We start from the raw sequence: 56,670 nt of genomic DNA, 5'->3' as shown, positions 1-56,670 counted from the left end.
GTTTTTCCGCCCTTGTTTTTCACTTTAGATGTACGGGCCACTCCGCCTTTGTACACCTTATTCAGCGCTTTGCAGTTTTGATACGTTTTAACCTTTGTTTTTGCCTCTGCTTTTTGCCCCGCTCCGTAAGAACAGCTGAACACCAGACCTAAAGACAAAAGCACGGCTGCCGTCTTTTTCATCTCTGTCATCCCCCGTTATGTAAATGTCGTATTACTGAACATATCATAATTCAAATAATAACCATTTACAAGATAAATAGGTAAAAAGATTCAAATAGGCTTTCCCCGGCACCTTCTATATGGAATTTCTTCCAGAATATTTTTATAATGTATGATGATAGCGCTATCTAACTATGATTTCAGGAGGAGAAAAATGATGATCAAAAAAGGGCTGCTTGCGGGCGCGCTCACTGTAACCGTTCTTTTTGGCACATGTTCGGCGGATATACCGGGGCTTATCAGCCCAAAAACGGCGGAAGCGGCGGCTCAGCTCAGTAAAGGAATCGGCGGAAGGGCCTACCTGAACAGCACCGGGTCCATTCTCGTCACGAAAATTCAGCTGCCAAGCTCCATTCAGGTGTCAAATGGAACAGCCTATATTTATTCCGGCTTTACCGGAGGCACAGAAGCCGATATCGGGCTTCAATACAGTGAGAAGTATAACGTATGGAAACCGATTATGAAAGTCGGTTCTAAAGGTCAGAGCGAGGTCCGGTACCTTGAAGGAGAAAGCCAATTCACTTATACGAAAGGCTTCCGTCCCGGCAGCACCGTGCAGCTGACAATTTACAAAAACCTTAACGGTAATACCCGCGCAACATACTGGGGCACGAACAATGACGGATACAGCGGCCGCATCATCTCAGAAATCAGCCAAACAAACGTCGGCGCCATCTCAAAATGGAAAACGCTCGCAACCGTTGCCGTGACATCGGAAGATCAGCGCCCTGCTATCAAATCAAACTTCTCGACATCATTTACAAACATCACCATCGACAACAAAGCGGTCACACCCGTCATCGATACGCAAGACTTTGCCAAAGTGACAGTCTCCGGCAACAGCGTCAATATGTCTGTCGTCAAATAAACATTTTAAACGCACGGCTCATATGGCCGTGCGTTTCACTGAATCATTGGAATTGCGGAAGATTTTCATGTACACTTTATGTAAATCGTTTTCATGTTCTGATGCCGCATTGTTGAAGATTGCATGAAACGATGAAAATATTGTTAAAATATGATCATGCACCTCCAAAAATGATTGACGTTCAGTCATTTTATGGTGCAGCCCTGATTATCTATTGATGTAGGAGCGAACAGAATGAGCAGAGAAAAAAGGCTTGAATTGAAGAAAGTTGAAACGAAACATTTACAACAGTTTAACCAGCTGTTGCGGTATGTTTTCCAAGTAACGAACAGTAATTTGCATGAAGTGGGCTGGAAGGAACCAGAGATTGTGTCTGCGAAACTTCCTGTATTGGAACAAGCACACGTATTAGGATGGTTTGATAAAGATAAACTGGTTTCACAAGTTGCGGTATACCCTTTCCAAGTGCGAATTTTTAATAAAACGTATGAAATGGGCGGCGTGACGGGAGTCGGGACTTATCCCGAATACGCCAATATGGGATTAATGGCCAAACTGTTATATAAAGCTTTAGTCGATATGCGGGAGCGGGGACAATCCGTTTCCTACCTCTTCCCTTACTCAATTCCTTACTACAGACGAAAAGGCTGGGAAATCATAAGCGATAAAATGACCTTTGAAGTGAAAGATTTTCAGCTTCCGAAAATGAGAACGGTTTTGGGTGAAGTTGAGCGCGTAGATCCGGATCATGAGGTGATCAAGGAAGTCTACAGCCGCTTCGCGCACCAAAACCATGCCGCCATGATCAGGAATGATTTAGCATGGGATGAATATTGGCGCTGGGATTTAGATGACCTCACAGCAGCGGTTTATTATGACCAATCCAGACAAGCGAACGGGTATGTGCTTTATTGGATTGCGGATGAAATTTTTCATATTAAAGAAATGGTTTATGTGAATGAAGAGGCGCGAAGAGGTTTGTGGAACTTTATATCTGCCCATTTCTCTATGGTCACAAAAGTCGTGGGTAATAATTATTCTAATGAACCGATTGCCTTTCTGTTAGAAGATGCCGAGATTAAGGAAACGATTTCTCCTTACTTTATGGCCCGTATTGTTGATATTGAACAGTTTATGAATCAGTATCCTTTCAAACCGCAAAAAGAGAAACGGTCATGGACGTTTACATTAGACGATCCGCTGCTTGAATGGAATCAAGGTGTCTTTACCGTCGAAATCTCCCCTGAAGGGAAAGGGGTTTTAAAGCGAGGCGGAGATCCTGAAACAGCGAAAGCGGATATACAAACGATGACAGCCTTATTATTTGCTTATCGGAAACCTGAATATCTTCACCGGATAGGCCGGCTGGAATGCAGCCTTGGCACATTGGAATTAATCGAAGACCTGTTAGAAACACAAACCCCTTATTTCTCAGATTACTTTTAATCAAAAACAACCCTCCTCAGGGTTGTTTTTTTACTGCCCGCTCGCAAACCACGCTCCCCGAAGCAGAGAAATTCCTTCCTCAATTTTCTCCTCTGAAAGTCCGCCGAAGCCGAGGATAACCAATGATGATTCAGCCTCCTCACGATTGATCCAATATGAAGATGTATCATACACCCTGACACCGGCTGCTTGTGCTTTATCCACCAGTTCTGCCGCAGACCTGTCCTTCACGTTTACCAACAAATGCAGCCCCGCTTTTTGTCCGATGATTTCAATGTGCCCGCCCATCTGTTTGTGTAATGCCTGAATCAAGGTTTGGTGCTTTTTCTGATATATTTTTCTCATTTTACGGACATGGCTTTTAAAATATCCTTCTTTCATAAATAGATATAATGCCTTTTGAATCATTGGTGAAGCCGATTGGCTGTAATGGATGAATTTCCGGCCGTACACTTCAAGCAGCCTTTGGGGCAGGACGATGCAGCTTAACCGTGCGGTCGGCAAAAATGATTTAGAAAATGTCCCCAAGTAAATGACATTGTCTTTTGCGTCCAAAGCCTTTAATGAAGGAATCGGCTGGCCCTGATATCGGAATTCACTGTCATAGTCATCTTCGATAATGTAACTGTCATGCAGGTCTGCCCATTCCAATAAGGATAGGCGCTTTTGAATCGGCAGCACCATGCCATACGGAAATTGATGAGAGGGCGTAATATAGACCGCTTTTGCCTTCATCTGTTGAAGCTGCAGGGTATCGATACCATCCTGTTCCAGGCGAATCGGCTTCACGTTCCAGCCATGATTGATAAAAACAGACCTGGCTCCCGCATACCCCGGGTTCTCCATGGCGATGGTGCGATCTTTAAAAGAAAGCAATTGAATCATGAGACTGAGGGCGTTTTGAGTGCCGGAACAGATGATGATTTGCTCCGGGGAACACTGAAGCCCCCTCGCCTGAAACAAATGGCCTGATAATTCAGTTCGGAGGCCGATATCTCCTTTTCCCTGATTGGACAGCAATAACTGTTCCGGGTCATCCGTCAGCGCTTTGTTTAAACACCGTTTCCACGTCTGCAGCGGAAATGACTCCGCATCAATGTCACCGTACCGGAAGTCACAGATGATATTGTCTTTCTCATTTTCAGCCGGTTTTGGCATTTGCTCAGGTTTTCGGAAAGAGGGCAAAGCAACAGGCTGCTCTAAGGGGAGGACAACCAGCCCGCTTCTCGGCTTGCTTTCCGCATACCCTTCCGCTGCTAATTGCTGATACGCGTTTTCAACTGTATTTTTACTGATATGCAGGTGCTCAGATAAATACCGGATGGAAGGGAGAAGCGCTCCTTCCGGAATATCGCCGTCTTCTATTTTTTGCTTGATGTACTGATACAATTGCACGTAAATCGGAATTCTGTTTGTCTTCACTAATAAAGGAGTAAATTCTAACATAGGACCTCCATCTGACCCCATCCATTTTATCAAATTTGTCTCTTTTAGAACGGACAGTGTTTCTATACAATCATTATAACCTATAGATGAGGAGAGAGATTACATGAAACCATATGTACGGGCATCCTACAAAAAATGTACAGATCAGACGCGCATTGATGATTTTTTAACGAAGACCCAGATCGGGTATCTCGGATTGGCAGATCAGGATACACCTTATGTTATCCCTTTAAATTTTATATGGAAGGATGGGTGCTTTTTTTTCCATGGAGCGTCTGAAGGCAGAAAAATCGGCATCATTCAAACCAACCCGAAAGCCTGCTTTACTGTAAGCGAACATTACGGGACTTTGGTCAGCCCCATTCCGGCAAAAACAGACACTGCTTATATGAGCGTCGTCGCCGGGGGAACTGTTGAGATGGTCACGGACGCAGACGAAGCAACCGCCGTGATGCAGGCGATGCTTGATAAATATGTACCGAACTATTATCAGACTCCCCTTTCAAAAACACACGTAGAAAAATACCGTTCTTCCTTAGGCAGCAAAACCGCCGTATGGAAAATCAAACCTCACGATATAACCGCAAAAGAAAATGCACTTGATGAGCAAAAGAAATTCTATCCGGGACGTACGGTTCATGGGGAAAACAGTTGAAAACCCTTTCTTTGAAGGGTTTTTCAATCACTCAATAAAGCACCCGCCACAAATAAAACGTGGCATAGGACTCCCAATTCCTCCAAGGCGCAGCGTATTTCGTTATTTCTTCTTTTGTCGGTTTTCTGTCCATGCCTGCCAATGTTTTTATGGAATTGATTAATCCGACATCATCAATCGGAAAGGCATTCGGAAAACGGAGGCAGCGCATTAATACATAGTTAGCCGTCCATGGGCCAATGCCGCGAATCTTTATCAAACTTTTTTCCGCGCGTTTGAAATCTTTCATGTTCATTAATAGATCTTTAGACAATTCCCCGTCAGCCATTAACCGGGCGATGCCGATGATATATTCACTTTTCTTTACCGTCATTTTCATATCCGCAAAGTCTTCCGTTGTGAGTTTGGCGATCTTATCGAATGTCGGAAACATCCAGTATGTCTTTGAATCCCGCTCCATCGCTTCACCAAATTTTTCAACAAATCTTCTTTTTAAAGTGTAAGCGTATGTTAAATTTATCTGCTGGCCGATGACGCCCCAGCACAAAGCCTCAAACAAATCAGGAATCCCCACATGACGCAGCCCATAAAAATCCTCAATCGGTTTCTTCAGCAGCGGATCGTTTTTTGCCATTTCGTAAAAAGGGGTAAGATCGTTGTCGAGATCAAACCACTCTTTCATATAGGCCTTAATGAGATCCCGGTGCCGCTCTTCTTCAGGCCTCGTTCCCTTCAGAAAATGAACGGCTAATTGATTCTGATCATTTGCGCTGATCTGCACTAACGACCGAATGTCTCCCACGGCAATGACCCGTGTGATTGTGTCTCCTTCAATGTGAAACATACACTCATTTTTTTCACGCATTAAATAGCCAAGATTTGCTTTGAAATCAAATGCTGACGGAAGATTGATCAGCATGATATTTTCATTTAATTGATTTTCATCCATACCGGACCCTCCTCGTAAAGCCGTCACTTCGTTTTAACACATAAGCTGGGAGGGACGCTTTTGATATGTTGCTGTTTTATTCTTACTTTCTATCAAGCGTCTGATAGAACAAAAACCGTTGAAAAAGCCCTCCCCAAAAGGAAAGGGCCTGTCCCTCCGCATCACATCTCTCTTTAATACCTCTCCCCCAGCTCCCGCAAAATAAAATCATAGATCATCCGCGTCCGCTCTTCCTTCGGGTACAGCATGAATTCCTGCCGTTTCGGGATGTGGCTGCCCATTCTGTCTTGGAAGGTGGTTCTGAGATAGGCGGTTCTGTAAACCTGGTTTTCGAAAGAATGAAAAGACACTTCAAGCTCCATTGTTTTGCCGTTTGAGAAAGTGACCGACGTGTCGTCGAATTCCGTGGGTTTGAAATCTTTGACGTGCACGTGAGAGATCCAGCCGCATTGGGGCCTTGTTGAAGAAAGGGTAGGGAATAAAAAGATGTGATTCGAAGGGTCCACCATGATCGGCGGTTTGTGAGAAATTTTAATCGCTTCGTACGTTCCCGCTTTTCTTCCCGCATAGCTGGAGCCGAAATAGCGGCAGCTTCTGTCAATGATGTGAATCGGCTTCATGCTGACATAAAGAACGCAGTCTTTTTCAATGATTTTTGAGCCCATTCTTCCGTCTATTTCCTCCGGCAAGACGGCGATTGTTGAGCGGTTTACTTCATAGCTTTCTAAGGGTGCGTGTGTTTTCTGGCACATGATGTGCAGCCTCCAATCCTTTTTTTCAAAATTTATACTAATAATCTATCATCTGTAATCGGAAAACGACAGGCTTTTTTTGAAAATAGCCCAAAATCATCTTTTAATGATATATTTTAGTCATAAAATACTACTTAAATATCATTTTTTCGTCAGTTTCACATAAATTATACTCTGCGTTTTTTCGGCATTTTGCAGGATATGTCGATATATTTCCAAGTATTAGTTGTCTAAAAATTATAAAAATTAATTGATTTTTCCGGTTGTTATCCATATACTATAAAAAAGGCATTGGGGGGATTCTTTATGAAAGAGAAAAAATCGTACACTGAGCTCATGAAGTCCCGCAACACGCAAAAAACAAATGAATTCGATGTGACAATGGCCGATATTTACATTCAAATGGTGCTTGATGAATCCTTGTTTAAGCGTCGGCTCACCATGCTGACAAACCAAATCAATAAAGCCCTTGACAATAAAGATAAAGAAGCGTTCCTTACGCTTTCTAAAGAATATGCAGCACTCAAACAGAGTGAATAAGCCAATCCATATGGATTGGCTTTTTTATATTATCCATTCACAATGGTGCCGCCGTTCACGTGAATCGTCTGTCCCGTGACGTATGTGGAATCATCGCTTGCTAAGTATAGATAACTCGGTGCTACTTCAACCGGCTGGCCCGGGCGTTCCATCGGTACGTCTGAGCCGAACACCTCCACTTCCTTTGCGGAAAAGCTCGCCGGAATAAGCGGCGTCCAAATAGGACCCGGAGCAACCGCGTTGACCCGGATGCCCTGTTTGACCAATGATTGGGAAAGAGACCTTGTAAAGGTAACGATGGCTCCTTTTGTTGCCGAATAGTCGATTAATGTTTTATGGCCCTTATAGGCGGTAATGGAAGCCGTATTAATGATCGAACTTCCTTTTTTTAAATGCGGCAGCCCGGCCTTTGTTAAGTAAAACATCGAAAAAATATTCGTTTGGAACGTTCTGATGAGCTGGTGGCTTGTGATTTTCTCAATTCCCGGCTGCACGTGCTGCTCCCCCGCGTTGTTGACTAAGATGTCAATGGAAGGAAAGGCTTGGCTGGCCTGACGAATGACATCATTGCAGAAGGCCTCCTCTCCGACATCACCTGCTATGAGCAGGCACTTAGCCCCTTCTTTTTCAACATATTGCTTCGTCTCTTCCGCATCCTGATACTCATCAAAGTATACGATCACGACATTTGCGCCTTCTCTCGCAAATAAGACGGAAACGGCGCGTCCGATCCCGCTGTCGCCGCCCGTAATAATCGCTGTTTTTCCTTCAAGTTTTTTCGCCGCTTTCGGCTTATCAAAAACGGGGCGTGGATCCATTACATATTCAAATCCGGGCTGCCGATTTTGATGCTGCGGCGGTAAAGTTTTCTTTTTTTGATTCGCCAATCTGATCACTCCTTTACATTAATTACTATATTATGAGTAATTTGAACATCTTATACGGTTGTTTCATGTATGAATAGACGCATAATGGAAAAATTAAGAATATACAACAGAGGAGGTATCCGACTTGACTACTTTTTCAAACGAGGAACCGGCTTCTTATTGGCGGAATTCGGCTGACATTCCTTCCTTCCCGGCCTTAACTGAAGATACAGAGTGTGACGTGGCGGTCATCGGCGGAGGAATTACGGGTCTTACGACGGCATACGAGCTGACCAAAAGAGGTTTCCGTGTCGCTGTCATTGAAGCAGATCAGATTTTAAACGGGACGACGGCGGGCACCACCGCCAAAATCACCGCCCAGCATGATTTCATTTACGCAGATCTCATTCAGCAGCTCGGCCTTACCAGCGCCAGATTATATTTTGAAGCACATCTTCACGCAATGGATTATATGAAACAGCTCATAAAGGACAACTCCATTGCATGCGAACTGACCGCACAAGACGCCTACCTTTATACAAATACGGAATCAGGCGTCAAAAACATCCGCAGCGAGCAGGAGGCGTACACAAAGCTCGGAATTGAACATGAGCTGGTCAAAGAGCTTCCCGTCCCCGTTGATTGCAAACTTGGCCTTGCCATGAAGAATCAGGCGCACTTTCACCCGCTTTTATATGCCTCGTCTCTCGTTCAGGAGATGGTCAAAAGAGGCGCGCGGATTTATGAACAGACGGCCGCGATAGATATAAAAAAAGAACCGCAGCCGGAAGTCGTTACGAAAAACAGACACGGCGTCAAGTGCAAATATATTGTCTGCTCTTCCCACTTCCCCTTTTATGACGGAGGCGGGCTGTATGCTGCAAGAATGTATGCCAGCAGGTCATATGTCCTGGCGGTGAAACCGAAACATCCGTACCCGGAAGGCATGTTTCTCAGCATTGACAAGCCGGCCAGATCACTGCGCTATACGACGATGAAGGGTGAAAAACTGGTGCTTGTCGGCGGTGAAAGCCATAAAACCGGCCAGGGAAAACCGCCGTCCGAACACTATGAAGCACTGAAGCAATTTGCGGAAGACACAATCGGAATTGAGAGCATTCCGTATCATTGGTCTGCCCAAGATCTTGTCACTATCGACAAAATTCCGTTTATCGGCCCGATTTCAGGTAATGAAGAACATATTTTAGCCGCCACCGGGTTTAAAAAATGGGGCATGACAAGCTCCGCGCTTGCGGCAAGCCTTTTGGCTGACCGTATTGAAAACAAAAAAAATCCGTTTTCTTCTTTGTTCACGCCGTCCCGCTTCCATCCTGATCCGGGGCTGAAGAAACTGTTTTCTTATAATGCCGACGTGGCCAAACACCTCATAGCAGGCAAGCTCGAAAAGCCTGACGATTCACCGGATGAACTTGCACCCGGACAAGGAAAAATCGTGACGGTAAACGGCAAACGGGCCGGAGCCTACAAAGATGAACAAGGCTGCCTGCACCTTGTCGACACGACGTGCACTCATTTAGGCTGTGAAGTTGAATGGAATGACGGCGAACGTACATGGGACTGCCCCTGCCACGGCTCCCGATTCACACCTGACGGCAAAGTTGCCGAAGGCCCCGCTGTAAAGCCTTTGAAAAAGATCAGCCCAGATTGACAAAACCATTCTGAACGAATGGTTTTATTTTTTTCCGCAAATATTTTTAAAAGATTCCTTCATTCAAGTTCCTTCCATACCGATAAAAAGAAAAAGAGAATATCTGGGGGACCTTACATTGTTATTTAAAAAAGACAGAAAAAAAGAAACAGCTTATTTTTCAGAAGCTGGTGAGAAAGCAAAAAACCGCATCCAGCTTTCAAATCAATATGCAGACGTAAAAAAACAGCTGAAAATGGTCAGGCTCGGTGACGAGGAACTGCATGTGCTTGAAGAGCTTCAGCCGTTAATTAAGGAGCATATCTCAAATATCGTCGATTCGTTCTATCAAAGTTTGGACCATGAGAAATCGTTAATGACAATTATTAACGACAACAGCTCAGTCGACAGGCTGAAACAAACATTAAGACGCCACATCCACGAGATGTTCGCCGGAAGCATTAATGATGAATTTATAGAAAAAAGACAGCGCATCGCTTCCATCCATTTGCGCATCGGCCTCGAGCCTAAATGGTATATGGGGGCGTTTCAGGATTTGCTTTTGTCTATGATGAACATTTATGAAGCGTCGATTCCTGATTTGCATGAACTGCTAAAAGCCATAAAAGCGACGACGAAAATACTGAATCTTGAACAGCAGCTTGTCCTTGAAGCCTTTCAGGCCGAATATAACCGCTTGCGGGACGAACAAGAGGAAAAGAAAGCGCGCCTCCATCAAAAAATTCAGGAAACGTCAGGCTCGCTGGCTGACTTGTTTTCAGAAACGAGCCGCGCCGTTCAGGAGCTGGTCGATAAATCCGAGGGCATTTCCGAGGCGTCCAAAGCTGGCACCGTCACTTCCGTCCATGTAGAGGAAAAATCGATCGGCGGTAAAAAAGAGCTTGAAAACCAGCAAAAGCAAATGAATAAAATCGACTCAAGCCTCGCGCAGATTGAAGAAGAAATGGATAAGCTGAACGAAATCGCCCAGCAAATCGAAAAAATCTTCGGCATCGTTACAGGCATCGCTGAACAAACCAATCTTCTGTCTTTAAATGCTTCGATCGAATCCGCCAGAGCGGGTGAGCACGGCAAAGGGTTCGCCGTTGTCGCGACCGAGGTGCGGAAGCTGTCGGAGGAAACGAAAAAAACCGTGTCCACCGTATCTGAGCTTGTGAACAATACCAATACACAAATTAATATCGTATCAAAACATATTACAAATGTGAACGGACTTGTGAGCGAAACGAAAGAAAAGATGACGCAAATCAATCATCTCTTTGATGATATTGTCCAAAGCATGAAAACAAGCAAAGATCAGACGGGCAAAATAGACGTTGATCTTCAGGCGTTTCTCGGCGGCCTTCAAGAAGTCAGCCGCGCCGTATCCCACGTCGCAGCGTCCGTTGATTCACTTGTCATCCTTACAGAAGAATAGAAATAGACAGACCAGCCTTTTTTATCAAGGCTGGTCTTTTTAATGTTAACTAATAATAAAATAAAGTTGACATATAAATAGACTCGCTTTATTGTATAAACATATTTTATAAAGCTGGAGGAAAGAATGATGAAATTAACAGAAATGATGCATATCGCTGTGTTTACAGCCATTATGGGAGTATTGGGATTGATCCCGCCCCTTTTCCTATCCTTTACGCCCGTTCCGATCACACTCCAGACGGTCGGCGTGCTCTTATCCGGAAGCATATTAAAACCGAAAGCCGCTTTTTTAAGCCAATTGCTGTTTCTGCTGCTCGTAGCCTTCGGAGCACCTCTGCTCTCCGGCGGAAGAGGCGGATTCGGTGTATTTTTCGGCCCGAGTGCAGGGTATCTCTTGTCATATCCGCTGGCTGCGCTGCTGCTCAGCATTAGTATTCAAAGCCTTCGCGCTGTTTCCGTCCCCCGCTTGTTTATCAGGCAGTTTTTGTTCGGCGTGCTGCTTTTGTATGTAATCGGCGTCCCCGTTCAGGCGGCAATGATGCACATTGATATATGGACTGCCGCCAAGCTCAGCCTTGTGTACGTGCCCGGAGATTTGCTGAAAGCCGCCGCGGCCTCGTTTGCAGCCGTCAGAATCAGAAAAACGCTGCAAGTATCGCAGCTGCTTTACACGAAAGGAAGCTGAATATGCTTATTACATCCGCCTATTCAGCGATCGCCGGGTGCACGCCGGAACACATCGCGATCCAGACAGAAACAGAACAGCTCACATATCAAAAGTGGAACAGACTTGTGAATCAAACGGCGAACTGGCTGCACAGCCTGGAAAATAAACCGGAAAACATAGCGATTTTATTGCCGAACGGGATCCCGTTTTTACAACTGTTTGCCGGAGCTGCGCATGCCGGCTGCACGGCAATTCCGTTAGATCCCCGCTGGACAGCGGCCGAGTGCGAGGATCATCTGTTCATAAGCCGAGCCGATCTGGTCATTACAGACTCATCGTTATACGGAAGGCTCGCCGGCATCATGACACCTGTTGTGCTGTGGGAAGAGTGTAAGTCTTTTATTGATGCCGAGACTGCTTCATCGATGCATCCCGTCAGCGGAGAACGGGCCTTTTACACGGGCTTTACCTCCGGGTCTGCAGGGAAGCCGAAAGCCTTCACCCGCTCTCACCGTTCATGGCTGGAGAGCTTTTCTTGCACGAAACGTGATTTTCGTATTTCTCCGCAAGATAACGTGCTGATACCGGGTACGCTGCGTTCGTCACACTTTTTGTACGGTGCTGTCAGTACGCTGTTTCTCGGCGGAACCGTGATGCTCCAAAAGAAATTCAATCCGGCCGAGATAAAAAACAGGCTGGCACAAGCTGACGTTCTCTATACTGTGCCAACGATGACCGATGCCTTGATGTCGATAGAGGCGTTTCCCGACAAAGCGCTCAAACTGATTTCTTCGGGCGCGGACTGGCCGGCTCCGGCTAAACAAGCCCTGACAGCCCGCTATCCCCGCCTTTTGTTATATGATTTCTACGGAACGTCAGAGCTGAGTTTTGTGGCGCTGCTTTCACCAGAAGACAGCGTCCGAAAGCCAGACGCGGCGGGCCGTCCGTTTCAAAATGTCCGGATCGAAATCCGCCGGCCGGATGGAGAGCGCTGCCGCCCGGGTGAAACCGGTAAGATTTTCGTGAACAGCCCCATGCGGTTTTCAGGGTACATAAACGGCCTTAAGCCTGATGTTTCCGGGTGGATGACGGTTGATGATATGGGATATGTCGACGAGGAAGGCTTTCTTTATGTGGCGGGAAGAGAAAACGGTATGATCGTATACGGCGGGCTGAATGTATTTCCGGAAGAAATTGAACGGGTGCTGAATGCCTGCCCCGGGGTGAGGAAGGCAGCTGTCGTCGGCGTTCCCGATGATTATTGGGGCAAAATCGCCGTGGCGGTGATCGACGGAAACGCCGGAGTAAAGGAACTGAAAAAGCAATGCAGAGAAAAGCTGTCCGCATATAAAGTTCCTAAAAGATGGCTGTATACAGAGAACATACCGGAAACCGCGGGCGGTAAAATCGCCCGTGCCGCCATCACACAATGGGCAAAGGATATGATGGAATGGAAGCTGTAATTACAGATGCGAAACGAACGATTTTCGCACAGAAAAACGGACTGCTGAAAGACTGCCTTCCTGAAGATTTAGCGGCGCCGCTGATCCGCCATCTCAGCCAAGCGGCGCCCGGGCACATTGATGAAGTCATTTTCGGAAACGCGACGGGACGCGGAGGAAATCTCGCCCGCCTGTCAGCCTTAAAAGCCGGACTCCCTTTAAACGTTTCCGGCACGACCGTTGACAGACAATGCGGTTCAGGGCTCGAAGCGGTGAGAATCGCCTGCCATTTTGTGAAAGCGGGCGCAGGAAGCATGTATATCGCAGGAGGAGCGGAAAGCAGCAGCCGCTCCCCCTTTTCTTCACGTGCTCGTTTTTCTCCTGAGCATATCGGCGACCCCGATATGGGGATAGCCGCCGAATACACGGCCGAGGCCTATTCAGTGACGAGAGAGATGCAGGACGAGTATGCCCTCCTCAGTTATAAACGAAGCGTAAAAGCAAAGGAAGACGGCTTGTACCATGAGGAGATCCTGCCCTATAACGGATTCGCCGTTGACGAAAATATGATAAAAAAACGGAACATGGAGGCTCTCATTTCCCGCGCCAAACCCGTGTTTCTGTCCGGCGGCACCGTAACCGCCGCTAACAGCTGCGGGATTTCTGACGGCGCCGCGGCACTTTGCGTTATGGAAGAACAAAAGGCGCGGGCACTCGGATTAAAGCCGAGATTGCGCTTTGCCGGGAGCGCCGTGAGCGGCGTCCATCCGAATTTCCCTTCAGCGGCTCCAGTTTACGCGATAAAAAAGCTGCTGAACGAGCACAGCCTGTCACCGGATGATATTGATATGTACGAAATAAACGAGGCGTTTGCAGTGAAAATATGCGTTTCTTCACAGGAGCTCAAGGTGCCTTATTCCAAAATAAACGTCCGGGGCGGCGCTCTGTCAATCGGACATCCGTACGGAGCTTCAGGGGCGGCGCTTGTCACAAGGCTTTTTTATGAAGCGGAAAGACGGCCGGACGACCGCTATGCCGCAGCAGCGATCGGCAGCGGAGGCGGCATCGGTTTGGCGCTTCTCTTTGAAGTGCTTGCATAACGGCAGTATAATAGACTATATCTATTAAAAACAAAGATCGGAAAGGAGATATTATGACAGCCGTTTGTTTAGTAAGACATGGAGAGACCGATTGGAACGCCCAGAAAAAGCTGCAAGGCAAAACGGATATTCCGTTAAATGCGACGGGAGAGCGCCAAGCAAAAGAAACCGGAGAGTACTTGAAAGATTTTTCATGGGATGTCATTGTATCGAGCCCGATGAAAAGAGCCAGAAAAACAGCCGACATCATTAACAGCTTTTTGAACCTCCCGATCGTCGAAATGGAAGACTTCAAGGAACGGAGCTACGGTGATGCGGAGGGAATGTCTTTACCGGAACGGTCAAAACGCTATCCCGATAAAAACTACCCGAACATGGAAACCGACGAGGAACTGACAGACAGGATGATGGCCGGTTTAGTGAAGGTGCAGCAGCAATTCCCCGAAAAAAAAGTGCTGGTCGTCGCCCACGGCGCAGCCATTCACGCCCTGTTGTCAGCCATTTCAGGCGGAGACATCGACATACAAAACGCAAAGCTTGTCAATGCGTGCCTGAGCAATATTCAGTGGATCGAGAATAAGTGGCACGTCAAAGATTATAATGTAAGCAGACATTTGTCGGCGCAATAACGAAAAGCCCAAAACTTCCCGTTTTGGGCTTTTTCATTTGGACGGAACCATATTTTTTTCAAGATCATCTAAAATAGCGTCCGCTCCGTCAACACTTCGGCGAAGCGACCACTCCTTTCTGCCGGCGTGATAAACGTGCCCGTTTTTCACCGCGGACAGCTGCTTCCACAACGGTTTGTTTTCAAACGTTTTATCTGTCTTCCCGCTCATAAGCACGATGTAATCGGGGTTGATTTGCAAAAGCTGCTTCAGCGTTAACTTCTTATTGGCAGTTGCTCCGCCGCTCGATTCGCCGCCTGTTGTTCCGATCGCATACGTATAACCGGCGAGCGTCAACAGCCGGGATGTGAAGAATTGATCCTCCCTCGCCGTCATGACGTCATTTGTGGTTTCGATTAATAAAATTGATTGACCCTCAGCATCCAGCTTTCTCTTTACTTTATTCAGCTTTTCCTCTTGAGCCGTCAATTTTTCCTCCATTATGCCCTCTTTTCCGACCGCTTTTGCAATCGTCAGCGAGGCATCGACAGTATCCTGATAATCCGCATCGGCATTTTTAAAAGCGATTGTCGGGGCGATTTTCTTCAGCTGATCATATATTCCCTTATGCCGGCTCGTATCGGCAATGATCAAATCAGGTTTTAATGCGGCGATTTTTTCCAGACTCGGCTGTGACCGGGTCCCGACGGACGTATAGCCGTCCATTTTTTTCAACACGTTTTGATTGATCAGCTGCTTCGGTTTATTGTCATCTGCCGCTCCGGCCGGTTTTATGCCGAGGTCAAGCAGCGCGTCAATAAAGCCGACCTCCAGTACAACCACCCGTTTTGGATGTGCCGACATATGTGCAGTCCCCAAATCATGCTTGACGGTGACTTGATGACCTTGTTTGCCAAGCGAGCATGCAGACAGCAGCAAGATAAACATGGAAATCATAAGAACACCGACTGTTGTTTTCATACGCAGCCTCTCCCGCTTATTTCTTTTTTCCGCATATTATACCATTGTATACATAAAAATAATGATGATGATAATGATAATCATTATCATTATTTTTATAAAATGGTTTCTCCTATTCTCTCCGTAAAACCTTCGACAGTCTTTTCTATTGTGAATAAAGCCCGCGTCTTAGCTTCCCTCCCCCCATCTGCAAAGTTCATTCAACAAAAGGTGACATTTCTCCCGTTTTTGAAATCGCCCCCCAAAAAGGAAACGAATCATTTTTCCTAGTAAACAGAGTGACGCATATTCCTGTGCTTATTTACACATGTCCATCCATCGGTTTTTTCCATTAAAATTTAAATATTTCGTGTTCCTATTGAAATAAAGAGAGATGATATACCTAAATAGGAAAAAATGCTTCTGAAAAAAATTGGGTCTACTAAAATATTATTCCATACTATACAATTAATCCACAGAATAGTCTGTGTCTATTGATTATTCTGTAAATTAGAAAAGGGAGAGGATAAAGAGTGAGAGGCAAAAAATTGTGGATCAGTTTGTTGTTTGCTTTAACGTTGATCTTTACGATGGCGTTTGGCAGCGTGTCTTCTGTTCAGGCAGCAGGAAAAACAGGAGGAGAAAAGAAATATATTGTCGGATTTAAGCAGACAATGAGCACGATGAGCGCCGCCAAGAAAAAAGATGTTATTTCTGAAAAAGGCGGAAAAGTGCAAAAGCAATTCAAGTATGTTGACGCGGCTTCTGCTACATTAGATGAAAAAGCAGTAAAAGAACTGAAAAAAGACCCGAGCGTTGCTTACGTTGAAGAAGATCACGTGGCACACGCCTACGCGCAATCAGTTCCTTACGGCGTATCTCAAATTAAAGCCCCTGCCCTTCACTCTCAAGGCTACACTGGTTCAAACGTAAAAGTAGCGGTTATCGACAGCGGTATTGATTCTTCTCATCCTGATTTAAAGGTGGCGGGCGGAGCCAGCATGGTTCCTTCTGAAACAAATCCTTTCCAAGATAACAACTCTCACGGAACTCACGTTGCTGGAACAGTGGCGGCCCTTAATAACTCAATCGGTGTATTAGGCGTTGCGCCAAGCGCATCTCTCTATGCCGTAAAAGTTCTCGGCGCTGACGGATCCGGACAGTACAGCTGGATCATTAACGGAATTGAATGGGCAATCGCAAACAAAATGAACGTCATTAACATGAGCCTCGGCGGACCTTCTGGCTCTGCAGCTTTAAAAGCGGCAGTTGATAAAGCCGTTGCTTCCGGCGTTGTTGTCGTTGCGGCAGCCGGAAACGAAGGCACATCAGGCAGCTCAAGCACAGTGGGCTACCCTGGTAAATATCCTTCTGTCATTGCTGTAGGCGCAGTTAACAGCAGCAACCAAAGAGCATCTTTCTCAAGCGTAGGTCCTGAACTTGATGTGATGGCACCGGGCGTAAATATCCAAAGTACGCTTCCTGGCAACAGCTACGGCGCATACAATGGTACGTCAATGGCATCTCCGCACGTTGCCGGAGCGGCCGCATTGATTCTTTCTAAACATCCGAACTGGACAAACACTCAAGTCCGCAACAGTTTAGAAAGCACAGCCACAAACCTTGGCGACTCTTTCTACTACGGAAAAGGGCTGATCAACGTAGAGGCTGCAGCGCAATAAAACACAAAAAAACGGCGGGGAAAGACTCCCGCCGTTTTTTTTTATTATTTTTCCTCCTCCGCATGTTCAATCCGTTCCATAATAGACGGATGGCTTCCTCTGAATACTTTGACAAGAATCGGCGGATTGACGCGGCTCAGTCCGTTAACGGCCAAGTCCTGAAACGTCTGCACGGCGGCTTCCCTGTCTCCGGTCAGCTCAATCCCGTAACGATCAGCGGCGTTTTCCTGATAACGGGAAACGGCATTTGTCAGAGGATCAGATGCAAAGCTGAGAACGGAAATGATCAGCAATAAAAGCGGAAGAGCGGCCAAATCCCCCGTGCCTTTGATGTGAAACATTCGGCCGAAGGACAAAGACAGCCATTTAAACAGCTTGTCAATGATATATAAACCCGCCAATGACAGGAGCAAGTAACCGGCAAGCCCGATGTATACATGCTTCATAACATAGTGCCCCATCTCATGACCCATGATGAACAGAATCTCCTGATCCTTCAATTTTTGAAGGGTCGTATCCCACAGAACAATCCGCTTATTAGAGCCGATGCCCGTCACATACGCGTTAAGCGCGTTTGTTTTTTCAGACATATTTACCTCGTAAACGTGATTTGCCGGAATATCCGCCTTATCGGCAAGCGATAAAATTTTGCTTTCCAGCTCCTTATCCTTAAGCGTGTAAAAGTCATTATACAAAGGATCAATGACAACCGGCTGCAAGAAAAACAAAAACAGGGTAAACGGCACGGTCAGGCACCATGCGTAAAACCACCATCTTTTTGTACGCTTCGTGATCAGCCAGTAAAACACAAGCACACACAGCGCAAACAGCGGAAAACTGATCCAAAAATTAATGACGTGGTCCCTCACCCAGCTTGCGGTTGTTTGCGTGGAGATATGATAAGCAAGCGAAACACGGTAACCGATCCACTCTAATGGAAGCGAAGCCGCCGTGACGATAAGAGAAAGCACAAACACAAAGCTTACGATTTGCAGCACCCGAAAACGCACGGCTGTTTCCAGCCATTGCTTTATTTTTTTAGCAAGTCCTGTGATGAGGAGCAGAAAAAATAAAAACCAATCAAAAGGAACTCCGATGAAAAATAAAAAATCCTTCACGTTTGAAAAATTCTCAGCGGCTGCCAATTTGCCCGGGCTCATAAACGACGCCGGGTCTGCTTCCGTTCCCTTTACAGCCTCCGGGACAGCAGAGTCCCCTGTCATAAAGAAATACCAATAGAAAAAAAGGCCGTACAGCACATAGGCAAGACCCGCTGCCGCTATCCATTTGCGCATGGAAGTCTCCCTCCTTACCCTGAAATACTTACTTCTATTGTAAGCATAAATGCAAATAATTAGAACCAAGCCCTCTGGCGGATGTTAATCTTTTCACAACAGGGAAGAATGGAACATCAGGAAGCGGGAAAGACTAATGGCTGGAGTGATGAATATGAAAAAAATAATCGGATCTATCGCAGTGATCGCCCTATTGGTCATTACTTTTTTCTATGTATACAGCCGTACCGGCGATGTATTCCCTTCAAGCAACGCAGATCTTATTATTTTGTCTGCGCACGGAAATGAAAAAACGAAAATTAAAAACAGACAGAATGTAAAGGATATGCTCGATATCTTGAATCAAGGAAAACAAGTAAAACTGGCCAAAAGTGTATCGCCTGATTACGATGCAACCATTAAATACCATGAAGATCGGTTTGATTCATTCAGCATGTGGCTCGATGGCCAACAGCATATGATGTACAAACATAAAGATACGTATTACAGGCTGAATCGCCATGATACGAAGCTTTTGCAAAGCATCATTAAAGAAGAATCGAAGAGCTGACGTTATACACTTGAAAAGCGAAGCCTTGGGCGGCTTCGCTTTTTCGGGTTCATTTCGGAAGCATGTCCCGAACAGCTCGCCTCAGCAGCTTTCCGGTCGCGTTTTTAGGAATCTCTTCAAGAAAAACAACTGCCGCAGGGCGTTTATATTTCGCCAGATGCTTTTCACAGTAATCAAAAATGTCCTGCTCTGTCAGCGCACTGCGCGCCGGCACAATATAGGCATGCACTGCTTCCCCCGTTTTGGCGTCCGGAGCGCCGATCACGACGGCTTCTTTCACTTCTTCGTGGCTGTACAGCACTTCCTCCACTTCACGGGGATAGACATTGTATCCGCCGACGATGATCATATCTTTTTTTCGGTCGACAATATAAAAATAACCGTCCTCGTCGCGTCTCGCCAAATCACCCGTGTAAAGCCAGCCGTCCTTTAGCGCATGCTCCGTTTCCTCGGGCATTTTGTAGTAGCCCTTCATCACATTAGGCCCCTTTACTATCAATTCCCCTACTTGGTGATCCGGAAGTTCGCGGCCGAGCGGATCGACGACTTTATTTTCCACATGTAAAATATTCGTCCCGATCGAGCCTGGTTTTCTGCCCCTGTCAAACGGATTAAAACAAGTGACGGGAGAGGCTTCTGAAAGCCCGTACCCCTCTAAAATGGTTACTTTAAAGGTTTGTTCAAAAGCCTGCAAAAGAGCGACCGGCATAGAAGCACCGCCTGAAATACACAGTCTCACAGAAGCAAAATCCTCTGCTTTGCCGTGCTCGTACTGATATAAGTAGTTATACATCGTCGGAACGCCCGCAAAAATTGTTGCCTGCCGCCGTTTGATGAGTTTAAAAACAGACGCCGGGCTGAATTGCGGCTCAATTAATACGCACGCCCCGCTCATCAGAGGCGCATTCATACAAACGGTTAAGCAAAATACGTGAAACATCGGCAATGTCGCGACGATTTTATCTTTCTCATTCATTCCTAAATAGCCGGCGACATCATTTGCATTGGAAAAAAGATTTTGATGGGTAAGCATAGCGCCTTTCGGTTTGCCTGTCGTCCCCGAGGTGTATAAGATCACGGCAGTATCATCTTGGGACAATGTTGGATAACTTCTTTTTCGTTCCATAGGATGGAGCATTTGTGTAAACGTTGTCATTTTTGTGCGCAATTGAGGGTCTTCTGTCACCGGAGCGTTCGCTGTCGTTTGACTTATGATCATATGCTCCAAAAGCGGTAATGAGCCGTGCAGGCGTTCAAATACAGGAATCAGCTGATCCACCGCGGCTATCGCTTTGACATCACCGTTGTTCAGCATATAGCCGATTTCTGTCGGTGTATACGTTGGGTTAATCGGGACAACTACAACTCCCGCTTTTAACGCGCCGAAAAATGCAATGACAAAATCAGGCGTGTTCCCGAGCAGCAGCGCAAGATGATCCCCTTTTTTCAGTCCCCTGTCCTCCAATCCGTTTGCGAATTTTTCAATCTTACCTGCCAGCTCCTCATACGTCATGTACTCATCTTGAAACAGACAAGCTGGTTTTTCCGGTTTCTGTGCTGCCGTTTCTTCCAATTTGGAAACCAGATTCATTTTCCCACCCCTTTAAAAATGTAATGAATGAATAGTCATTCATTATTGCGGAATAAACGTTCACTTTCATTATAGAAAAATATAGAAAAACACTCAAGGGCAAAAAGCCCCGAGTGCCGGAAAACCGAAAACTATAATTGTTTCAGCGCTTCTTTTATCGGCGTGCCGCCTGCCGTCAGATCAAACGCCTTGCCATGAGTATTCGGCTCATCTAAAGAGGCGAGAACCGTTTGGGCGACATCGTCCCTTGAAATGGACCCTCTTTCTAAATCGGCTGCCGCCGCAACCATTCCCGTGCCCGGATCATTCAAAAGCCCGCCGGGACGGATAATCGTATACGTCAGCCCGCTCGCTTCAAGAATTTTGTCCGCATAATGCTTTGCGGCGTAATACGGCTTCAAAGATTCATTCCAATTTTCGCGGTTATGGGCCTGGAGGGCACTGACCATCACGAACCGATCAATTCCGGCGGACTTTGCCGCTTCTATGGCTTTCGCCGCTCCGTCAAGATCAATTAAAAGCGTTTTATCATACCCCGTGCTTCCTCCTGATCCCGCGGCAAAAACAACGGCGTCGCAGCCCTGTGCGGCTTTTGCGATATCCTCCGCGCTTCCTTCTAAATTCGCAGTGACGGCCTCCGTTCCGGCAGCTTGAAGCGCTTCTTTTTGCTCTTCTTTTCTGACCATTGCCCGGACGGTATGTGTGCCGTCTTGTTGAAACAGCCCGGCCAATCTTTGTCCGATCTGGCCGTTCGCACCGATTAGAAATACTTTCATCATGATCCCTCCCTATTCATTGTGTTCCTATCATTTCACACAAACGGACGCCTTTTCAAATCATGTGTTTGGCAAATGTTCTAATAAATCAGCTCAAGAAAATCTTCTTGATCAATATTGCCGAAATACTGTTTCAGATCAACCCCGGCTAACGCCTCCCGAATGGCGGCCCTGTCATATTGCTTTCCGGTCAGGGCATGTTCGAGCTCACTTACGTCTTTAGCGCCGAAGAAATCGCCGAAAATTTTGCAATCCCGGATCATTCCTTTTTTCACTTCCAGACGCAGATCAATCGATCCGACCGGATAACGCTTGGAGTGCTGGAGGTTAAAGGCCGGAGATCTGCCGTAATTCCAGTCCCAGCTTTGATAGCGCTCCTCGGAAATCTTTCTGATGACCTTCCAGTCTTCCTCCGTCAATTTATACTCAGGCACCTCGTCAAGATCATTCGTGTTGAAAATATGGCGAAGCAAATGGTTTTTGAATTCATTTGCGGTCATTTTGTCGTCAAGAAACTCACTGATATTGGCGACACGGCTTCTGATAGATTTGATGCCCTTTGATTCGATTTTGTCTTTTTTCACTTTCAGGGCTGACACAACATGGTCAATAGCGGAATCCAGCATCAAAGTTCCATGGCTGAAAATCCGTCCCTTCGTCGAAAATTGGGCGTTACCTGAGATTTTTCTGCCGTTTGCCATGATATCGTTTCTTCCGCTTAATTCCGCTTCCACCCCGAGCTGGCGCAATGCTTGAATGACAGGCTCGGTGAATTTTTTAAAATTATGGAAGCTGTCTCCGTCATCCTTTGTAATAAAGCTGAAATTGAGGTTTCCGAGGTCATGGTAGACCGCACCGCCTCCGGACAGCCTGCGGACGACGATAATGCCGTTATCCTCTACGTATTTCGTATTAATTTCTTCTATCGTATTTTGGTTTTTTCCGATAATAATCGACGGCTGATTGACGTAAAACAGCAAGTACGTCTGTTCAGGGTCAAGATATTTCACGCAATATTCTTCTATGGCGAGGTTGATCCTCGGGTCATAATGATTTTGATTATCAATAAATAACATGGTGCTCCTCCTTTATTTCTCCCACTTCAGCCCCGAAGAGGCGATTTTCACTTCGCCGCCGAACACGGTTTTTGCTTCTTCCCTCAGCTTGTGATGTTCCCCAAAGTGCGGCAAATGCGTGAGAATCAGCTCCCCTGCGCCGGCCTCTTGTGCGATGCGTCCGGCTTCAATGCTGTTCATATGACCCGCGCTTGTCCCGTCTTGATGGGCATAAAAATTACACTCACAGATTAAAAGGTCGGCATTCTCCGCAAATGGGATGAAGGCATCCTGATAGCTTGAATCAGCCGTGTACACAACAGTATGCGAGCCGTCAGTAATCCGCATGGCATAACAGACGGCCGGGTGAACCGTCTTTAAAAATGTAATGGTGAACGGCCCGGCAGAAAGCGGCTGTTCAGGCTGATAGGCGATTCCTTTTGTATGCGTTTTATATGTAAGGCGCTGAAACTGTTCTATATCAGCGTCATGCCCGTAAATAGGCAGCGCGTGTGTTCCCTTTCCGAGAAAAGAGCCAACCTGCTTGGCGAACTGAAGCGGCCCGATATCAGCGATATGATCATGGTGATAATGTGACAAAATAACGGCGTCAAGCTCTTCTGCCGGCACAAAGGCGAACAGCTTTGATAATACCGCACTGCCGCAGTCGACAAGCAGAGAATAGCCGCCGGATTGAAACAGATAACCTGACGTTGCTTCATTTGCGGCCGGAAACCCGCCGTAACAACCAATAACTGTAACTTTCATATTGTCCTCCGAATGTTTATTGTGAATAGATCCTTTCCTCCAATATACCTATTTTTCGTTCAAATTGCATGTTTTAAACATTGTGTCAAAACAGCCGTTGATTTTTATAAACTGTTATAATACAATATAAAGAAAACAAAACGAAAGAGGGATGGGTATGTTGGATAAAATAACTGAATTTTTTAGAAATCTACCCGGTAAAAAGTGCGCGGAATGCGGAAAAGAAATAGATGAGCAGCATGAGTGCTACGGCAATGTGTGTGACGACTGCTTGAAAATAAAGGATATGTGACAAAAAGGAACCGCACATTCCCGGTATGTGCGGTTCCTTTTTTTGTCACAGGTATCATACTTTCAGAATAGGGCGTTATTCACCATTATTAGCAATCATCTGAATCATTTCCATTATTCAGTATTTTCAATCTATATTTAACTATAGACGAAATGTTTTCTTTTCTATTATAATTTGTTCTAATAGCTATCTTTTAAGATGCTTATTGCACTTTTTTCTTCGGGAGGTAATCTATGAAAAAATTACGCTTTGGATTAGCCACGCAAATTTTCGTCGGACTCATACTAGGGGTCATAGTCGGTGTCATCTGGTATGGCAATCCCGCAATCCCTGTTTATTTACAGCCTGTCGGCGATTTGTTTTTACGCTTAATCAAAATGATAGTGATTCCAATCGTCGTCTCCAGCTTAATCATCGGCGTTGCCGGCGCAGGAAGCGGAAAACAGGTCGGAAAACTCGGCTTCAAAACGATTTTGTATTTTGAGATCATTACTACTTTCGCCATCATTCTTGGACTGGCCCTGGCCAATCTTTTTCATCCGGGAGCAGGCGTTAATATACATGAAGCTCAAAAAACAGACATCAGCCAATATGTTGAAACAGAAAAGGAACAAAGCAATAAATCTGTCGCTGAAACGTTCCTGCATATTGTACCGACAAACTTCTTCCAGTCATTGGCCGAAGGTGATCTTCTTGCTATTATTTGCTTCACCGTGCTGTTTGCACTCGGTATCTCAGCTATCGGAGAAAAAGGAAAGCCGGTATTGGCCTTTTTTGAAGGTGTATCTCATGCGATGTTCCATGTTGTAAACCTAGTCATGAAAGTTGCGCCGTTTGGTGTTTTTGCCCTTATTGGTGTTACCGTTTCCAAATTCGGCCTCAGCTCCCTGCTTTCACTCGGTAAACTGGTCGGCTTAGTATATATAGCCCTTGCTTTCTTTCTCATTGTCGTATTCGGAATCGTCGGAAAGCTTGCCGGTGTAAACATTTTCAAATTCCTCGCTTACATGAAGGATGAAATTTTATTGGCGTTCACTACGTCAAGCTCCGAAACCGTACTCCCCCGCGTCATGGAGAAGATGGAGAAAATCGGATGTCCGAAAGGCATCGTGTCCTTTGTCGTGCCGATCGGATATACCTTTAACTTAGACGGATCTGTGCTGTACCAATCAATTGCCGCCCTATTCCTCGCTCAGGTATACCACATTGACTTGACCATTTGGCACCAGATTACACTTGTGCTTGTCTTAATGGTCACATCGAAAGGAATGGCTGCTGTGCCAGGGACTTCTTTTGTCGTCCTGCTTGCAACACTCGGCACAATCGGCGTTCCTGCAGAAGGCCTTGCGTTCATCGCCGGTGTTGACCGGATTATGGATATGGCCCGTACGGTCGTCAATCTGACCGGAAACGCGCTTGCATCTGTTGTGATGTCAAAATGGGAAGGCCAATACGACGCCGCTAAAGGCGCGGAAATTATGAGCCTCTCTAAAACAGAACAAAATACAACCATTTCCGGTTAACCAAAAGCCTGCACGGAGAAAATCCGCGCAGGCTTTTTTCATACCATCGGCGACAGGACGTAGCGGTACAGCAGCTTCGCCGTGTTGCGGAGCGATGATTCGTGCGTGCGTTCAAATGCGTGCGAAGCGTCGATCCCCGGGCCGATCAGGCCGTGGACGATGTCATGCCCCGAACGGATGGCCGCTGACGCGTCAGAACCGTAATACGGGTAAATATCAAGCTGATAATCGATGCCGTGCTGCTCTGCCAGCTCGGTCAGATGTTTTCTGAGCTGATAATGGTACGGCCCGCTCGCATCCTTCACGCAGATGGAAACGGTATATTCATCCGTTGACTGCCCGTCTCCGATCGCCCCCATATCCACCGCCAAATATTCAACGGTTTCAGGCGGAATGTTGGAATTCCCTCCATAGCCGATTTCTTCATTATTTGAAATCAGAAAATGCGTTGCATACGGAAGTTCGATTTTTTCTGATGTGATGCGGTGAATTAATTCTAGCAGCAGGGCCACACTGGCTTTATCATCAAGGTGGCGGGACTTGATAAAACCGCTCGGCGTAATCTGCACGCGCGGATCAAACGAGATAAAATCACCGACTCTGATACCGAGATCCGCTGTCTCTTGCTTCGTCCTTACAGGCTCATCAAGGCGGACTTCCATATTGGCCTGATTCCGTTCAGTCTTGCCTGCGTCTTTATAGACATGCACGGACGTCTGGTGCATTAAAATGGTCCCTGTGTATGTTTTGCCTGAAACTGTTTGGATTTCACAATATTCTCCTTCAATTGAGTTGTAGCGGAATCCGCCGATCAAATCAATTGTCAGCCTGCCGTCTGCTTTGATTTCCTTTACCATCGCGCCAAGTGTATCAACATGCGCCGTCAGCATTCTGTGCCGTCTGTTATTCCGTCCGGGAAGAGTCACCAGTAAGCCCCCTTTGCGGTTTTTGTAAGACGGAACGCCCCACTCCTTTAAAAGGTTCCCTACATATTCTATTACCTCATATGTATTGCCCGTCGGACTCGGAATCGACACAAGCTCTTTAATCAATTCCATCGTTTTTTGAACAGCTGCCACAGGTCATTCCTCCTATCTATTTTATTCTCCTTAAAATATACTCTTTTCATCCATAACCCGTCCAATCTTTTCCTCCACTTGTTTCATAAGATGAATGGAGCATGAGAAAGGAGGGATATGTATGTGCTGCCGCAAATCTCATAAGCGGAAATGGTTTGATGATGACTGGTTTGACGATTGGTTCGATGAGGACTGGTTTGATGATGACTTCTTCTGCTGCCGTAAAAAAAGAGAAAAAGACCCTTGCAGAAAGAAAAGAGAAGAGGACCCTTGCAAGAAAAGAGAGAGGAAGCATCATGTATGCTGCTGTCACCGCCGCCGAGATTGGTAGATTCACACATCAAAATATTCTATAAAGAAATTTCTCATGTTCACCAGGCAGATGATTCACTGCTGCTTGGTTTTTTGTTATAAATTAGTACCAAGTATTAATACCTGATGTTATAATCTGATGTAAAGGAGTGATGTATATGTCAAAATCAAAAATTACAGCTATCGGTACATATGTCCCGGAACGCCGGTTAACAAACGCAGATCTGGAACGTATCGTGGATACGTCTGATGAATGGATCATTCAGCGTACCGGAATGAAAGAAAGACGCATTGCCGGCGAGCATGAGTTTACCTCTGATTTATGTATTGAAGCGGTAAAAAACCTTGCCGAAAGGTACAGCGGAATTCTTGACGATGTTGATATGATCCTAGTCGCGACTACAACACCAGACTATGCGTTCCCCAGCACTGCGGCCCGCGTGCAGGCATATTTCGGCTGGCCGCATACAGGGGCGCTCGATATTAACGCCACATGCGCTGGACTGACATACGGGCTACAGCTGGCTGACGGATTAATTACAGCCGGGTCGCATAAAAAAATCATCGTCCTCGCCGGTGAAACGTTATCGAAAGTAACGGATTATACCGACCGGACAACCTGTGTCCTTTTCGGAGATGCAGCCGGCGCCCTGCTTGTTGAACGGGATGAATCCTCACCGGGGTTTTTGGCGGCCGTGCAAGGAACGGCAGGAAGCGGCGCGGATGTCCTGTATCGCGAGGGACTGCGCAATGAATTGAACGGAAAGCCGCTCAAAGGCGGCGGAAACATGGTGCAAAACGGACGTGAAGTGTACAAATGGGCGGTGAGAACCGTGCCCGAAGAATTTCACGCCCTCTTAGAAAAAGCAGGTTTTTCTAAAGGTGATGTGGATTGGTTTGTTCCGCACAGCGCCAATATGCGGATGATCGAATCCATCTGCGAAAAAATTCCTTTCCCGGCTGACCGAACGCTGACAAGCGTCGAATATTACGGAAACACTTCCTCTGTTTCTATTATTCTGGCACTGGATGAAGGTGTAAAAGCAGGAAAACTGTCAGAAGGCGAAACATTGGTATTATTCGGATTTGGCGGAGGATTGACGTATACGGGACTGTTGGTGAAATGGGGGTTTTAATACCCTTTGGGCGGCACTAGGGACTGGACACAAAAAAGGCTTGAGCGTTTTGCTCAAGCCTTTTTTTCTTATGCTGTCTGTTCTTCCGCCGCGTCTTCTTTTCTGCTTTGCACGATAAAGTACACAATAGTGAGCAGTATCATCACAACAGCGATGCCAAGCAGAATAAATGCCTGCTGCCACATGTAGCTGTAATCGCCGTTTGAGATGACGGCCCGGAAGCCGTTGATGCTGTAAGTCATCGGCAATGCGCCGTGGATGACCTGATAGAATCCCGGCAGAAGCTCAAGCGGGAATGTTCCGCCGCTTGCCCCGAGCTGGAGCACCAGAATGATGACAGCGATAAAGCGCCCCGGATTCCCCATCGTTGTCGCTAAGAGCTGAATCATGGACAAGAACGCGATGCTTGTAATCATCGTGAAGAGATAAAATCTCCACGTGCTTTCTACGTCAAGCCCGATTCCTTTTAAAAGAACCGTCGCCACGATAACCGATTGAATAAGCCCGACAAGCAGAATAACGCTGAACTTGCTGAGGAACCATTCAAATCCGTTTCTCGGACGGCCTGACGCTTCTTTCAGCGGGAATACAACCGTCAGCATCAATCCGCCGACATACAAGCCCATCGATAAAATATAAGGCGTCAGCCCCGTCCCGTAGTTAGGCACAGAATGGATCGCATTCTCATCCGTTTTCACCGGATCGGCGATCATGCTGTAGTTTTTGTCATTCGCCTTAATATCTCCGGTTTGATCCGCAGCGTCCTTAAGCTGGCTGGATAATTCGCCGGTGCCGTCTAAAAGCTTGCTTAAGCCGGTGCCGAGAGATTCTTGGCCTTGTTCAATTTTGGATGATCCTTCATGAATTTTGTTTTGTGCGTCCAGCAGTTTCGATAAGCCGCCGGATACTTTGCCGCTCCCTGACACTAACTCTCCTGAACCTGCTTTGAGCTGGGCGAATTTGCTGTTATATTCGCCGATACCTGCCGTCAGTTTGTTTTGGCTTTCAAAGACGGTTTGAGCTCCGTTGTACAGTTTATCGGTTCCTGCGGTAAGCTGGTCAATCGCGCTTTGTACCGCCGCGGCGCCATTATACAGTTTGGATGTAGACTGCGGCAGCGCTTTTAGTTGTTCTGCCTTCGCTTTTACGTCTCCCAAAGCACTCTTGATGTCTGACAAATCCGGAAGCTGAATATCCCCTCCGGACGGAAGCTGATTGACGATCCGGTCTAAATCAGGAAGGTCAGCTTTAGGCAGCTTTTCATTCAGAAGCTGAACCAGTTTCGTTTTTTGTTCATCCGTTAAGAAATCGCTGTTCTGAATCACCTTTTTCACCGCGTCATCCCGTGCGCTGAGGCTGTTTTTCAAATCAGAAAGCTGCTTTTTAAACTGCTGCATTTCTTTTTCAGTCTGCTCTAGATTCTGGACTGCTTTTTCTACTTCTGAGAGATTGACAGAATTGAGGGCATCTTCAAATGCCGCTGCTTTTTGAGATACCTCTTGCGCCTTGCTGTTTAACACGCTTAATCCATTCGTTAAGTCAGGAACCTTTTGCTGGAGCTGTTTGTGTGCGTCAAGGCTTGTTTTCAGCCCGCTGGCCACTTGGCCCCCGCCTGAAGCAATCTGCCCTGATTTATCTTGGATTTCGGCGCTTGCGCTTTGCAGTTTTGAGATAGAACTGTCAAGCGTTTGAATTCCGCTTGTCACTTTCGCTGCTCCGTCAGCCAGCTGTGCTGTTTTATCACTGATGGTTGCGGTGCTTTCGGTCAGCTTCGCTAAATTTTCCTTCAGCTTGGCGCTGCCGTCCTTGGCGTTTTTCGTGCCGTCGTTAATTTTTTTGGCGCCGCTGCTGGCGTCGCCGAGACCTTTGGCAATATCTTTAAAGTTATCAAAAATCACTTTGGCGTATTGCTCAGTCACCTCTTTTGAAACAGAGGCTTTCAGCTTGTCGATCGCCTTTTCGCCGATTGTTGCCCCGACATAGTTTGAACCGGCATTCGTATGATATTTCAAATCCAATTTCTTCGGATTTTTATCCATGACGGTGCTGGCGTTTTTTGAAAAATCTTCGGGAATCTCGACCAATAAATAATATTTAGCATTTAATAAGTCCTTTAACGATTGATCAAGATCGCTAGAAAAATGCCAATCAAAGTTTTTATTTTTCTTTAACTCTTTTATAAGGTCATCACCGATTTGAAGATGCTTCCCTTGATAATCTGACCCTTTATCCTGGTTTACAACGACAACCGGCAGCTGATCCACCGTGCCGTACGGGTCCCAGTACGCCTTTAAAAACACTCCGCTGTAAATCAGAGGAACAAATAAAATGGCAATAATGGGGATCAACAGTTTCTTGCTGGTTACAATTTCTTTCCACTGGCTTTTTATCGTATTCATCCCTGCTGCCTCCTTCCGCAAACTGACTCATTTAACAAAACGGTCACGGCACTTAAAAAAGTGAAGGATCATCTATTTAGATAATCCTTGAACAACATACATTTCCAGCAATTCGGCAATCGTCTCTTTTTCAAGGGGCGGATGGTTTTTTTCCCAATCAAAAATAAGCGCAATGTAGAGTTTAAGCAGCACAAAAGCAGTTAGCTCGGGGTCACACGGTTTAATGCTCCCATTCTCGACGGCTTTTTCTATCTTATCTTTAATGTATGCCAGGATGGCGTGCTCCATTTTCGCGATTACTTCCTGAACGGCTATTGTACCAATCTCAGCGTTTTCTTGAAAAATTTTAATGGTCAGCTGATGTGTTTTTCTGAATTCCAATATGGCCGTCAGCGCCCGGTGGACGTTTTCGTGAAATGAAAGGTCCGGTTTCATCGCTTCGTCAGCGTGCTCCTTCATTTCTCTTAAAATAGTGGTGAAAATATCATCGAACAGTTCTTCTTTGTTTTTGAAAAACGTGTAGATGGTTCCCTTCCCCACATTTGCAAGCTTTGCCACCAAATCCATTGTCGTTGCCTTATAGCCGAATTGTGTAAAAGACTTCGTTGCCGCTTCCAGAATGAGCTTTTTCCGATCGACGGACATGTTTCCACCTCATTAAATTGACCGTTTGAACGTTTTAGTCATTTTGTACATAAGATAACTTATCACAGTCATAAAAAAGATTCAAATGTTTTTTCTCAGTATAGGTGTTCCCTGCAAAAGATGGGAACATACAAAAAACCTCCGTTTAAGATAACGGAGGCTGATAGGTTTCAAATAAATAGGCCAGTGAATCGTACACGGCCGCTTTTCCCTGGTCGATACAGTCGGGAATCCCTACGCCTTCAAAAGAAGCGCCCGTAGCGTATACGCCCGGATAGGAAGCTTTCAGCGCATCTCTGAACTCTTTAATGCGCTCCTTGTGGCCGACATGGTATTGCGGCATGCTTTCGTTCCAGCGGGTCACACATGTCATTTCCGGCTCGCCTGTGATGTTCATGACTTTTTTTAAATCTTCCATTACGATTTTAATGATCTCGTTATCTGAAAGGTCTACGATTGACTCATCCCCGGCCTTGCCGACGTACGCTCTGAGAAGGGTTTTGCCCTCCGGCGCGGCGTGCGGCCATTTTTTGTTCGTCCAGGTGCAGGCCGTAATGGAGAAGTCACTGTTTCTGGAGATGACGAAGCCCGTTCCTTCATGCTCCATCTTGACGGATTCTGCCGGAAAACCTAAGGCGACATTGGCCACTGACGTAGAATGCATGCCTTTGAGGCATGAAACGGCGGGAAGATCGGAAAGCATTCTGGCGGCGGCTTTATGCGGAGCTGTTACAATGCACCCCTCTGCCTTTAGCACATCGCCGCTATCAAGCTTAATCGAATAGCCTTTTTCCTCACGGCCGATATGCGTTACCTTTGTGCCTTTGATCACCTTTGTCAGCTTAAGCTGCTTTTCCAGCTCCTCGACAAGAGTTTGGAGACCTGTCGTTAACGTTAGAAACTGCCCTTGCTTTTTGGCTGTCAGCTGCTGCCCTGACGCTTGCGGCCTCGTTTTTTTCATGCCGAGAATCAGACTTCGGTGCTTTTGCTCTGTTTGATAAAATTGCGGAAACGTTGACATGAGGCTCAGCTTGTCAATATCGCCGGCGTAAATTCCAGACAGGAGCGGCTCTATTAAATTCTCAACGACTTCGTCTCCGACGCGCCGGCGGAAGAATTCACCTAAAGACTGATCTTCCTTCGGCTTGCTTGCGGGCAGAACAAAATCCAGCGCCGCCCGCGCTTTTCCGGGAACAGAAAATAAACCGGTGGAGATGAATGGAGCAATTTTTGTCGGAATGCCCATCACCGAGCCCTTTGGCATCGGGTGAAGCGTCTCATTGACAAGCACATAAGACTGGCCGGTCGCATTGTTGACGAGCAGATGATCAATGCCTAAGTCCTTTACGAGCTGCGGAGCGCTTTTTTTTCTTTCTAAAAAAGAGTCCGGGCCACGTTCAATAATGTAGCCGTCTTTATGAGCCGTCTGAATTTTGCCGCCGACTCTCGGGCTTGCTTCGATAAGCGTCACTTCAAGCGGCAGGTTGTTTTCCGTGATTTCTTTTTCCATGTAGAAGGCGGCGGCTAATCCCGTTATGCCGCCGCCGATGATGACCAGATGTTTTTTATCGCCACTCATTTTTATCGCCTTCTTTACCGTTTAATTCTAATTGTCCAGCTTCTTCAGAACGACCGTTGCAAGCGCGTCGATAAATTCAGGCTGTGCATTCGGCATAGCCGGACGATAGTAGCTTGCGCCGACTTCATCAGTAACGGCTCTGCATTCATAATCATTATCGTAAAGCACTTCTAAATGATCGGCAACAAAACCAACAGGCACATATACAAACGCTTTATAAGCATGCTGCTGATACAATTCGCGCGTCAAATCCTGCACATCAGGTCCGAGCCAAGGATCAGGAGTGTTCCCTTCACTTTGCCAGCCTACGGCGTAGTCGGTAATTCCGGCGCCTTCTGCAATCAGTTTTGCTGACTCCTGCAGCTGGTCCGGGTACGGATCGCCGTATTCCTTGATTTTTTCAGGGAGGCTGTGCGCTGAGACGATAAGCATAGCCTCATCGCGTTCTGCTTTCGGCATTGCTTCATACGTTTTCTTCACTTGGCTGACCCAATAGCCCACGAATTTCGGCTCATCGTACCAGCTTTCAACAGACTTGATTGACAAGCCGCCGAGCCTGTCAGCTTCTTCTTTCGCGCGCTTGTTATAGGACTGGACGCTGAATGTCGAAAAGTGAGGAGCAAGCACAAGGCTGACGGCTTCTGTAATGCCGTCCTTATGCATGTCCGCTACCGCATCCTCGATAAACGGTTCAATATGCTTCAGGCCGATATACACCTTGAATGTCACGTCATCCTGAATTTCATTTAAATGCTGTTCGAGCTTTTCCGCCTGCTCCTGGGTAATTTTCGCAAGCGGAGAAATGCCTCCGATCGCTTCATATCTGTCCTTTAAATCTTGAAGCATGTGCGGTTCCGGCTTTCTCCCGCGTCTGATATGTGTATAATACCGTTCTATGTCCTCTTCTTTGTAAGGCGTTCCGTAAGCCATGACAAGAAGCCCCATTTTCTTTTTGCTGCTCATTTTGTAACACCTCTTTTGATGGTCTATCATGATTTTGACAGTAAAACCTTCTTATAACCAACGATTTGCTCAGGAAGATTGTTCCGTTTTTTTGGCTGAGGAGTATTCATGTACAAACGCCGTCAGCTTTTGCAGCGTTTCCGGTTTTACATCAGGGAATACGCCGTGCCCTAAATTAAAAATAAAGCGGTCCGTTTTCATGCCTTGATCAAGAATCGCTTTCGCTTTTTCTTCGATGACTTCCCACGGCGCGAGAAGGAGCGACGGATCAAGATTGCCCTGAACGGTTTTTGTAATGCCTTGTTTTCTGGCTTCTTCTATGCTGAGTCTCCAATCAAGACCGACGACGTCAAGAGGAAGGTCATGCCAATCCTGCGCGAGATGGCTGGCGCCTACGCCGAACATGGTCAGCGGCACATTTTCTGCGGCAAGCTCCCGGAAAATTCTGTCCATCACCGGTTTAATATACAGACGGTAATCCTCGCGGTTCAGCGCGCCGACCCATGAATCGAAAATCTGAATGGCTTTGGCGCCCGCTTTGATTTGCGCTTTGGCGTACACGATAATCATGTCTGCGAGCTTATCCATCAGCAGCTGCCACGCGTGGGGCATACTGTGCATAAACGCTTTCGTTTTATTGTAATTTTTTGAAGGGCCGCCTTCAATCATATAACTGGCCAGCGTAAAAGGCGCTCCCGAAAAACCGATGAGCGGAACGTTCAGCTGTTCGTTTACGAGTAACCGAATCGTTTCAAGCACGTAAGGAACATCCTGCTCAGGATTCAGTTCGCCGAGCTTTTCAATATCCGCCATGGAACGCACCGGTTGATCGATCACCGGGCCGATTCCGTTTTTAATTTCAACGTCCACTCCGATATAAGGGAGCGGCGTCATAATATCTTTATATAAAATGGCAGCGTCCACTCCGTACTGCTCGACCGGCAGCCTTGTCACATAAGCGCACAGCTCGGGCTGATGCGTGATTTCGACTAAGCCGTATTTTTCCTTCAGCTTGCGGTATTCCGGCTGCGAGCGCCCCGCCTGCCTCATATACCAAACCGGGACGTGACCCGCTTTTTCTCCCCGTGCCGCTTTTAAAAACGTATCATTAAACGCTTCTCGTTTACTCATCTGAATTTCCACCTTTCCTCCTGCAACCATACGTTCGTGTTCTTCGCCCATTACACTATACCTTGTTTTTTTAAAATGGTATAGAATTGAGGCTTAATGTTCAAAAAATCGCCGAATTCGCTTTATGAAGAAAAGAGCTTCGGCTGAACGTATTCGGTTCCCTCTCCTTCTTGTTTCGTCTGTGTATTATAAGGAACCACTTTGTATGAAGCTCCCGAAAACAGATTCGCATACGGAATATCAAAGCTGCCTTTGCCTTTTACGGAATCCTGAAGCTTGTCTTTTCCATCTTTCTTCACATATATTCGGTAAACAACCCGCTCATCCTCTTGGGCATCCCATTTTAATGCCACCGTAAACAGTCCCATTGCCTTAAATGTATAGCGGGCTGACAGTGATGTCACAGGTTTCAGCTCAATCGGGCTTCCCAGCTCTTTTACATTATCCGGCTTTTTAAATGCCCCGCCGCTTTCGCCAGCTCTCGTGACGATATCCTTAAACAGTCTGACCGGATACTGGCTCCCGCCTTTTAGGTAATGGGTCTTATCCGTTTTGTCATACCCCATCCAAATAGCTCCAGTCAGGCTCGGGCTGTATCCCGCAAACCAAGCGTCCTTCGTGGCTCCTGAGATGCCTGTGTATGAGGTCGTGCCGGTTTTTCCCGCCAGGTCACCTTGAAAGCTCCCTTGTGAAGCGGTGCCTTTTTTTACGACCTGCTGAAGCATCCTCGTCATATTCCAAGCCGTCTGGCTGCTGAATACATGTGTCTTGCCGCTTTTATGTTCGGCTGCGGTTTCTCCGTCTTCATCTGTTATTTTCACAATAAAAAATGGCGCCGTATAGATCCCGTTTGCCACAAATGTATGATAACCTCCTGCAAGCTGAAGCGGAGTGACTCCCTTTGACAAACCGCCGAGTGCGATTGCCAGTCCGTTGTCAGGAACGTTCATCCCGTTTTTCTCCAAATACGACTTCCCCGTTTCCACGCCGATTTCCTTCAATGTCCAGACGGCGGGCGCATTTTTGCTGTATGTAATCGCATCTTGCATCGTTACCTCACCCGCATATTGCCCGTCATAATTTTTCGGCTCGTATCCGTCATATGATTGCAGTTTATCTTGCAGGAGAGAATACGGTTTAAATTTGTTTTCCTGCATAGCCGGTCCGTACACCGCAAGCGGCTTAAACGTTGAACCCGGCTGGCGCGGCGCCGTCGCACGGTTGTATCCCTTCGACACATAGTCCCGTCCGCCGATCGCCGCCCTGACGCCTCCCGTCTTATTATCGATAAAAACGGCGCTTCCTTCTGCCGATTGATCCGTCCCCGGAAAATAGCCGTTTTCCTTCATGAGCGTATATGCCGTTTTTTGCAGCTTGGAATCAAGCGATGTTTGAATCGTATAACCGCCTTGCAGCAGCTGTTCGCCTGACATCGAATATCGCTCTTCCGCTTCCTTGATGACGAGGTCGATATAGCTGTCAAACCAAGGCGTTTCAGATGTTTTTTTGACATGCAGACCCAATGTCTGCCCCTCGGCTCTGACGGCCTCTTTTGCGCTGATATAGCCTTGATCGTTCATCATCGCGAGAATCGTGTCTCGCCTTTCTTTATTTTTGTCAGGATGCTGAATCGGCGAATACAGGGAAGGGCCCTTCGGAATAGCCGCCAGCACCGCTCCTTCTGCAACGGTTAAATCTTTTACCTCTTTATTGAAATAATAATGGGACGCCGATTGGATGCCGTAGACGCCGTGTCCGAAATAGAGCTGGTTGAGATACATTTCAAGCAGCTTGTCCTTGCTGTAATCACGCTCAAGATTAATCGCGATAATGACTTCTTTCGTCTTTCGCAAAAAGGTTTTATCATTTGTCAGAAAGATATTTTTCGCCAGCTGCTGGGTGATCGTGCTCCCGCCTTCCACCTTGCCGCCTGCTAGAATATCGCGGAAAACCGCTCGTCCGACAGACTTTACATCAATGCCGTGATGCTCATAAAATCGTTTATCCTCAACAGCGATAAACGCTTCTCTTACATCCTTCGGAACTTCCCGAATGGAGACCGGCTCACGGTTCTCCGTATAAAGGCTTGCAATCTCATCGCCGTTTTGATCCACGATTTTTGATGAAGCATGAAGAATCAGTTTCTTTTCGTCGATGACATAATGGCCGAGAAAAATAATGATAATATATCCGATTAACGCGAGAAAAGCGGTTGCAGCTGCAATTACTAATGGAATAAAGAGTTTCTTTTTCTTTTTCAGCATGAGTCACCTCGCCTTTCTTTAACCTGTAGTATGGGAAATATTGTTTGGAATTATGTCAGAATGAGTCGCCAATAGAAACTTATACCACTCTTTTGATATACTAGCAAGCAGGAGGTGGCTGAAATGAAAGTTTATATTACATATGGGACAGCCGATTTTTTAAAAACGATTGCAAAGAAACATCCTGACGAGAAGATGGTGCTGATGCAGGGTGAAGAAAATGCGATTTTAATCCATGAGACAAACGGAGAAACCGTTTTCCAGGCGCCCCATTCGTATGAAATCGTTGACAGCGCCGGAGAAATCAAACATCCGGGCTATGCGGTGCTGAACAATATCGCCGTCACTCAGGAAGGCAGGCCGCTGTTTGAAAACAGGTTTAAAAACCGCGCCGGCAAGGTGGAAAATGAACCCGGCTTTGAAGCCATTCGTGTGTTAAGGCCGCTTGAAGGCGATACGTATGTCATCCTTACCTTGTGGGAAAAAGAAAAAGCCTTTCAGAACTGGCAGCAGTCAAGCTCCTATCAAGAAGCCCATAAAAAACGCGGAACATCAGCCGGGATGGACACAACATCCATTTTCTCACGCCCTTCTTATGTAACCGCTTATTACGCAATAGACTAAACCGCCGGGGGACACTCCGGCTTTTTTTATGTCCTGTTTTCAACATACTCCTTTGCACCATCCGCCCGCCTATGAATAACCTGTAGCAATCAATTTGTAAACGGGGTGGTTCAATTGGAGATCGGCGCCTTCTCGGTTCATCTGCTTTATGTGGCATTTATCGCAGCGATTATTGTATTTATGCTGCTTAGAAAAGATACAACCTTCATCTCACTGGCCGGTATTTTTGTGATTGCGTTATGGACGACGCATTCTTTCTCCGCTTCGGTCAGCAGTTTATTTCACAGCTTTACGTATGCTGCCGGGGAATTGCTGCCGACCATTTTTATCATTTGTTTTATCGTGTCGATGAGCGGCCTTTTAACCAAAACGGGTATTAATGAAGCGATGATTTCTCCATTTGCGCGGCTGATGAAGGGGCCGGCTGTCGCATATTGGGTGATCGGCTGCCTGATGTTTGTCATCTCCCTTTTTTTCTGGCCGTCTCCGGGAGTCGCTTTAATCGGCGCTGTTTTGCTTCCCGCAGCGATCCGCGCGGGCCTTTCGCCGATCGCCGCTGCGATGGCGATGAATCTGTTCGGCCACGGATTTGCTTTATCAGGCGATTACGTCATTCAGGCAGCGCCGAAATTAACGGCTGATGCCGCCGGAATTCCTGTCGGCGATGTCATGCAGGCAAGCATTCCGCTCGTCTTAATCATGGGGCTGACAACGACGATCACCGCTTTTGTTATCATCATGCGCGACCGAAAAAAAGCACAGCCCTCCCTGTCATTCAGCACTTCTGACTCTCAGGATACAAGCCTTTATTTGCCGAAAAAGCTCAGGATTTTTTTAGCGCTCTTGATTCCCCTTGTTTTTCTTGCTGATATTGTCTGTATGCTTGTGTATCGCCTTCAAGGAAATGACGCCACCGCATTAGTCGGCGGAACGGCGATCGGCATCCTCCTTATCGTCCATTTCATTGTTTATAGACAAAGACATTTGGAAAAGATCACTGGGTATTTTATCGGCGGTTTTCAATTCGGCTTTAAGGTATTCGGTCCCGTGATTCCGATTGCGGCCTTCTTTTACCTCGGTGATTCAGGCTTTGAAAGCATTCTGCACACCCCTCTTCCGCAGGCGTCGGCGGGAATCGTAAACGATCTCGGCTTGGCATTATCCCACTCCTTCCCGATGTCCGGGGAATTTGCCGGGATTGCCCTCACAGCAGTCGGGGCCATAACAGGGCTTGACGGTTCAGGTTTTTCCGGCATTTCCCTTGCCGGCTCGATGGCAAAGCTTTTTGCGGCGGCGCTTCATACCAATCCCGCGGTTTTAACGGCGCTGGGCCAGCTGTCGGCAATTTGGGTCGGTGGCGGAACATTGGTCCCGTGGGCCCTTATCCCCGCTGCGGCGATTTGTAAAGTTGATCCTTTTGAACTGGCGAGGAAAAATTTTCTCCCCGTCACAATCGGCCTGATTGTCACCACAATCGCCGCCATCATCATTTTGCCGTAGCGAAAAGATTGAAATTTTCCGACTTTTTCTATACAATCATGAGAAAAGCAGACGAGGGGGCTATCGCTTTTGACGTTAACGACACTTCAAAAAAGCTTACATGAACAGCTTGACGGGTTGTATGAAGAAATGGTTGAGATGAGGCGGCACCTTCACATGAATCCCGAACTTTCCTTTAAAGAGAAAAAAACGCCGGCGTTTATCGCCTCGTTTTACGAAAAGCTCGGCGTCCCTATCCGGACGAATGTGGGAGGAAACGGTGTTGTCGCCTATATCGAGGGCATCGAACCCGGACCGGCTGTGGCGCTGCGTGCGGATTTTGATGCTTTGCCCATACAGGATGAAAAAGACGTGTCCTATGCGTCACAAGTGCCCGGCGTCATGCATGCCTGCGGCCACGACGGCCATACGGCAGCCCTGCTTGCAGTCGGAAAAGTCCTTTATCACAATCGGGATAAGCTGAAAGGAACATTCGTGATGATCCACCAGCATGCCGAGGAATTTTCTCCGGGCGGGGCGAAACCGATGATTGAAGACGGCTGCCTGGAGAATGTCGATGCCATTTTCGGCACCCATTTATGGGCGACCGAACCTGGCGGAACGATTTTATGCCGCTCAGGCGCAGTGATGGCCGCAGCTGACAGATTCACCATTAAAGTGCTCGGAAAAGGCGGCCATGGCGCGATCCCTCATGATACGAAGGACGCCATTTTAATCGGATCGCAAATTGTCACTGCCCTTCAGCATATTGTCAGCCGGCGGGTGAATCCGGTGCAGGCGGCCGTCATTTCAGCAGGATCTTTCGTCGCTGAAAATCCATTCAATGCAATTGCTGACCAGGCAGAGATAACCGGCACCGTCCGCTCGTTTGATGAAGATGTCCGCGATCTGCTTGAAACAGAAATAGAGGCTGTCGTAAAAGGAATCTGCGCCATGCATTCCGCTTCTTATGAATATCGTTTTAACCGCGGCTATCCGGCGGTGGTCAATCACCCCGAGGAAACCGCTCACGCAGCAGCCGTCGCCGGTGAAACAGAAGGCGTGACAAACGTAGCCGAAGGAGAGCCGCAAATGGCCGGTGAAGATTTTGCCTATTATCTGCAAAACGTAAAAGGCACATTCTTTTTTACGGGCGCCGCGCCTGAGAATGCGGAACACATTTATCCCCACCACCACCCGAAATTTGATTTCAATGAAAAAGCAATGCTTACGGCTGCCAAAGTGCTCGCCGCCGCAGCTGTAAGTTACCCCGCTTCATCATAAAAAACAGCCGGTACATTACGTACCGGCTGCTGCCATTCTCAAATGAAAAACATGTCTTGCCGTCTCCCCAAGCTGAGACAAAAGCTTATAATTGGCCGCTCCGCCCACGGCGGCTCCGACGACCGGCAAAAGCTGAAACAATTTCACGACATCCAGATAATCACGGTATTCCTGCTGAAAAACTCTCCAATCCACATCGTGCTTGTTTGAGTCCCACTTTTCAATGATTGAAAACACGCGTTTCCGCTGCTCGCCGCTGGAGAAAGCAAACTGAAAAATGAACAGTAAAAACAATCTTTCATCTCTTTTTTCCACATCGAAACCATATATGGAAGAAAGATCGAATAAGCATTTCATTTTAATGGACAACAGCAGCGGAAAATCAGCCATTCCTAAAAAGATGCCGCCTGCTCCCGTGCCGATTCCTTCCGCAGCCGCGATCTTTTGGTAAGAAGCGATCGTTTGTCTGGCGAGAGAATCTTTTTCCCGGAGAGACATACCGCTTGTATCCCGCTTTGCCTTAATCAGATTTGAGCCAGCCATCGTCGCTTCCGTCATTTTTTTAATGCTTTCTGTAATCGCAGCATGAATCTTTTCGGGGATTCGCTCGTTTATTTTCCCTTGCATTCCTTTAGAAAACCGTTCAAACATGGAGTCCTTCCGCAAAAAACGCGTTTTCCATTGCAGGGCTTCCTGCACCAGCTGCTGATCGTCGGTCATTTACTCTCCTTCTTTCATAGAGTTTTGTCTCAAAAACCGGCTTGATTACAGCTTTCCGTATTTTTTCAGTCTGCCGCCCATATATGAAGGCAAAAGCGCATAAATGAGAACGGCTGAACCTACAGCGGCATACAGCGCCCCGGCGATGCCCGCCGCATAGCCTGATGCAGCAGAAAGCAGCAGAGCCTGCACAACTAGTGCCGTTTTCATTAAAGAAAAGAAGCTTTTCAGCTTAATGTTTTGCTTTACGGGATACAGCTCTTGCAGCGAGAGATGATGAAAGTGACCGAAAAGCGGGAGAAGCTGAATGCCGGTGATAAAGATGGTAAATACCGTTAAAGCAGCCGTAATCCATGGGCTGGAGGATACGAGCATAATAATCAGTATAAAGATAATCGTGAGCCTGACTTGAATGCCGAGATAATCGTTTGAGCGCAGAAAGGCCCGCGCATACATGTAGGAGAACGTTTTCCGCTGTTCAAACGGAATCATCCTGAGCAAAAAGTCGAGATATGCTCTGCGTTTCGCCTGTTTCTTCAGATGAGGCACATCTGTAAACAGATTGGCTATTCTGTAAAACCGCTGTTTCCGTCTCAATTCATATTCAATATGAGCTTCCCATTTTAACGACTTATGTTTTGCAGCCGAGGTAAAATACACATAAAGACCCGCCATGACGACATATACGGCAATCGCGTACGCATAAAACGATTGCAATATGAAGTATAAAAGCAGCATATTGCAGATAAAACGAATGACTGCATCCATCAGTTTCATGCTTCTGTCATTCATAAACGTCATCCGCCACTCCATCGCCTGGTTCCACGCTTTCACAGCCAGCATCTGGATGAAAACAGCCGCATAAGCCGTCAGCGACGCACCGGGGCTTACGGCGAAATAAAGAGGCATACATACAAGTGAAAGCGCAATAAGCGGAAAAAGCTGCGACAGATAACTGTACCTGAACGACTGCTTAAAATAAGACCCCATTTTCGGTTCCAGGGGCAGTAAAAAAACGAGATCCGCTTCCTTTAATAGCGTCCGTACGTACGAGCCGGTCAGGACAAATGAAAACAGCACCGCCATCACCCAAAAGGACGGGAAATGGGCAGGAATGTCTTTTACCCACTTGCTGTACCAGCTCGCGGCGCCGGCAATGAAAAAGATCAGCACAATGACGAGATGATCATTGAGCATATATTTCATGTACATTCTTGTTTCCTTTATATGCTCCTCAAGCCGCGACTGCCAAATAGTAGACATCTTATTCATGGCCGGCGTCTTCCTTCGTTAATTCAACATACAAATCATCAAGGGCGGCGTCTCTCATGCCGAACTGCTCTCTCAGCTCCTGCAGCGTGCCGCTCGCCCGCACCTCGCCGTTATGTAAAATGATGAAAGCGTCACAATAGCGTTCTGCCGTTGCCAAAATATGTGTAGACATCAGCACGCTCGCTCCGGCTTTTTTCGCGGCGTCCATCCTCTCCAATAACGCATTAATCGCAAGCGGATCAAGCCCGAGAAACGGCTCATCAATGATATAAAGCGACGGTTCGGCGAGAAATGCGCACATGATCATGACTTTCTGCTTCATTCCTTTGGAAAAATGCGCCGGAAACCATTTCAGTCTTTTTTCCATTCTGAATTCTTTGAGAAGCGGAGGAAGCCTTTTTTCCATCGTTTCTTTTGAAAGACCGTACGCCATGGCCGTCAATTCCAAATGCTCCTTAAGCGTCAGCTCTTCATACAGCACCGGTGTTTCAGGGATATACGTAAATTGCGAACGGTAGCTTTCTTTATCTTCCGAAAATGTTTTTCCGTTCAGCTCGATTGAGCCTTTATGCGGGTCCATTAAACCGATGATATGCCGGATCGTCGTGCTTTTGCCCGCACCGTTCAATCCGATTAACCCGACAATCTGGTTCGGTTCCAGGGTAAATGAAACATTTTTTAAAACCGGGTTTCTCGTGTAACCGCCGGTTAAGTCTTTTACCGATAGCAGAGACATAATTTCTCCCCTTCAAATTCATTTTTCTTCATAGTACCAAAAATAAAGTCTGATTTGAAACGATTCCCTTTTTCCCAATGTAAAAAAACGCACATATCTATACTTTTTAAGGACATCATAATGTGTGTAGAAGGAAACAGCTTTAATCAACTGAAAATGAGGTGTTTGTTAAAGACGTCTTAGAACAGTTGGATGAAAATCAACATGTCCGATGCTTACTATTTCTTCACTCACTGCTTTGATGATGTTCTTCAGTAATGATGAAATAATCAAATGAGGTGTTTGTCCCAGGAATCAATAAGCATACCCATAAGTCTTCATTTTAAAAACAAATGAGGTGCTTACCAAAGGCATATTATATTTTCTGCGATAAAGCTTGTACTTCTGCATTCAGGGTGAACGCTTAGCCGTTCATCCTGTTTTCTGTTTTCGGCGGTTTTGTGGTACGATGAGATTATACATATATTTCATTTCAGGGAGGAACCCATCCATGCATAAAGCGGACGATTGTATTTTTTGTAAAATCATAGCCGGTGACATTCCGTCTTCAAAAGTATACGAAAATGAACACGTCGTTGCGTTTCTTGACATCAGCCAGGTGACAAAAGGCCACACCCTCGTCATCCCGAAAACACATATTAAAAACGTGTACGAGTTTACACCGGAGCTGTCTAAAGAATATTTTGAAGCCGTGCCGAAAGTCGCCCGCGCCATTCGTGATGAATTTGAGCCGATCGGGCTGAACATTCTTAATAATAACGGGGAAAAAGCAGGCCAATCGGTGTTCCATTTTCATATGCACATCATTCCGCGTTACGGAAAAGGCGACGGTTTCGGAGCCGTCTGGAAGACACATACCGAAGACTACACGCCTGACGATCTGCAAACGATCGCGTCCTCTGTCAGAAAGCGCCTTGCCTCATCTTAATGATGAGGTTTTTTTTGCGTCCGAAAAAATAAAAAACTTAAATAATTCTAATTTTTCATATCAAAAAAAGCAAAAAATTGTGATAGGATTATTATAATATTTCTTACATTAAAGCGGAAAACGGGGAGAGATCGTAATCATGGAACGTACAACTAATTTCAACGCAGGACCGGCAGCCCTTCCTTTAGATGTGCTGCAAAAAGCACAGAAGGAATTTGTCAACTTCAATGAAAGCGGCATGTCCGTCATGGAGCTGTCTCACCGAAGCAGCGAATATGAGGCGGTGCATCAAAAAGCGAAAAGCCTTTTAAAAGAGCTGATGGGCATTCCGGACGATTATGATATTTTGTTCCTCCAAGGCGGCGCAAGCCTTCAATTTTCAATGCTGCCGATGAACTTCTTAACACCTGAAAAAACGGCCCACTTCATCGTGACAGGCGCTTGGTCTGAAAAAGCTCTTGCCGAAGCGAAGCTGTTCGGGCAAACAGCGGTGACGGCAACGAGCGCAGATTCAAACCACAACCATATTCCGGAAGCTGACCTCTCAGGAATCAATGACGGCGCCTACTTGCACCTTACGTCAAATAACACGATTTTCGGAACGCAATGGAAGGAGTTCCCGAATTCGCCGATCCCGCTTGTAGCCGATATGTCGAGCGACATTTTGAGCAGAAAGATCGACGTTTCCAAGTTTGACGTGATTTACGGCGGCGCCCAAAAGAATCTCGGACCGTCCGGTGTCACAGTTGTTATTATGAAGAAATCATGGCTTGAAAACGAAAATAAAAACGTTCCTAAGATCCTGAAATACTCTACGCATACAAAAGCAGACTCGCTGTATAACACGCCGCCGACATTTGCGATTTACATGCTGAGTCTCGTCCTTGAATGGCTGTCAGAAAACGGGGGCGTTGAAGCGGCTGAACGGCGAAATCAGCAAAAGGCCGATGTCATTTACAGCACGATTGATGAAAGCGGCGGCTTTTATGCGGGCCATGCTGAAAAGGACAGCCGTTCTCTCATGAACGTAACATTCACGCTTCGTGAAGACAGCCTTACGAAGAAATTCGTTGAAGAAGCGAAAGCCGCTAAAATGACGGGACTCGGCGGACACCGATCAGTCGGAGGCTGCAGAGCCTCCATCTACAATGCAGTCAGCCTGGCTGATTGTGAAAAATTGGCTCAGTTTATGAGAAAGTTCCAGCAGGAAAACGAATAAAAATTCTTCTATCAGAACGGTTCCTTTGATATACTGTTTGCATATCAATATTTCCGGCCATCGCAATAAATGACGAGCATATTATTGGATGGCAAGAAAGCTTAGCAGAGGAGAGCATAGTATGAAAACAAAAGAGTTAGTCATTATGGCCCTGTTTGCGGCAATCGGGGCGGTGCTTCATTCCGTCATGCCGCCTGTATTATTCGGAATGAAACCCGATATGATGCTTGTGATGATGTTTATGGGGATTCTGTTATTCCCCCGGGTGCAGAACGTATTGATGATCGGAATCGTGACGGGAATCATTTCCGCACTCACCACATCATTTCCGGGCGGCCAGCTTCCGAACATCATTGAAAAACCGGTGACGGCGTTTCTGTTTCTCGCGCTGGTGCTGCTGATGAAAAAGAGCGCCAAAACAGTGCCGGCTGTCATCATTACGGTGATCGGCACAATTATTTCAGGAATGGCCTTTTTAGGTTTGGCCCTTCTCATCGTCGGTCTGCCCGGCGGATTCACAGCCCTCGTGCTTGCGGTCGTCCTTCCGGCGGCAGCGCTGAACGCCATTGCCATGATCATTATGCATCCGATTGTGCAAACGATCTTAAAACGGTCTAATATGATAGAAACGGCGAAATAATCGCATACCTAAACCTCTTCCGCTTCGGAAGAGGTTTTTTAATGTGTTTCGGCATGTTTCATAACAGGAGTTTTGTGAAAAAAATAAGGAACAATGCGAGGGCGGTTCCTGTTGAGCAGACAATGGCTTTTTGACGGACGACCCGCTTTGGCGGATAAGAAGCGGCCTGGCCGAGCAATTTCAGGTAATAAACGGCGCCCGACGCAAAGATAAGAGCCATACAAGATAAAACAATCATAAAGACAGACAACCTTCTCCCTCCTTTTCCCTTAAAAAATATGCTAAAATAAAGCAAGCTATGTATAGAAGTTTATTCTTCTGAACAAAAATGGTAAAAGCTTGTGAGAAAAAAAACGGGGTGATTTCAAATGGCTGACGGACGTTCCCTTTTAACAGGCCTTTTCGTAGGCGGATTGATCGGAGGAGCGGCAGTGTTGCTTTCGGCTCCTTCATCCGGGAAAGAGCTGCGGGGCAAAATTAAAGAAAATTGTAATTCCATTGAGGAAACAATTAAGCGGTTAAAAACTGACGGCAAGGCGCTGAAGGACCAGCTTGTCCAAACGGCGAAAGAAAGTGCTGAAGTCATTAAAGACGTAGGCGGAGAACTGCAGACGAGCATCAAAAAGTGGCAGGAGGAAATCAAGCCGCACCAGCAGGATCTCCAGAAGGAAATCGCTGATATTGAAGAAAAAATCAGACAGCTGGAGAAAACCTTACAAAACTAATATCCTATCCAATCAAAAAAAGTGCGGACACATTGCGTCCCGCACTTTTTTCTTATACTTTAAAGCCTTTCCCAGCAAAGGATCAAGAATTTATTATAAAATTCTTAAATTTTCATCTTTATTAATCTTTATTAATCTTTATTTTATTGGCATAATAGAGAAAAAGAAAATGAGAAGCAGGTGATCGGATTGAATCGTGTTGAACCGCCTTACGATCTAAAAGAAGCACTGATCTACACTCAAAAAATGGCACAGCTGTCAAAAGCTCTTTGGAAATCTATAGAAAAGGATTGGCAGAATTGGCTGAAACCGTATGACCTTAATATCAATGAGCATCATATTTTATGGATTGCTTATCAGCTTAAGGGAGCATCAATTTCTGAAATCGCAAAATTCGGGGTCATGCACGTATCAACGGCATTTAATTTTTCGAAGAAACTTGAAGAGCGCGGATATTTGAAGTTTTCCAAACGGCTGAATGACAAACGAAACACGTACATTCAGTTAACCGAAGAAGGTGTAAATGTATTCGAAAGTCTGCTTGAGGAGTTTGACCCGACGAGAAACGCAGTTTTTAAAGGCTCGCAGCCTCTCTACCACTTATTCGGGAAGTTTCCGGAGGTCGAGGAATTAACTTGTGTCATCCGCCACATTTACGGCGAAGATTTTATGGAGATATTCGAAAAGTCACTTACGAATATTAACAATGATTTTGAGAGTGAAGACGGAAAGCTGAAGAAGAAAGCGGGCGAACAGGCCGTCCATGAAACAGCTGAAGAACTGGAACCGATAAACAGTTAATCAAAATGCTTCATGATCTCGATAAATTCTTCCATCAGTGCTGTATAAAGCCCCTGCTCGTACAGAGCAAAAATAGTTTCATGGACATCTAATTTTTCGTTCAGCTGTCCCGCAAAAAGTGCAAGGAGCTTATCAAATGTCACAAAACCTTGCGCTTTTTGCGACCTCAGCTCGTCCTCTAATTCGCGGCATATGCGCCCGACCTCTTCCCCTTCCTCCTCGGTCAGCCCTTTTTCAATCATCATCGCATAAAAAGGGTACTTATCCATATCTACCGTTTTCACCAGCAATTGTATGTAATATTCTAACCGCCCGATACGCTGATCCATTGAATCCATCCGTTTCACTTCTTTCTATCTTTAATCTTATTTTAGCTGATAATGCATAGAGAAGAAAGCTTTAACCGTACATTTCCATGTTTCACCGGTCTCTTCTCCCCTTCCCTCACCGGGTTTATTTTTTTCTCTAAAAAAGGATTGATTTTTTCTCACGAAGAGAGTAAATTATTTTGAGATTGTATTCCATCTTTGTACGGAAGGATGACTCTGATGAATTGCTGGAAAACCATTAATCTGGTTAAAGATTATGGTGCGGTTCGTTTACTATTAACTGCTGTAGGTTTTATGATCCTGTTTTTTATATCTAACTTTTTAGCGTTTGGGCTTTTGCGGCCGAATATCAGTTTAAGTGACGGTTACGTACCCGCCTTTTGCGTTTTGCTTGTCGTTACTTTATTTGTACATAAAGTCATACATGTCCTGCCGATGATCTGCAAAAAAAGAAAAAAGGAAATGAAGATGTATTTTTTGCGGATGCCGACATGGAAACGGATACCAAAAACGACTATGCTGATTTCGACAATAAGCCCGTTTTTGTTGATCACGCCGGTGTTATTTTACGCCGGGCTGGCGTTCCCGAGCCACGCCCATTATTTTTATATGATTTCAAGCATCCATGCTGGCTACTGTCTGCCCGACCTTCTGTTTGCGCTGCATCTGATGAAAGCGCCCAAATCATGCTTAATCGATCAGGAATCCGACGGTTTCGATATTTTAGTAAAAAAATTGCCGGAGTCTTGATGTCCCGCTGATTTTTCAGCTTACATTCTATCTTTTTCAATAAATATTTGGTAATGTAATATGGGAGCAGTTCAGAGAGAGGGGGAATCTCCCATTATTTTATTCTATTTTATCGTGGCTGCCTTGTTTATCCTGTATTTCATAAACAGGCTCACAAATACATTATGCCTTGTCAGAGAGATTCCTGAAGACCGGCAGGATAAGGTATTCCGCTTTATTAATGTATCTATTTTAATTTTATTGATCTCTTCTTTTGTCGAGATCTCCTTTACTGTGTAAACGGGCAAAAAAAATATGGCTGCCGGCGAATAACGCGGACAGCCATATTTTTTTACCCTTAGTACAGCCAAGAAGCGCCGATGATGATCAATAAGATGAACAGCACGACCAACAATGCAAAACCGCCTGCAAATACTTCTCCCATCTTAAAAAAGCACCTCCTACAAAACGTTTTATTTTTCCAATTACATCATATGCAGTGAACTGCTGAAACGATTAGTCGCCTGGGGAAGAAAAGGACCGCTTAATAAAAAGCGATCCCGACTCGCTTAATAAATGTACGCTGCACCTACGATAATAAGCAAAATGAACAGTACAACGAGCAGCGCAAAACCGTTTGAATATCCTCCGCTCATGGTTCATTACCTCCTTTTCTTGATCAATATATTTGTATGTATCAGGAAAAAGTTTGACTAGACGAATGCCCTTTATTTAAAATCTTTTTACAGAAAGCCACAATATGTTATGATACGCATATGCAATTTAATTTGGAATGATTAGGAGTGTTTAAAGGAATGAAAAAAATCGCAATAGCAGCTATTACGGCGACAAGCGTCCTGGCTCTCAGCGCTTGCAGCAGCGGCGACAATGACGTGATTGCCAAGACGGATGCCGGCAATGTAACGAAAGGCGAGCTCTACACGAACATGAAAAAAACGGCAGGAGCAAGCGTCCTGACACAGCTCGTGCAAGAAAAGGTATTGGCCAAAAAATACAAAGTATCGGATAAAGAAATCAACAACAAGCTGGATGAGTATAAAACACAGCTCGGCGATCAATACAGCACCCTTAAACAACAGTACGGCGAAGACTACCTGAAGGATCAGGTAAAGTACGAACTGCTTGCCCAAAAAGCGGCGAAAGACAACATCACGGTGACAGATGCCGAAACGAAAGAATACTATGACGGTTTAAAAGGTAAAATCCGCGCAAGCCACATCCTTGTTGCTGATAAAAAGACGGCTGACGAAGTGGAGAAAAAGCTGAAAAAAGGCGAGAAGTTTGAAACGCTTGCGAAAGAATACTCAACTGACAGCTCAAAAGACAAGGGCGGCGACCTTGGCTGGTTTGATAAAAAATCTATGGATTCAACATTCAGTAACGAGGCATTCAAGCTGAAGGTCGGACAAGTCAGTGATCCGGTAAAAACGAAGTTCGGCTACCATATCATCAAAAAGACAGAAGAACGCGGCAAATATGACGACATGAAAAAAGAACTGAAACAAGAAGTTCTTGATCAGAAATTGAACGACAACTCAGCTGTACAAGCAGCGATTCAGAAAGTCATGAAAAAAGCTGACGTAAAAGTAGAAGATAAAGACTTAAAAGACACATTTAATACGTCGACTTCTTCTGATAGCAGCTCAAGCTCCAAATAAAAAAACTGTGCAGGCTCTTCGCGAGCCGCACAGTTTTTTTTATGCGATCGAATGATTGGAGTTTTCTTCAGCTTCTTCGTTTTCATTTGCGGGTGCCGCCAAACGGCGCTCCCGTTCTTGTTCCATCCGTTCGATATAGATTCTGCCTTCCTTTTCAATAAACGACTGGTCGAGTTTTTCCTCCTCTTTCGCTGTCGCGAAAAGCTTATAGGCACTGAAAATAATTCCGATAATGCAAAGGTACACCCACCATGGAAAAAATAACACGGCGTTTTCCTCCCTTTTTCACGTAGAGTCTTTACTCTAAGCTATGCGGGAGAAAGACAAGTTATGTGGGGCTGATATAAAAAAAGGACCGATCACGGGGATCGGTCCTTTTTTCTGCTTATTGGTGGAAAGCCGGTTTGTAGAATGAGCGGTTTTCTAGCGCAAATACGCGCTCTGTATATTCGCCCGGCTTGACTCGTTCAAGCGCTCTGTCCATCATGATCATTTTCGCATCCAGGTTGTCAATGTAATGCAAAATTTCTGCTTCTTTGACCATCGGCGGTTTCGGGCTTCCCCATTCCGCTTTTCCGTGATGGCTCAAAATTAAATGCTTCAGGATTAACACCTCTTCAGCATCGATTTGAAGCTCTTCGGCAGCTTTTGAAAGCTCTGTCACCATGATCGAAATATGCCCGAGCAAATTCCCTTCCACCGTGTACGTCGTGGATACAGGGCCTGAAAGCTCTTTTACCTTGCCGAGATCATGCAGAATCACGCCGGCATACAATAGGTCACGGTCAAGCGACGGATATAAATCGGCAATCGCTTCAGCCAGCTTCAGCATGGAAACGACATGGTACGCGAGCCCCGAGACGAACTCATGGTGATTTTTAGCCGCTGCCGGATAATCCATAAACTCAGCGGCGTATTTTTTCACCAGATGTCTCGTAATCCGTTGGATATTTGAATTTTTCATTTCAAAAATATATTGAGTGATGAGATCCATCATTTCATCTTTTGGAATCGGCGCCGTTTCAAGAAAATCGTCAATGCTGACATTTTCATGCTCACCGGCGGGCCGGATGTTTCTCAGCTTGAGCTGGTTGCGCCCCCGGTAATGATGAACGTCCCCGACCACTTTTACAATCGTCTGCGGCGCGTATGTCAATTCATCGCTTTGCTTGGCATCCCACAGCTTCGCTTCGATATCTCCCGATTGGTCTTGAAGCATTAACGTCAAAAACGGTTTTCCGTTGCTCGCAATTCCTTTCGTCGAGGATTTAATCAGTAAATATTGATCGACCTGCTCGCCAACCTCGTGCAGCATAATACCTTTTGCCATTCTATTAAAGCTCCCTCCATATCTTACATAATACCAGTATAGCACATACCTCTTTTTAGAAAATAAACTCTTTTATGACAGCAGCTGTGTTACATTTTCGCTCTGAAACGACTGTCTGACATGCTCATGGCAAGTGAAATAAAGCACCTGCCGCCCGCCTTCTGTCAGATGTTCCAGCACCTCAAACAGCCGTGTCAGACGCTGTCTGTCAAAATGGACGAAACTGTCATCCAGTAAAAATGGCAATGATACGGCAGACTCCCGCTCTGCCGCAAGGGCAAAGCGGATGGCCGCATAAAGCTGCTCGCACGCTGCTTGTGACAGCTCTTCAGCAGAAAAGACGGCTCCGTCCTTTCGCATGACCATAATGGAGTCATCCGACTCTGAGAAATAAATCCTCTCATAGCGGCCGCCGGTAAGCGGATCGAATAACGCCCCCGCCGTTTCTAACAGCCGCGGAAGCGTGATTTTTTTATGCCGCTCTATTTTTTTCCTGATGACATGCCGGACCGTCTGCAGCGCAGCCCACTCCTTAGCCGAGCGTTTGACGCGTTCCTTTTGCATTTCCGTCTGCTGCTTTAAGTCGGATACAAGCCCTGATAGCTCCAGCTGCTCCTGCTTAACCGCGAGTAAAGCGATTTGCTCACGGTGATGCCCGGCTTTTTCCTCAAGCTGTTCTTTTTCTTCCTGTTTCTGAATGAGCATACTCTCTAGCTCAGGTACAGTGCGGCTCACGTACGGCTTTAATTCCGCCCCGCTTATGCCCGACAATTGCGTCTTGATCTCATGAAGCTTGCGTTCTGTTTCTTGACGGCTTTCATTCAGCCTGGACAGCGCGCAAAATTGTTCGCGGTTTTTCGCGCCTGCCGCCTTAAAAAGCTGTTTTACCTGTTCCTCATAGTAATGAATCTCTTCGTTTAATTCACGTATTTGCTCTTCTGTATGCAGCAGATCCGTTTCAAGCGCCTGTTTGCGTTTCGCAGCCTCGCGCGCCCGTTCTGCCTGTGCGAGTAAATGATGCAATGCTTCTTTTACGGGCAGCTCTTGATCGCTTAATGATGCGCTCAGCTTGCGGACGCGTTCTTCAAACGCCCGTTGAAGCTTTTGCAGTCTGCCCGCTTCAATGGTCAGTTCGTGCTTTCGCTGGATTTCGCTCTTCACGTCTTTCATTACATGGTATGCGTCAAGAAGATAGGACGGGTCGCCAGTAAACCCCAGCTCCTTCATAAAATGCTCCGCTTTTTGTTGGAACGGCGCCATTTCGGCCTCCCATTCTTCATATTGGCGAATCACTCTTTCGTATGCGGCTTCTTTCTGCTCAAGCACGGCGCGATCCGCGATCAGCTGCTGTCTGTACTGGCCGTCACGCCAAAGCTCTTCTTGCAGCAGGTCAGCCGCTTCTTTTGACATCAGCGGCTCCCGCTTTTGAAGGCCGGTCCTGTCTGACAGCGCTGGTTTTTGTTTGCCTGACAGGATGTACAGCAAAAGAGCGCCGAGAAATACGGCAGCGGGAAGCCATTCCTTTATCATGATGAAAATGGCAATGAACAGAATGCCCGCACCGAGAAACAGTTTTTTTTGTTTGGCCCGCTGTTTTTCTAACAGCTGAAGCTGTGTCTGCAGTTCATGCCCTTCTTTATCAGCCGTTTGCTTATGCGCTTCTAAAGCGGCTTCTTTTTCTTTTCTGACAGCCGGATCAACTATGTTTGCCGCTGTCATGTTATGCTTGCGCTCGGCTTCCTCCAGCTCCAGCCGGGCTTGTTCGAACATGTCATCGAGCTGTGATTTCCTGTCTCTCGCTTGTCCGGCGTTTTGTACGGCCTCTTGCAGCTGCCATTCATACTCATAAGCGGTGTTTAAAGGAAGGATGTCTTCTTCCTCCCGTTTGCCGAGCTGCTGCAGCCCTGAAGCGACGCGGGCAGATGTTTGCCGGAGTCGGGCTTGAATTGCGGCAAGCTGTTCGCCGCGGGATTGGTACATATGCTGTTCACTTGACAGCTCCTGTAAAAGCCGCTCATTCTTTAGCATGTCTTCATCCGGGGCGAGCTGTTCGGCCTGCCTTCGGATTTCCGCCGCTTTTGCCCGAAGTGCTTCAAGCCGCGCCGCTTTCGGATGAAGATGCGATTCGTATTTTTCAAGCTGATACATCCCGTCGCCGGGGAATAGTTCCAGTGACTGCGGATAGGAGGCAAGCTCGCTCTTCAGCGCTGTTTTCTGATCTTCAAGCGGCTTGGCTGCAATTGCCGTTTCTAACGTTCTGATCTCTTCCGATAACGCCGCGAGCTGTGCTGCTTCATCCTGCAAACGGGCGCCGGCGTTTTTTTTCTCCTCAAGGAGCCGATGATACCCCGCTTCCGCTGATTCTGCCTGTTTAAGCTTAGCGGCAAGCTGCTTTAATGTTTCAAGCTCTTGATTTAAGCGGGGATTCCGCCCGTTAGGCTTATACATTCTGTCCAGCTCTTTTGCCAGCCTGCCATCAAGCTTTGATACCGCCTCTGATCCGAATAAGCTGGAAAACAGGAGAAACTCGCCGATTTTGTCACGGTTGAAAGCATGAATCTCCTGCAGCCCGAAAACATCAAAAGAATATATTGCTTCGTATAATGCCCGGTCTGTATTTGATAGAAGCTGTTTCAGCCACTCCCCGTCCTTTACTTCGCCCGCAGCCGTGTAGACTCTGATTTTTTCTGCCGCGCCTTTTGTCCGTTCAATTTTCAGCGCACCGTATGTTTCATGGTTCAATTCCACAACGCCGCCGTAGACGCCGCCATTTTTCGGCTCGTATTTTTTTGACTTCGGGAATCCGAACAGCACGCTTTTGATAAAGGACATCATCGTCGTTTTGCCGGCTTCGTTTAATCCGTAGATGACTTGCACGGACGATGCTGACAGCTGAAAGGTTTGATTGGAAAACTTTCCGTACTGATAAATATGAAGCGCCGTTATGTTCATGTTCCAATCTCCTTCAGCTGGCGTTTCAGCACGGTTTGCGCCTGCCGCTTAATGTCCTGTATATCCTCATCTGCAAAGGAAGGCATCTGCCTGCGGTACACGGGATGGCGTTCAAGCGCTTCAAACACCTCATTCATGTCCGCGCACTGCTCTATGTCCTGAAGCAGCCCTCCGAAAAACGGATCTAGGAGCTCGCCGCTGGCCTTTTGATCTGTCCGGTCCTCAATGGCAAGCGGCCAGACGAAACATTCCTCTTCCGCCTCTTCTTCCTGTAAGGCGGAAAGAAACTCTTCTGTAATGCCGCTTGGCGCCTCTGTCCAAAAGCGGGGCGATTCACCGCACAGAACAAGCTTGACACACGCCGGACGGCCTGCCGCACGAAAGCCGGCAAACGCGGCTGACGCTGTTTTCATAAGAGACGTCATCTGTTCAGCGCCTGAGATATCTAGCTCGATTTCCTCCCACAAAATATCATGCGCCTGTTTGAACTCATAGGAAATGTCTCCGTTTGTCACCTGGACGAGATAATATCCTTTAGGCCCTGTTTCCTTCAAATGGCGGGCTTGAATATTGCCGGGATAGATTGCTGCCGGGTGACGCGGGGAAAGAACCTGCCGTTTATGAATATGTCCGAGCGCCCAGTAATCCATGCCGCTTTTTTCGAGGTCTTCTTTTGTAAACGGGCAGTACGGATCGTGGCCCTCCGCTCCTGATAACGTGCCGTGGAGCATGCCGATATGAAAGGGCGCGCCGGTTGCTTTTCGATAACGGGCGGCCTGATTGACCGTCACGATTCTTTCCGGATAGCTGCATCCGTATATGCTTGCCGCAAGCTTTCCGTTTTTAAAATACGATTTTTCCTCAGGTGTATCTGATGTGAAAATATGTACGTTTCCGGGCCATTCAATCGGTGTCCAGTCACCGCCCAAGTGGTCGTGGTTTCCGAAAATGACGAACACTTGGATTTCCGCCTCTTGTAATCTTGTAAACTGTTTTCTTAAAAAAAGCTGCGCTTTTAAGCTTCTGTTGGCTTCGTCAAACAAATCCCCCGAAAGCAGCACGAAATCTGCTTTTTCCCGGAAGGCATCGTCTATAAGCCGGCTGACGCTGTGAAAGGTGCTTTCTTTAATGCGGGCATATACCGGTTCAGGCAGATGCGAGATGCCGTAAAACGGGCTGTCGAGATGCAGGTCGGCGGCGTGAATAAACGTCAAATCAGCCATCGCGCCCTCCCCTTTCTGTAGGTTGAAGTACCCTTATTTTAGCACCCTTTTTGTACGAATGCACGTTCTGCCTTATAAAAAAACAGCCCGGTTGCCCCAGGCTGTTTCACTTATTGTTTGGAGATGCGAAGCGCTTGTTTGATTGCTTTGAAGCCGCCGGCATTTCCGTAGATCAAAACGCCGCCTTTGTAAATTCTTGCGCCGATGACTGCCAGGATCAGAATGGTGACTATTGTCAGGCCGATGCCGACAGCCGCCTGCCAAAACGGAATATCGAGCATGCCGACGCGCAAAAACATAATCATCGGCGTAAAAAACGGAATGTACGACGTGACGGTAATAAAACCCGCGTCAGGCCGGCTGAGGCCGAACATCGCGATCATAAAGCCGGCTACGACTAAAAAAATCATCGGCTGAATCGTCTGCTGCACGTCTTCTATCCGGCTGACAACGCTGCCGAGGAACGCGGCAAGCGTGGCATAAAGAAAATAGCCGAGCAAAAAGAAAATCACAGCATATATGACCGTTGAGACCGGAACGTCCGTAAAGTTGAGAAACTGGCTGACAGGCGATGATGCTTGATTCTGATGATTCAGCGTCAGCGAGAGATAACCCGCTGTCAGCAAAATAGCGAATTGGGTGATCCCTACAAGCGCGATGCCGAACAGTTTGGCAAACATCTGCTGAATCGGCGGCATGCTCGATATCAGAATTTCCATCACCCGTGAGGATTTTTCCGTCGCTACCTCCATCGCAATCATGCTTGCGTATAAGATCACGGCAAAATAGATGACAAACAGCATAATGTATACAAGGCCCATCACCTGGCCGAGCTCTTCCTCAGATTTTGCGCCTTTTTCCAGCGCTTTTTTACTGACTGCAGCAGGCGTGTACAGGCTGCTGACCGCTTCCTCTGAAACGCCGAGTTTGGCCGTTTCGACAGCGGTTTTTGTCTGGGTTAGCGCCTGTTTGAGCAGTTTGTACGCTGATTCATTAGAAATGGTTAATGCCTGATAGGCTCCCGATATCGTACCCTTTTGATCTCGTTTGATGATAAACAGCCCATCCCATGTCCCATCTTTGATCTTCTTCACGGCCCCTTGCTTTGATTGTTTCGTGTGCAGGACCTGCAGTTCATGATCGGTATCCGCTGCATGAAGCTGTTTCGCAAACACCGGATACAGATCGCCCGTTTCGTCAATCACTGCGATTTCCTGCTTTTCATCTCCCGATTGAAATACGGAAATAATGGATTGCAGATTGGTCAGTAATAAAACCATTAATACTGTAATGGCCGTTGTGATAATGAATGACTTTGCCGTGATTTTATTTTTGTATGTATGAAACATCAT

57 protein-coding genes and 1 pseudogene (2 of these 58 running past the window's edge) are annotated in these 56,670 nt (G+C 46.5%); 28 read left to right on the top strand and 30 right to left on the bottom strand.

Translation table 11 applies throughout. The annotated features are described in order from the left end of the window. Positions 1 to 182 carry the 5' portion of an excalibur calcium-binding domain-containing protein gene (locus AXI59_RS01440; RefSeq protein WP_061527181.1) on the bottom strand. It extends 88 nt beyond the left edge of the window, so the window shows 182 of its 270 coding nt (coding positions 1-182); the start codon lies at positions 180 to 182; the stop codon falls past the left edge of the window. A gap of 196 nt (positions 183 to 378) precedes the next feature. Between AXI59_RS01440 and AXI59_RS01435 the strand changes: the two genes are divergently transcribed. Beyond that, complete coding sequence (locus AXI59_RS01435; protein ID WP_061527209.1) at positions 379 to 1,089, top strand: YrpD family protein; 711 nt, start codon at positions 379 to 381, stop codon at positions 1,087 to 1,089. 234 nt (positions 1,090 to 1,323) lie between these two features. Next, positions 1,324 to 2,535 (top strand): GNAT family N-acetyltransferase, encoded by a 1,212-nt coding sequence (locus AXI59_RS01430; RefSeq protein WP_061527180.1) that lies wholly within the window; start codon positions 1,324 to 1,326, stop codon positions 2,533 to 2,535. A gap of 30 nt (positions 2,536 to 2,565) precedes the next feature. Here AXI59_RS01430 and pdxR read toward each other — a convergent pair whose 3' ends face one another. Beyond that, positions 2,566 to 3,981 carry a MocR-like pyridoxine biosynthesis transcription factor PdxR gene (gene pdxR / locus AXI59_RS01425; protein WP_061527179.1) on the bottom strand — a complete coding sequence of 472 codons (1,416 nt, stop codon included), beginning with the start codon at positions 3,979 to 3,981 and terminating at the stop codon, positions 2,566 to 2,568. 103 nt (positions 3,982 to 4,084) lie between these two features. Here pdxR and AXI59_RS01420 point away from each other — a divergent pair, with 103 nt between their 5' ends. Beyond that, positions 4,085 to 4,636: a pyridoxamine 5'-phosphate oxidase family protein gene (locus AXI59_RS01420; protein ID WP_061527178.1), complete on the top strand. Its 552-nt coding sequence runs from the start codon at positions 4,085 to 4,087 to the stop codon at positions 4,634 to 4,636. 31 nt (positions 4,637 to 4,667) lie between these two features. Here the strand turns inward: AXI59_RS01420 and AXI59_RS01415 are convergent, their stop codons facing one another. Continuing rightward, positions 4,668 to 5,585 carry a DNA-3-methyladenine glycosylase family protein gene (locus AXI59_RS01415; protein ID WP_061527177.1) on the bottom strand — a complete coding sequence of 306 codons (918 nt, stop codon included), beginning with the start codon at positions 5,583 to 5,585 and terminating at the stop codon, positions 4,668 to 4,670. Between the two features lie 173 nt (positions 5,586 to 5,758). Beyond that, complete coding sequence (locus AXI59_RS01410) at positions 5,759 to 6,337, bottom strand: competence protein ComK (protein ID WP_061521480.1); 579 nt, start codon at positions 6,335 to 6,337, stop codon at positions 5,759 to 5,761. A gap of 306 nt (positions 6,338 to 6,643) precedes the next feature. Between AXI59_RS01410 and AXI59_RS01405 the strand changes: the two genes are divergently transcribed. Next, positions 6,644 to 6,877: an IDEAL domain-containing protein gene (locus AXI59_RS01405; RefSeq protein ID WP_061527176.1), complete on the top strand. Its 234-nt coding sequence runs from the start codon at positions 6,644 to 6,646 to the stop codon at positions 6,875 to 6,877. Between the two features lie 29 nt (positions 6,878 to 6,906). Here AXI59_RS01405 and AXI59_RS01400 read toward each other — a convergent pair whose 3' ends face one another. Next, positions 6,907 to 7,764, bottom strand: coding sequence for an SDR family oxidoreductase (locus AXI59_RS01400; RefSeq protein ID WP_061527175.1), 858 nt, complete (start codon positions 7,762 to 7,764; stop codon positions 6,907 to 6,909). 124 nt (positions 7,765 to 7,888) lie between these two features. Between AXI59_RS01400 and AXI59_RS01395 the strand changes: the two genes are divergently transcribed. The 7 genes and pseudogenes from AXI59_RS01395 to AXI59_RS01370 all read left to right on the top strand — a co-directional run bounded on the left by AXI59_RS01395 (position 7,889) and on the right by AXI59_RS01370 (position 14,669). Further along, positions 7,889 to 9,412 (top strand): FAD-dependent oxidoreductase, encoded by a 1,524-nt coding sequence (locus AXI59_RS01395; RefSeq protein ID WP_061527174.1) that lies wholly within the window; start codon positions 7,889 to 7,891, stop codon positions 9,410 to 9,412. Between the two features lie 235 nt (positions 9,413 to 9,647). Continuing rightward, positions 9,648 to 10,025: pseudogene (locus tag AXI59_RS20775) on the top strand (protoglobin domain-containing protein); the annotation flags it as partial. 288 nt (positions 10,026 to 10,313) lie between these two features. Next, entirely contained in the window at positions 10,314 to 10,829 is a 516-nt protein-coding gene (locus AXI59_RS20770; RefSeq protein ID WP_412030954.1) for a methyl-accepting chemotaxis protein, read from the top strand. 129 nt (positions 10,830 to 10,958) lie between these two features. Next, a complete protein-coding gene (locus AXI59_RS01385; protein ID WP_061521475.1) occupies positions 10,959 to 11,516 on the top strand; it encodes a biotin transporter BioY in 558 nt (185 codons plus the stop codon). A 2-nt stretch (positions 11,517 to 11,518) separates the two neighbouring features. After that, positions 11,519 to 12,961 carry an acyl-CoA synthetase gene (locus AXI59_RS01380; RefSeq protein WP_061527173.1) on the top strand — a complete coding sequence of 481 codons (1,443 nt, stop codon included), beginning with the start codon at positions 11,519 to 11,521 and terminating at the stop codon, positions 12,959 to 12,961. Beyond that, positions 12,949 to 14,040: an acetyl-CoA C-acyltransferase gene (locus AXI59_RS01375; RefSeq protein ID WP_061527172.1), complete on the top strand. Its 1,092-nt coding sequence runs from the start codon at positions 12,949 to 12,951 to the stop codon at positions 14,038 to 14,040. The genes AXI59_RS01380 and AXI59_RS01375 overlap by 13 nt, the downstream gene beginning before the upstream one ends. A 53-nt stretch (positions 14,041 to 14,093) precedes the next feature. Next, positions 14,094 to 14,669 carry a histidine phosphatase family protein gene (locus tag AXI59_RS01370; RefSeq protein ID WP_061521472.1) on the top strand — a complete coding sequence of 192 codons (576 nt, stop codon included), beginning with the start codon at positions 14,094 to 14,096 and terminating at the stop codon, positions 14,667 to 14,669. A gap of 33 nt (positions 14,670 to 14,702) precedes the next feature. Here the strand turns inward: AXI59_RS01370 and AXI59_RS01365 are convergent, their stop codons facing one another. After that, positions 14,703 to 15,629: an ABC transporter substrate-binding protein gene (locus AXI59_RS01365; RefSeq protein WP_061527171.1), complete on the bottom strand. Its 927-nt coding sequence runs from the start codon at positions 15,627 to 15,629 to the stop codon at positions 14,703 to 14,705. Between the two features lie 512 nt (positions 15,630 to 16,141). On the opposite strand from AXI59_RS01365, the gene AXI59_RS01360 reads away from it, so the two are divergent. Further along, the gene (locus AXI59_RS01360) at positions 16,142 to 17,290 is read left to right on the top strand and encodes a S8 family peptidase (RefSeq protein ID WP_061521470.1); all 1,149 of its coding nucleotides are present in this window, start codon (positions 16,142 to 16,144) and stop codon (positions 17,288 to 17,290) included. A gap of 44 nt (positions 17,291 to 17,334) precedes the next feature. On the opposite strand, the gene AXI59_RS01355 is transcribed toward AXI59_RS01360, so the two are convergent. Then, entirely contained in the window at positions 17,335 to 18,585 is a 1,251-nt protein-coding gene (locus tag AXI59_RS01355; RefSeq protein WP_061527170.1) for a M48 family metallopeptidase, read from the bottom strand. Positions 18,586 to 18,739: 154 nt separating this feature from the next. On the opposite strand from AXI59_RS01355, the gene AXI59_RS01350 reads away from it, so the two are divergent. Further along, a complete protein-coding gene (locus AXI59_RS01350; RefSeq protein WP_061527169.1) occupies positions 18,740 to 19,135 on the top strand; it encodes a YhfM domain-containing protein in 396 nt (131 codons plus the stop codon). Between the two features lie 49 nt (positions 19,136 to 19,184). On the opposite strand, the gene AXI59_RS01345 is transcribed toward AXI59_RS01350, so the two are convergent. The 4 genes from AXI59_RS01345 to AXI59_RS01330 all read right to left on the bottom strand — a co-directional run bounded on the left by AXI59_RS01345 (position 19,185) and on the right by AXI59_RS01330 (position 23,325). Further along, on the bottom strand, positions 19,185 to 20,726 hold the full coding sequence (locus tag AXI59_RS01345; RefSeq protein ID WP_061527168.1) for a fatty acid--CoA ligase family protein: 1,542 nt from the start codon (positions 20,724 to 20,726) through the stop codon (positions 19,185 to 19,187). A 131-nt stretch (positions 20,727 to 20,857) separates the two neighbouring features. Continuing rightward, a complete protein-coding gene (locus AXI59_RS01340; RefSeq protein ID WP_061527167.1) occupies positions 20,858 to 21,502 on the bottom strand; it encodes an SDR family oxidoreductase in 645 nt (214 codons plus the stop codon). Between the two features lie 80 nt (positions 21,503 to 21,582). Then, positions 21,583 to 22,578, bottom strand: a complete 996-nt coding sequence (gene lplJ, locus AXI59_RS01335; RefSeq protein WP_061521465.1) for a lipoate--protein ligase — start codon at positions 22,576 to 22,578, stop codon at positions 21,583 to 21,585. 12 nt (positions 22,579 to 22,590) lie between these two features. Further along, positions 22,591 to 23,325: an MBL fold metallo-hydrolase gene (locus tag AXI59_RS01330; RefSeq protein WP_061521464.1), complete on the bottom strand. Its 735-nt coding sequence runs from the start codon at positions 23,323 to 23,325 to the stop codon at positions 22,591 to 22,593. A 157-nt stretch (positions 23,326 to 23,482) separates the two neighbouring features. Here AXI59_RS01330 and yhfH point away from each other — a divergent pair, with 157 nt between their 5' ends. Both yhfH and AXI59_RS01325 read left to right on the top strand, forming a co-directional pair. After that, positions 23,483 to 23,617: a protein YhfH gene (gene yhfH / locus AXI59_RS18985; protein ID WP_064485274.1), complete on the top strand. Its 135-nt coding sequence runs from the start codon at positions 23,483 to 23,485 to the stop codon at positions 23,615 to 23,617. A 233-nt stretch (positions 23,618 to 23,850) separates the two neighbouring features. After that, on the top strand, positions 23,851 to 25,140 hold the full coding sequence (locus AXI59_RS01325; RefSeq protein WP_061521463.1) for a cation:dicarboxylate symporter family transporter: 1,290 nt from the start codon (positions 23,851 to 23,853) through the stop codon (positions 25,138 to 25,140). A 38-nt stretch (positions 25,141 to 25,178) separates the two neighbouring features. Here the strand turns inward: AXI59_RS01325 and AXI59_RS01320 are convergent, their stop codons facing one another. Next, on the bottom strand, positions 25,179 to 26,219 hold the full coding sequence (locus tag AXI59_RS01320; RefSeq protein ID WP_061527166.1) for a M42 family metallopeptidase: 1,041 nt from the start codon (positions 26,217 to 26,219) through the stop codon (positions 25,179 to 25,181). A 101-nt stretch (positions 26,220 to 26,320) separates the two neighbouring features. Here AXI59_RS01320 and AXI59_RS01315 point away from each other — a divergent pair, with 101 nt between their 5' ends. Next, positions 26,321 to 26,575, top strand: a complete 255-nt coding sequence (locus tag AXI59_RS01315; RefSeq protein ID WP_061527165.1) for a hypothetical protein — start codon at positions 26,321 to 26,323, stop codon at positions 26,573 to 26,575. A gap of 114 nt (positions 26,576 to 26,689) precedes the next feature. After that, the gene (gene fabHB, locus AXI59_RS01310; protein WP_061527164.1) at positions 26,690 to 27,667 is read left to right on the top strand and encodes a beta-ketoacyl-ACP synthase III FabHB; all 978 of its coding nucleotides are present in this window, start codon (positions 26,690 to 26,692) and stop codon (positions 27,665 to 27,667) included. A 68-nt stretch (positions 27,668 to 27,735) separates the two neighbouring features. Here the strand turns inward: fabHB and AXI59_RS01305 are convergent, their stop codons facing one another. From AXI59_RS01305 to AXI59_RS01280, 6 genes are all read right to left on the bottom strand, one after another. Continuing rightward, positions 27,736 to 30,066 (bottom strand): YhgE/Pip domain-containing protein, encoded by a 2,331-nt coding sequence (locus AXI59_RS01305; protein ID WP_061527163.1) that lies wholly within the window; start codon positions 30,064 to 30,066, stop codon positions 27,736 to 27,738. Positions 30,067 to 30,138: 72 nt separating this feature from the next. Further along, positions 30,139 to 30,711: a TetR/AcrR family transcriptional regulator gene (locus tag AXI59_RS01300; RefSeq protein ID WP_061521458.1), complete on the bottom strand. Its 573-nt coding sequence runs from the start codon at positions 30,709 to 30,711 to the stop codon at positions 30,139 to 30,141. Positions 30,712 to 30,856: 145 nt separating this feature from the next. Next, positions 30,857 to 32,290, bottom strand: a complete 1,434-nt coding sequence (hemY, locus tag AXI59_RS01295; RefSeq protein WP_061527162.1) for a protoporphyrinogen oxidase — start codon at positions 32,288 to 32,290, stop codon at positions 30,857 to 30,859. A 27-nt stretch (positions 32,291 to 32,317) separates the two neighbouring features. After that, positions 32,318 to 33,253, bottom strand: a complete 936-nt coding sequence (hemH, locus tag AXI59_RS01290; RefSeq protein WP_061521456.1) for a ferrochelatase — start codon at positions 33,251 to 33,253, stop codon at positions 32,318 to 32,320. Between the two features lie 69 nt (positions 33,254 to 33,322). After that, the gene (hemE, locus tag AXI59_RS01285; RefSeq protein ID WP_061527208.1) at positions 33,323 to 34,384 is read right to left on the bottom strand and encodes a uroporphyrinogen decarboxylase; all 1,062 of its coding nucleotides are present in this window, start codon (positions 34,382 to 34,384) and stop codon (positions 33,323 to 33,325) included. Positions 34,385 to 34,506: 122 nt separating this feature from the next. Further along, on the bottom strand, positions 34,507 to 36,648 hold the full coding sequence (locus tag AXI59_RS01280) for a transglycosylase domain-containing protein (protein ID WP_061527161.1): 2,142 nt from the start codon (positions 36,646 to 36,648) through the stop codon (positions 34,507 to 34,509). 123 nt (positions 36,649 to 36,771) lie between these two features. Between AXI59_RS01280 and hmoB the strand changes: the two genes are divergently transcribed. From hmoB to AXI59_RS01265, 3 genes are all read left to right on the top strand, one after another. Continuing rightward, positions 36,772 to 37,272: a heme-degrading oxygenase HmoB gene (gene hmoB, locus AXI59_RS01275; protein ID WP_061527160.1), complete on the top strand. Its 501-nt coding sequence runs from the start codon at positions 36,772 to 36,774 to the stop codon at positions 37,270 to 37,272. 114 nt (positions 37,273 to 37,386) lie between these two features. Further along, the gene (locus tag AXI59_RS01270; RefSeq protein WP_061527159.1) at positions 37,387 to 38,772 is read left to right on the top strand and encodes a hypothetical protein; all 1,386 of its coding nucleotides are present in this window, start codon (positions 37,387 to 37,389) and stop codon (positions 38,770 to 38,772) included. Between the two features lie 69 nt (positions 38,773 to 38,841). After that, positions 38,842 to 40,035, top strand: a complete 1,194-nt coding sequence (locus tag AXI59_RS01265) for a M20 family metallopeptidase (protein WP_061527158.1) — start codon at positions 38,842 to 38,844, stop codon at positions 40,033 to 40,035. Positions 40,036 to 40,050: 15 nt separating this feature from the next. Here the strand turns inward: AXI59_RS01265 and AXI59_RS01260 are convergent, their stop codons facing one another. Genes AXI59_RS01260 through ecsA form a run of 3 tightly spaced genes read right to left on the bottom strand, consistent with a single transcriptional unit; the run spans position 40,051 to position 42,763 of the window. Further along, on the bottom strand, positions 40,051 to 40,755 hold the full coding sequence (locus AXI59_RS01260; RefSeq protein ID WP_061527157.1) for an EcsC family protein: 705 nt from the start codon (positions 40,753 to 40,755) through the stop codon (positions 40,051 to 40,053). 45 nt (positions 40,756 to 40,800) lie between these two features. After that, a complete protein-coding gene (locus AXI59_RS01255) occupies positions 40,801 to 42,027 on the bottom strand; it encodes an ABC transporter permease (RefSeq protein ID WP_061527156.1) in 1,227 nt (408 codons plus the stop codon). Continuing rightward, entirely contained in the window at positions 42,020 to 42,763 is a 744-nt protein-coding gene (ecsA, locus tag AXI59_RS01250; protein WP_061521449.1) for an ABC transporter ATP-binding protein EcsA, read from the bottom strand. The genes AXI59_RS01255 and ecsA overlap by 8 nt, the downstream gene beginning before the upstream one ends. 490 nt (positions 42,764 to 43,253) lie before the next feature. Between ecsA and AXI59_RS01245 the strand changes: the two genes are divergently transcribed. From AXI59_RS01245 to AXI59_RS01235, 3 genes are all read left to right on the top strand, one after another. Next, a complete protein-coding gene (locus AXI59_RS01245; protein ID WP_061521448.1) occupies positions 43,254 to 43,691 on the top strand; it encodes an HIT family protein in 438 nt (145 codons plus the stop codon). 139 nt (positions 43,692 to 43,830) lie between these two features. Then, on the top strand, positions 43,831 to 44,910 hold the full coding sequence (serC, locus tag AXI59_RS01240; RefSeq protein ID WP_061527155.1) for a 3-phosphoserine/phosphohydroxythreonine transaminase: 1,080 nt from the start codon (positions 43,831 to 43,833) through the stop codon (positions 44,908 to 44,910). A gap of 121 nt (positions 44,911 to 45,031) precedes the next feature. After that, the gene (locus AXI59_RS01235; protein ID WP_061527154.1) at positions 45,032 to 45,550 is read left to right on the top strand and encodes a tryptophan transporter; all 519 of its coding nucleotides are present in this window, start codon (positions 45,032 to 45,034) and stop codon (positions 45,548 to 45,550) included. Between the two features lie 58 nt (positions 45,551 to 45,608). Here AXI59_RS01235 and yhzF read toward each other — a convergent pair whose 3' ends face one another. Beyond that, complete coding sequence (yhzF, locus tag AXI59_RS01230; protein ID WP_061521445.1) at positions 45,609 to 45,800, bottom strand: membrane protein YhzF; 192 nt, start codon at positions 45,798 to 45,800, stop codon at positions 45,609 to 45,611. 118 nt (positions 45,801 to 45,918) lie between these two features. Between yhzF and AXI59_RS01225 the strand changes: the two genes are divergently transcribed. Together AXI59_RS01225 and AXI59_RS01220 are read left to right on the top strand one after the other, a co-directional pair. After that, positions 45,919 to 46,275 (top strand): YtxH domain-containing protein, encoded by a 357-nt coding sequence (locus AXI59_RS01225; RefSeq protein WP_061521444.1) that lies wholly within the window; start codon positions 45,919 to 45,921, stop codon positions 46,273 to 46,275. 189 nt (positions 46,276 to 46,464) lie between these two features. After that, the gene (locus AXI59_RS01220; protein WP_061527153.1) at positions 46,465 to 47,076 is read left to right on the top strand and encodes an HTH-type transcriptional regulator Hpr; all 612 of its coding nucleotides are present in this window, start codon (positions 46,465 to 46,467) and stop codon (positions 47,074 to 47,076) included. Here AXI59_RS01220 and AXI59_RS01215 read toward each other — a convergent pair. After that, complete coding sequence (locus tag AXI59_RS01215; RefSeq protein ID WP_061521442.1) at positions 47,073 to 47,414, bottom strand: YhaI family protein; 342 nt, start codon at positions 47,412 to 47,414, stop codon at positions 47,073 to 47,075. The genes AXI59_RS01220 and AXI59_RS01215 overlap by 4 nt on opposite strands. 210 nt (positions 47,415 to 47,624) lie before the next feature. Between AXI59_RS01215 and AXI59_RS01210 the strand changes: the two genes are divergently transcribed. Next, on the top strand, positions 47,625 to 48,155 hold the full coding sequence (locus AXI59_RS01210; RefSeq protein WP_061521441.1) for a DUF3267 domain-containing protein: 531 nt from the start codon (positions 47,625 to 47,627) through the stop codon (positions 48,153 to 48,155). Between the two features lie 60 nt (positions 48,156 to 48,215). Next, complete coding sequence (locus tag AXI59_RS01205) at positions 48,216 to 48,434, top strand: hypothetical protein (protein ID WP_003155245.1); 219 nt, start codon at positions 48,216 to 48,218, stop codon at positions 48,432 to 48,434. A 58-nt stretch (positions 48,435 to 48,492) separates the two neighbouring features. Here the strand turns inward: AXI59_RS01205 and yhzE2 are convergent, their stop codons facing one another. Further along, positions 48,493 to 48,579 (bottom strand): sporulation protein YhzE2, encoded by an 87-nt coding sequence (gene yhzE2 / locus AXI59_RS01200; RefSeq protein WP_003155248.1) that lies wholly within the window; start codon positions 48,577 to 48,579, stop codon positions 48,493 to 48,495. 124 nt (positions 48,580 to 48,703) lie between these two features. Further along, the gene (gene yhzE1 / locus AXI59_RS18975; protein WP_003327753.1) at positions 48,704 to 48,790 is read right to left on the bottom strand and encodes a sporulation protein YhzE1; all 87 of its coding nucleotides are present in this window, start codon (positions 48,788 to 48,790) and stop codon (positions 48,704 to 48,706) included. Between the two features lie 159 nt (positions 48,791 to 48,949). Between yhzE1 and AXI59_RS01195 the strand changes: the two genes are divergently transcribed. Continuing rightward, entirely contained in the window at positions 48,950 to 49,813 is an 864-nt protein-coding gene (locus tag AXI59_RS01195) for a peptidylprolyl isomerase (RefSeq protein WP_061521440.1), read from the top strand. Positions 49,814 to 49,852: 39 nt separating this feature from the next. Here the strand turns inward: AXI59_RS01195 and AXI59_RS01190 are convergent, their stop codons facing one another. The 5 genes from AXI59_RS01190 to AXI59_RS01170 form a co-directional block, all read right to left on the bottom strand. Then, complete coding sequence (locus tag AXI59_RS01190) at positions 49,853 to 50,080, bottom strand: sporulation YhaL family protein (protein WP_061521439.1); 228 nt, start codon at positions 50,078 to 50,080, stop codon at positions 49,853 to 49,855. 118 nt (positions 50,081 to 50,198) lie between these two features. Continuing rightward, positions 50,199 to 51,143 (bottom strand): 3'-5' exoribonuclease YhaM, encoded by a 945-nt coding sequence (yhaM, locus tag AXI59_RS01185; RefSeq protein WP_061527152.1) that lies wholly within the window; start codon positions 51,141 to 51,143, stop codon positions 50,199 to 50,201. A gap of 72 nt (positions 51,144 to 51,215) precedes the next feature. After that, entirely contained in the window at positions 51,216 to 54,095 is a 2,880-nt protein-coding gene (locus AXI59_RS01180; protein WP_061527151.1) for an ATP-binding protein, read from the bottom strand. Next, positions 54,092 to 55,318 carry a metallophosphoesterase family protein gene (locus tag AXI59_RS01175; RefSeq protein WP_061521436.1) on the bottom strand — a complete coding sequence of 409 codons (1,227 nt, stop codon included), beginning with the start codon at positions 55,316 to 55,318 and terminating at the stop codon, positions 54,092 to 54,094. The genes AXI59_RS01180 and AXI59_RS01175 overlap by 4 nt, the downstream gene beginning before the upstream one ends. A 110-nt stretch (positions 55,319 to 55,428) precedes the next feature. Then, a protein-coding gene (locus tag AXI59_RS01170; RefSeq protein ID WP_061527150.1) for an ABC transporter permease crosses the window boundary here: on the bottom strand, positions 55,429 to 56,670 show its 3' portion. 18 nt of this gene lie beyond the right edge of the window; the window shows 1,242 of its 1,260 coding nt (coding positions 19-1,260); the start codon falls outside the window, past its right edge; it ends in the stop codon at positions 55,429 to 55,431.

This window comes from Bacillus nakamurai, assembly GCF_001584325.1.
In the GTDB taxonomy this organism is placed as follows: Bacteria; Bacillota; Bacilli; order Bacillales; family Bacillaceae; genus Bacillus; species Bacillus nakamurai.
The sequence above is the reverse complement of the archived record's forward strand: the minus strand, read 5'-3'. Positions and strand labels throughout refer to the sequence as shown.

What these genes read in the sequence shown, in the direction of transcription:
- AXI59_RS01435 (WP_061527209.1), top strand. Translation starts at nt 379, where the DNA reads ATGATCAAAAAAGGGCTGCTTGCGGGCGCGCTCACTGTAACCGTTCTT.
- AXI59_RS01430 (WP_061527180.1), top strand. Translation starts at nt 1,324, where the DNA reads ATGAGCAGAGAAAAAAGGCTTGAATTGAAGAAAGTTGAAACGAAACAT.
- pdxR (WP_061527179.1), bottom strand. Translation starts at nt 3,981, where the DNA reads ATGTTAGAATTTACTCCTTTATTAGTGAAGACAAACAGAATTCCGATT.
- AXI59_RS01420 (WP_061527178.1), top strand. Translation starts at nt 4,085, where the DNA reads ATGAAACCATATGTACGGGCATCCTACAAAAAATGTACAGATCAGACG.
- AXI59_RS01415 (WP_061527177.1), bottom strand. Translation starts at nt 5,585, where the DNA reads ATGGATGAAAATCAATTAAATGAAAATATCATGCTGATCAATCTTCCG.
- AXI59_RS01410 (WP_061521480.1), bottom strand. Translation starts at nt 6,337, where the DNA reads ATGTGCCAGAAAACACACGCACCCTTAGAAAGCTATGAAGTAAACCGC.
- AXI59_RS01405 (WP_061527176.1), top strand. Translation starts at nt 6,644, where the DNA reads ATGAAAGAGAAAAAATCGTACACTGAGCTCATGAAGTCCCGCAACACG.
- AXI59_RS20770 (WP_412030954.1), top strand. Translation starts at nt 10,314, where the DNA reads ATGAATAAAATCGACTCAAGCCTCGCGCAGATTGAAGAAGAAATGGAT.
- AXI59_RS01385 (WP_061521475.1), top strand. Translation starts at nt 10,959, where the DNA reads ATGAAATTAACAGAAATGATGCATATCGCTGTGTTTACAGCCATTATG.
- AXI59_RS01380 (WP_061527173.1), top strand. Translation starts at nt 11,519, where the DNA reads ATGCTTATTACATCCGCCTATTCAGCGATCGCCGGGTGCACGCCGGAA.
- AXI59_RS01375 (WP_061527172.1), top strand. Translation starts at nt 12,949, where the DNA reads ATGGAAGCTGTAATTACAGATGCGAAACGAACGATTTTCGCACAGAAA.
- AXI59_RS01370 (WP_061521472.1), top strand. Translation starts at nt 14,094, where the DNA reads ATGACAGCCGTTTGTTTAGTAAGACATGGAGAGACCGATTGGAACGCC.
- AXI59_RS01365 (WP_061527171.1), bottom strand. Translation starts at nt 15,629, where the DNA reads ATGAAAACAACAGTCGGTGTTCTTATGATTTCCATGTTTATCTTGCTG.
- AXI59_RS01355 (WP_061527170.1), bottom strand. Translation starts at nt 18,585, where the DNA reads ATGCGCAAATGGATAGCGGCAGCGGGTCTTGCCTATGTGCTGTACGGC.
- AXI59_RS01350 (WP_061527169.1), top strand. Translation starts at nt 18,740, where the DNA reads ATGAAAAAAATAATCGGATCTATCGCAGTGATCGCCCTATTGGTCATT.
- AXI59_RS01345 (WP_061527168.1), bottom strand. Translation starts at nt 20,726, where the DNA reads ATGAATCTGGTTTCCAAATTGGAAGAAACGGCAGCACAGAAACCGGAA.
- AXI59_RS01340 (WP_061527167.1), bottom strand. Translation starts at nt 21,502, where the DNA reads ATGAAAGTATTTCTAATCGGTGCGAACGGCCAGATCGGACAAAGATTG.
- lplJ (WP_061521465.1), bottom strand. Translation starts at nt 22,578, where the DNA reads ATGTTATTTATTGATAATCAAAATCATTATGACCCGAGGATCAACCTC.
- AXI59_RS01330 (WP_061521464.1), bottom strand. Translation starts at nt 23,325, where the DNA reads ATGAAAGTTACAGTTATTGGTTGTTACGGCGGGTTTCCGGCCGCAAAT.
- yhfH (WP_064485274.1), top strand. Translation starts at nt 23,483, where the DNA reads ATGTTGGATAAAATAACTGAATTTTTTAGAAATCTACCCGGTAAAAAG.
- AXI59_RS01325 (WP_061521463.1), top strand. Translation starts at nt 23,851, where the DNA reads ATGAAAAAATTACGCTTTGGATTAGCCACGCAAATTTTCGTCGGACTC.
- AXI59_RS01315 (WP_061527165.1), top strand. Translation starts at nt 26,321, where the DNA reads ATGAGAAAGGAGGGATATGTATGTGCTGCCGCAAATCTCATAAGCGGA.
- fabHB (WP_061527164.1), top strand. Translation starts at nt 26,690, where the DNA reads ATGTCAAAATCAAAAATTACAGCTATCGGTACATATGTCCCGGAACGC.
- AXI59_RS01305 (WP_061527163.1), bottom strand. Translation starts at nt 30,066, where the DNA reads ATGAATACGATAAAAAGCCAGTGGAAAGAAATTGTAACCAGCAAGAAA.
- AXI59_RS01300 (WP_061521458.1), bottom strand. Translation starts at nt 30,711, where the DNA reads ATGTCCGTCGATCGGAAAAAGCTCATTCTGGAAGCGGCAACGAAGTCT.
- hemY (WP_061527162.1), bottom strand. Translation starts at nt 32,290, where the DNA reads ATGAGTGGCGATAAAAAACATCTGGTCATCATCGGCGGCGGCATAACG.
- hemH (WP_061521456.1), bottom strand. Translation starts at nt 33,253, where the DNA reads ATGAGCAGCAAAAAGAAAATGGGGCTTCTTGTCATGGCTTACGGAACG.
- hemE (WP_061527208.1), bottom strand. Translation starts at nt 34,384, where the DNA reads ATGAGTAAACGAGAAGCGTTTAATGATACGTTTTTAAAAGCGGCACGG.
- AXI59_RS01280 (WP_061527161.1), bottom strand. Translation starts at nt 36,648, where the DNA reads ATGCTGAAAAAGAAAAAGAAACTCTTTATTCCATTAGTAATTGCAGCT.
- hmoB (WP_061527160.1), top strand. Translation starts at nt 36,772, where the DNA reads ATGAAAGTTTATATTACATATGGGACAGCCGATTTTTTAAAAACGATT.
- AXI59_RS01260 (WP_061527157.1), bottom strand. Translation starts at nt 40,755, where the DNA reads ATGACCGACGATCAGCAGCTGGTGCAGGAAGCCCTGCAATGGAAAACG.
- AXI59_RS01255 (WP_061527156.1), bottom strand. Translation starts at nt 42,027, where the DNA reads ATGAATAAGATGTCTACTATTTGGCAGTCGCGGCTTGAGGAGCATATA.
- ecsA (WP_061521449.1), bottom strand. Translation starts at nt 42,763, where the DNA reads ATGTCTCTGCTATCGGTAAAAGACTTAACCGGCGGTTACACGAGAAAC.
- AXI59_RS01245 (WP_061521448.1), top strand. Translation starts at nt 43,254, where the DNA reads ATGCATAAAGCGGACGATTGTATTTTTTGTAAAATCATAGCCGGTGAC.
- serC (WP_061527155.1), top strand. Translation starts at nt 43,831, where the DNA reads ATGGAACGTACAACTAATTTCAACGCAGGACCGGCAGCCCTTCCTTTA.
- AXI59_RS01235 (WP_061527154.1), top strand. Translation starts at nt 45,032, where the DNA reads ATGAAAACAAAAGAGTTAGTCATTATGGCCCTGTTTGCGGCAATCGGG.
- AXI59_RS01225 (WP_061521444.1), top strand. Translation starts at nt 45,919, where the DNA reads ATGGCTGACGGACGTTCCCTTTTAACAGGCCTTTTCGTAGGCGGATTG.
- AXI59_RS01215 (WP_061521442.1), bottom strand. Translation starts at nt 47,414, where the DNA reads ATGGATTCAATGGATCAGCGTATCGGGCGGTTAGAATATTACATACAA.
- AXI59_RS01210 (WP_061521441.1), top strand. Translation starts at nt 47,625, where the DNA reads ATGAATTGCTGGAAAACCATTAATCTGGTTAAAGATTATGGTGCGGTT.
- AXI59_RS01205 (WP_003155245.1), top strand. Translation starts at nt 48,216, where the DNA reads ATGGGAGCAGTTCAGAGAGAGGGGGAATCTCCCATTATTTTATTCTAT.
- yhzE2 (WP_003155248.1), bottom strand. Translation starts at nt 48,579, where the DNA reads ATGGGAGAAGTATTTGCAGGCGGTTTTGCATTGTTGGTCGTGCTGTTC.
- yhzE1 (WP_003327753.1), bottom strand. Translation starts at nt 48,790, where the DNA reads ATGAGCGGAGGATATTCAAACGGTTTTGCGCTGCTCGTTGTACTGTTC.
- AXI59_RS01195 (WP_061521440.1), top strand. Translation starts at nt 48,950, where the DNA reads ATGAAAAAAATCGCAATAGCAGCTATTACGGCGACAAGCGTCCTGGCT.
- yhaM (WP_061527152.1), bottom strand. Translation starts at nt 51,143, where the DNA reads ATGGCAAAAGGTATTATGCTGCACGAGGTTGGCGAGCAGGTCGATCAA.
- AXI59_RS01180 (WP_061527151.1), bottom strand. Translation starts at nt 54,095, where the DNA reads ATGAACATAACGGCGCTTCATATTTATCAGTACGGAAAGTTTTCCAAT.
- AXI59_RS01175 (WP_061521436.1), bottom strand. Translation starts at nt 55,318, where the DNA reads ATGGCTGATTTGACGTTTATTCACGCCGCCGACCTGCATCTCGACAGC.